A 46,405-nucleotide genomic window follows, 5' to 3' on the forward strand; every position below is an offset into this window, starting at 1 on the left:
CCACCGGCTCTGGTGGCAGGCCCCCGCCGACGAGCATTCGATGATCGAACAGGGCCTGCCCGTCGGCAACGGCCGCCTCGGCGCCCTCGCGAGCAACGACCCCGGCCGAGAACTCCTGCTCGTCACCGACGCCACGATGTGGACCGGCGGCTTGAACGACACCCTCGACGCCGACGGCCAGTTCCCCTACGGCCGCCAGGACTTCGGCTCCTTCACCCTGCTGGCCCGGCTCACCGTGGACATCCCCGACCACGACCTCTCCGCCGTCTCCGGCTACCGCCGCACCCTCGACCTCGCCCAGGGCGTGAACGAGACCTCGTACGTCCGCTCCGGCGTCACCTACCGACGTCAGATCTTCGCCAGCCACCCCGACGACGTCATCGTCCTGCACTTCACCCAGAGCGGAGGAGGCCGCTACACCGGCACGATCACACTGGAGGGAACCCATGGCGAGGAGCCCGCGGTCTCCTTCGGTGCCACTCTCCCGAACGGCCTGAGACACGGGGCCGCGATCGCGGCGTACGGCTCCGGTGGCCGCGTCACCGTCGAGGGCCCGCACATCGGCTTCACCGGGTGCAGGGAGCTCACCGTCGTCCTGAGCGGGGGCACCAACTACACGCCCGACGCCGCCGCCCACTACCGCGACCCCTCCCTCGACCCGCACGAGCTCGCGCGCACCAAGGTCCGCGCGGCCGCCCGCCACTCGGCGGACACCCTGCTCCGCACCCACACCGCCGACCACCACGCCCTGTTCGGGCAGTTGGACGTCTCGCTCGGCACCTCCTCCGCCGAGCAGCGCTCCCTCGACACCTGGGAGCGCCTGCGAGCCCGCGCCAGGGACGGAGCACCCGACCCCGAACTGGAGGCCCAGTACCTGCAGTTCGGCCGCTACCTGATGATCGCGGCCTCACGCGGCAGCCTGCCGCTGGGCCTGCAGGGGCTGTGGCTCGACGGCAACGACCCCGACTGGATGGGCGACTACCACACCGACATCAACATCCAGATGAACTACTGGGCGGCCGACCGGGCCGGTCTGCCCCAGTGCTTCGACGCGTTCACGGACTACTGCGTCGCCCAGCTGCCGTCCTGGACCGACCTCACCCGCAGACTCTTCAACGACCCCCGCAACCGCTACCGCAACTCCACGGGAAAGAACGCCGGCTGGACGGTCGCCATCTCCACCAACCCCTTCGGCGGGGGCGGCTGGTGGTGGCATCCGGCGGGCAACGCCTGGCTGTGCAACTCCCTCTGGGAGCACTACGAGTTCACCGCTTCGCGGGCCCATCTGGAGAAGATCTACCCCCTTCTCAAGGGCGCCTGCGAGTTCTGGGAGGCACGGCTGCTGACCATGACCCTCCCGGGCACCTCACGGGAGGTCCTGGTCGCCGACAGCGACTGGTCGCCCGAGCACGGCCCCCTCGACGCCAAGGGCATCACCTACGCCCAGGAACTCGTGTGGGCCCTGTTCGGCAACTACTGCACGGCAGCCGCCCAGTTGAAGACGGACACGGAGTTCGCCGCCACGATCGCCGGCCTCCGTAAACGCCTGTACCTCCCGCAGGTCAGCCCCACCACCGGCTGGCTGGAGGAGTGGATGTCCCCCGACAACCTCGGCGAGACCACCCACCGCCACCTGTCCCCGCTCGTCGGGCTCTTCCCCGGCGACCGCATCCGCCCCGACGGCTCCACCCCGGCCGAGGTCGTCGAGGGCGCCACCGCCCTGCTCACCGCACGCGGCATGGAGAGCTTCGGCTGGGCCAACGCCTGGCGCGCCCTGTGCTGGGCCCGCCTGAAGAACGCCGACCACGCCTACCAGCTCGTCGTCAACAACCTCCGCCCCTCCGACGGAGGCAGCAACGGCACCGCCTTCAACCTCTTCGACATCTACCAGGTGGAAAAGGCCCGCGGCATCTTTCAGATCGACGCGAATCTGGGTACCCCTGCGGCAATGATCGAGATGCTGCTCTACTCCCGCCCCGGCCACCTGGAACTCCTGCCCGCCCTGCCCGACGCCTGGGCCGCCTCCGGCTCCCTCAGGGGAGTGAACGTCCGCGGCGGCTTCGTCGTCGACCTGCGCTGGCGGGACGGGAAACCGACCGAAGCACGGATCCGCAGCGTCGGCGGGCGCACCACGACGGTCGCCCACGCGGGAAGCGTCCGCACGGTGACACTGAAGCCGGGAGCCTCGGTCACCCTGAAGGGCTTCGGCCGATGAGGCGCCGGACGGTCCGTCGGGCCCGCTTCGTCGCGGTCACGGTCGCGGCCGCGGCTCTCCAGGCCACGCCCGCACCGGCCGCCGTCGGCCCGCCCGACGGGGTGATCACCTGGGGTGCGAGCGCGTACGCCATCGGCGACTCGGCCGCCGACCGCGGCTACCGCATGGTCGTCCACACCAGCGTCGGCGGCCGTGACCCCCGTATCCGGCTCTCCAACGCCTTCGGCCACCAGCCGGTCACCTTCGACAGCGCCTACGCCGGCCTCCAACTGAAGGACGCCGCGCTGGTGCGCGGCACCAACCGGCGGCTCACCTTCGAGGGTTCGTCCTCCGTCACCGTGGAGCCCGGTGCCACGGTGTACAGCGACCCGCTGCCCGGCGCACTGGCCGCCGGATCGAACCTGGTCGTCAGCGTCCACACCCCGGACGCGGCGGGCCCGGTCACCGGCCACTCGATGGCCCTGCAGACGTCGTACGCCACCCAGGGCGACCACACCGCCGAGGAGAGCGGGGTCCACTGGACCGAGCACATCGGGTCGTGGTTCTACCTCGACGCGGTCTCCGTGCGGACGCCCGCGGCCACCGGGGCCGTCGTCGCGCTCGGCGACTCCATCACCGACGGCTGGCAGTCCACGTCCGACCTGAACCGCCGCTGGCCCGACTACCTCGCCCGTCGGCTCCAGAAGGCGCACACCACGGTCAAGGGCGTGGCCGACGAGGGGATCTCCGGCAACAGGGTGCTGGCCGACGGGGCCGGGCCGAGCGCCCTGAACCGGCTGGACCGGGACGTGCTCTCCCAGCCGGGCGTGCGGACCGTGTTCCTCTTCGAAGGCGTCAACGACCTCAAGGCCCACAGCGGCGTCACCGCGCCGGGTCTGATCGCCGGGTACCGCGAGATCGTCGACCGGGCCCACGACGCCGGCACGTGCGTGGTCGTCTCCACCATCGCCCCCTTCAAGGGCTGGCCCGAGTGGGACGCGGCCGCCGAGGCCGTACGACAGGACGTCAACGACTTCATCAGGAGCCACGGCGACGAGTTCGACGCGGTCACCGACTTCGACCGCGTCCTGCGCAGCCCCTATGACCACGAACGGATGCTCCCCGTCTTCGACGGCGGGGACCACATCCACCCCAACGACAAGGGGATGCAGGCCATGGCGGACTCCGTCGACCTGAACAGCCTGGACTGCGCCCGCCACTGAGAGGCCGTCAGTCGTGGACCGTCGTCTCCGGGACGATCAGCCCCTCGCGGTAGGCGACGGCCACGGCCTCGGTGCGGCTCGCCGCACCCAGCTTGGCGAGGATGTTGGACACGTGCACACTGGCCGTCTTGCCGGTGATGAACAGCTCCTCGCCGATCTGGCGGTTGCTGCGTCCGCGCGCGAGCAGCCGCAGCACGTCCTGCTCGCGGGCCGTGAGCACCGACGCAGTGGGCGGGGCCTCGGCCGGCCTGCCGCGCCGGATCAGCTCGTCCACCCGCTCAAGAAGCACCGTGGCACCGAGCCGGGCGAACACCTCACGCGCCGCACGGGCCTCGGCGACGGCCTCCTCGCGCCGGTCGGCGGCCAGCAGCGCCTCGGCGTACCGCAGACGGCAGCGCGCCAGTTCGTACACGTCACCGAAGTCGAACGCGGCGACGGCCTTCGCCCACGCCTCGGCATCCGGCCCCGACGCGGCCCGCGTCCACTCCGCCTCGGCGCGGGCCAGCCACGCCTGTCCCTCCGGACCCTGCGGTCTCCCGTCCTGGCCGTGCACGGTGGCCGTCCTGGCATGCCCCACCAGCTCGGTCGCGGTCTCCGCCCAGCGACGCGTCCCCTCCAAGTCCCCTGTACGGCGCAGATCGTCGGCCCGGTCGGCGACCGCGGACAGGGCGAGGGCGGCCAGCCGGACGGTGACGTGAGGGAGCGCGCCCGTGTCGTCGGTCAGCGCCGCGACGGTGGACCGCATCCGCTCCACGGCGTCCTCCGCATCGCCCCGCAGCGCCGCCGCGTCGGTCAGCGCGACGCCCGCGACGAGCGTGGCCATCCAGTCGAACGGCCCCTCCAGCAGCGTCCGGGCCCGGTCGACGGCCCCGAGGTCGCCGCGCGCGAGCCCGACGTACAGCGCGGGCGCCATCGTGTACCCACCGGCCGCGGGCAGCACCCCGGCATCGGCGTGCGCCGCGCGGACGCAGTCGTCCCAGCGCCCCAGCGTGTACAGCACCAGCAGGTGCAGATAGCGCATCTCCATCGGATACGGCGACGACAGCAGCCCGGCGCGACGGGCCCGGTCCAGGCCCTCGGTGAGCCAGGGCAGGCACTCGTCGAGGTGACCGGACTCGAAGCAGCCGACGGCGAGATTGAACAGCGCACGCATCTCCACGGGCGTGTTGCCCGCCCCCCGGGCCAGCTCCCTGGCCTGCCGCAACCGCTCCCGCCCCGCCTCCGTGCGGCGGCTGCCGCCTTCCAGGACGGCCAGGGAGATCAGCAGATCCGCCTGGGCGTCCGGCACGCCCAACTGCTCCGCGGTGCCGAGGGCCTGTCGGGCGACCCGCAGCGCGACCTCGTTCTCCCCGACGTGCCGGGCTGCCATCGCATGGGTGGCCGCGGCCCACACCCAGGTACGGGACGGGGGTTCGGCGGGGATCATTGCGAGCGCCTCGCTGCTGTAGGCGAAGGCCGCGGTGAGGTTGTCGACGCTCATCAGGTTCCCGGCGAGGGTGTAGCGCACCCGGGCGGCGAGTTCGGAGTCCGCCTCCTGGCCGACACCGGCGAGCGCGGCACGCGTGAGGGAGACGGCCCGGTGCAGTTCGCCGGCGTGCGCGGCCGCCGCCGAGGCCCGCAGCATCAGCCGTACCCGGTCGACCCCCTCGGCAGCGGGCCGCGCGGACGGCTCAACCGCCGACCACAGGTCGAGGGCCGCTTCCAGATGCCGTAGCTCCTCGGCGGGCGCCCCCACCCGCTCGGCGTGGTCCGCGGCCTCCAGGGAGGCGGCGAGCGCGGGAGCGAGGTCATGGCTCTCGCGGTAGTGATGGGCCCGCTCCGCCGCGCTCTCGGCCCGGCTCCCGCGCCCGTCGAGCAGCCGGGCGAACGCCCCGTGCAGCCGCGCCCGCTCACCCGGCAGCAGATCGCCGTACACGGCCTCACGGGCGAGGGCGTGCCGGAACGCGTACGTGTCCTGCTCGCCGGGCACCAGCAGCTGCCGCCCGATGGCCTCGCGCAGGGCCGCTTCCAGCTCCTCCTCGGGCAGCCGTACGGCATCCCGCAGCAGGTCGTGCTCGACGCGCCGCCCGGCCACGGCGGCGGTGCGCAGCACCTGCTGAGCGGTGTCGGACAGCTGCTCGAACCGGATCAGCAGCACATCGGCGAGCCCGCTGGGCACCCCGCCCTCGCCGCTCCCCGTGGCGGCGAGCAGCTCCTCGGCGTAGAAGGCGTTGCCCTCGGCCCGCTCGACGATCCGCCGCACGGTGGTGTCCGGCAGCGGCCCCTCGCGCAGGGCCCGCACCAGCCGGGCCACCTCCCCGTCGGCCATCGGCCGCAACTCCAGCCGCTCGACGCCGGGCAGCCGCACCAGCTCGGCGAGCAGCGGCCGCAGCGGATGACGCCGGTGCAGATCGTCCGCACGGTACGAAGCGAGAACGGCCAGCCGGTGCGTGGGCGCCCCACCTGCCGACCTCTGGAGGATGCCCCGGCTGAGCAGGAACCGGAGCAGATCCCGGGACGACTGATCGGCCCAGTGCAGATCCTCCAGCACCAGCAGCAGGGGAGCGATGTCCGAGAGATCGGCGAGCAGCCCGGCGATCCCTTCGAACAACCGCAGCCGCCCACCGGAGTCCCCGGCGGAGCCGCCGCCCAACAGCCGCTCCACCACCGGGTACGCGGCGAGAGCACCGGCGAACCGCTCGTCCTGAGCGAGCACCCCGAGCACCTCGGTGAAGGGGAGATACGGCAATCCGACATCACCGAGATCGACACAGTGCCCGGTGAGCACGGTCATCCCGGCCGCCGCGGCCCGCCCCGTGACCTCGTCCAACAGTCGTGTCTTGCCGACCCCGGCATCCCCGGCGACGAGAACGGCTCGCGCCTCCCCACTGCGGGCACGCTCCAGCACACCGAACAGACGGGCGAGCTCGTCCTCCCGCCCGATGAGTGGGGTACTGACAAAGATCTGGGACACGGTGACATCCTGGCACTTGGCACTGACAGCGGATCGACCCACCCAGGGGCGCGGGGAACTGCGCGATCAGCCACAGACGACTCGCACCCGCCATCACACCGGACGCACCGAGCTCTCAGGCGCTCACCGTCGCAACACCCGTGCCCAATCCGCCGGCACCCGCCCCGCAGGGCCCGGCGCCGGCTGCGATTCCGGATGACTCACCGGCCCCGCCAGCTCCGGCCCCGCCTCGAACATCTCATTGGTCTCGAAGTTCCAGAACCACTCCTCGCCCGGCTCGAAACTCCGCACCAGAGGATGCCCCGAGTCCCGGAAGTGCCCCGTCGCGTGCTGCCCGGGCGAGGAGTCGCAGCACCCCACGTGCCCGCACTGCGCACACCGCCGCAGATGGAACCACCAGCCACCCGCCGCGTCGCACTCCACGCACCCCTCCCCACTGGGCGGCACGCTCGGGTCGATCCCCTTGACGTCGGTCATTCCGGCTCCTCGGTCGTGTCGTTGTCCACGGCGGTCAGCGGAAGCAGCACCTGGAAGCGGGTGTCGCCCGGCGAGGACTCCACCTGCAGTGTCCCGTGGTGCTTGTTGACCACGATCCGCCAGGAGATGTCGAGACCGAGCCCCGTCCCCTCGCCCACGGGCTTGGTGGTGAAGAAGGGATCGAAGATCCGCCCGCGGATGTCCGGCGGCACCCCGGGCCCGGTGTCCCGGAACTCCACCAGCAGTCTGTCGTGTTCCAGCGCGGTCCGGACGGTCAACGTCCCTTCCCCGCCGGCGCTGTTGATGGCCTGCACCGCGTTGTCGATCAGGTTGGTCCACACCTGGTTGAGCTCGGCCGGGTAGGCCGGGATCCGCGGCAGTGTCCGGTCGTACTCCTTGACGACCTTGATCTGCTGCCCGATCTTCCCGGACAGCATCAGCAGCGTGCTGTCGAGGAGTTCGTGCACGTCGGCCACCTGATACGGGGCCCGGTCCAGCTGGGAGTACTGCTTGGCCGCGTCGACGAGATGCGAGATGCGGTTCGTGGAGTCGTTGATCTCGTCCATCAACAGCTCGGTCTCGACGGTGTAGTTGAGCCAGCCGATCGCGTTCGGCAGGATCTCCTCGTCCACGGCTGCCGCGATCTGGTCCAGCCAGTCGGCGTCGAGGCCGGCCTGTACGAAGGTGGGCGCGATCCGCCAGCCCTCCTGGATGCCGTGGTCGTCGAGCCAGTCGCTGAGCGCGTCCTCCCGGTCGGAGGCCTCCAGCGGGCTCAACGTCGGCGCCTTGGCGACCCGTTCGGCGGTGCGCTCCTGGATGTCGATGAGGTTCGCCATCACCTCGGGGCTGTAGGAGCCCTGGGCGATGACGGCGAGCTTGTGCCGCATCTTGCCGACCCGCTCGCGCAGCGTCGCCGTGGCCCGTACGGCGGCCGCGGCCGGGTTGTTGAGCTCGTGCGTGAGACCGGCGGACAACGAGCCGAGCGCCAGCAGCCGTTCACGCTGTCCGATGGCCCGCTGGGTGTTCTTCGAACCGAAGAAGAGCCCCTCCAGCAGATGGACCGCCATCGGGAACCACTCCTGCATGAAGGCCGAGAACGTCTCCGCGGGCAGCACGAAGAACCGCGAGGGCTCGGTGACCCGCATGGAGCCGTTGTAGGTCTGCTGCACCCGGTCGCCGAGGTACGCCTGCATGGATCCCGCGTACACCCCGCTCTGGGAGGTGCGGTTGATCTCCACGTCGTCGCCGCCGACCCGGCGGGACAGGACGACCGTGCCCTCGATCATCACGTAGAAGCAGGTGGCGGGTTCTCCCTCGGTGTACACCGGACCCGGCTCGAACTTCTCGACCCGCCCCGCGGCGCACAACTGCCCCAACTGCTCGGGGGAGAGCTTCTCGAACAGGAACAGCGAGCCGATCTCCGCGGGGCTGCACGGCATCAGTCGCCCGCTCATGACTGCTCCAGGTACCGGTGGACGAGCATCACGGCCATGGCTCCCTCTCCGACGGCGGACGCGACCCGCTTCGCGGACTCGGCGCGCGCGTCGCCCGCGACGAACACGCCCGGAATGTTGGTCTCCAGGTGGTACGGCGGCCGGTCCAGCTCCCAGTCCGCCGGCGGCCGTCCGTCCGCGGTGAGGTCGGGCCCGGCCAGGATGAAGCCGTGCTCGTCCCGCAGCACCGTGCCGTCCAGCCAGCCGGTCAGCGGGGCCGCGCCGATGAACACGAACATCCACTGCGCGTCGACGAGTTCGGTCTCCCCGGTCTCGGTGTCGCGCAGGGTCAGCTGCTCCAGGTGGTCGGAGCCGTGCGCCGCCTCGACGACGGTACGTGCGCGGACCGAGATGTTGGGAGCCTCCTCGATCTGCTGGATCAGGTAGTGCGACATCGACGCGGTGAGATCGGGCCCGCGCACCAGCAGGGTCACCGACTTGGCGCCCCTGGACAGGTACATGGCCGCCTGCCCGGCCGAGTTGGCGCCGCCGACGATGTAGATGTCCTGCCCCTGGCAGGAGGCCGCCTCGGTGAGTGCCGAGCCGTAGTACACCCCGCAGCCGGTCAGGTCCGTGCAGCCCGGCGCCTCCAGTTGCCGGTACGACACACCGGTCGCCAGGATCACGCTGTGCGCGGCCACCGCCGACCCGTCGGAGAACCGCACGGTGCGGGCCGCGCCGTTGACCTCCAGACCCGCCACCTCACGGGCGGTGAGGATCTCCGCGCCGAACTTCGTCGCCTGCCGGCGGGCCCGGTCGGTGAGCTGGGCGCCCGACACGCCGTCGGGGAAGCCCAGGTAGTTCTCGATCCGTGAGCTCTGCCCGGCCTGTCCGCCCGTCGCCGAGCGCTCCACGAGCACGGTCCGCAGCCCCTCCGAGGCCCCGTACACCGCCGCGCCGAGCCCGGCCGGGCCGCCGCCGATGACGACGAGGTCGTAGAAGTCGGCGGTCGGGGTCGTGGCGAGACCCACGTGGGCGGCCAGGTCGGGTGCCTCCGGCTTGACCAGGGGAGTGCCGTCCGGGGTGATCACCACCGGTAGCCGCTGCCCGTCCTCGCCCGCGGCCGCCAGCAGCCGCTGTCCCTCGGGCTCGTCCGTGGAGTACCAGCGGTACGGCACCTGGTTTCGGGCCAGGAACTCCCGCACGTCCGAGGAGCGCGCCGACCAGCGGTGCCCGATCACCTTGGTGGCGGGCACGGGCCGGTAGTCACTGCTGCGCCACGCCTCCAGGAGGTCGTCGAGGACCGGGTAGAGCTTCTCCTCGGGCGGGTCCCAGGGCTTGAGGAGGTAGTGGTCGAGGTCGACGACGTTGATCGCGTCGATCGCCGCACTGGTGTCCGCGTACGCCGTCAGCAGCACGCGCCGGGCGCCCGGATAGACGTCCAGGGCCTGCTCGAGGAACTCGATGCCGTTCATCTGCGGCATGCGGTAGTCGGCCAGGATCACCGCCACGAGGTCGCCGCGCAGCTTCAGCTCCCGCAGCGCCTCCAGCGCGGACTCACCCGACTCCGCGCGCACGATCCGGTACGACTCGCCGTAGCGCCGCCGCAGATCGCGGGCGACGGCGCGGGAGACCCCCGGGTCGTCGTCCACGGTCAGGATGACGGTCCGCGCCGATTCGGCGGCCTGTGCCATACGTCTCCCACCCCGAGCGGTCGGTCAGGGCCCGACGCCCCCCGTGGTCACCGTCCCGGTCCCGCCCATCGTATGTTCGATCGCCGGGCTACGCGCAGGTATGCCAGACCCTGTCGGGGTCAGGCTCGGCGCTCGCCCAGCACACAGAACTCGTTGCCCTCGGGGTCCACGAGCGTCACCCAGGACTGCTCGCCCTGCCCGATGTCCGCGTGCCGGGCGCCCAGGGCGAGGAGACGGGTGACCTCGGCGTCCCGGTCGTCCGGCCGGAAGTCGAGGTGGAGCCGGTTCTTGACGGTCTTCGCCTCGGGCACCGGCACGAACAGCAGGCCCGGGATCCGGTCCTTCTCGGGACGGATCTCGAACTCGTCCGGTGAGTCCTCGACCACCACCCAGCCCAGCGCCTCGGCCCACCAGCGCCCGAGGGCGGCGGGGTCGGCGGCGTCCACGATGACCTGCTCCCACTCCAATGCCATGCGGGGAGCGTAGTGAAGACTGGAGTCCAGGGTCCACCGCTTTGATCAAGAACGAGGAGGCCGGCGCATGACACGCCCGATCACCGCAGGGATCGACGGAACCGAGGAGAGCCTCGCCGCGCTGGGCTGGGCCGCGCGGGAGGCGGTCCGGCGAGGCGTGGCGCTACGGGTGGTGCACGCGTGGCGGTTCCAGCCGTACGAGGGGATCGACGCGGGCGACCGGGACACCCAGGCGGGCTGGGCGCGGGAGGCCATGGCCGACGCCGTGCGGACCGTCACCGGGCGGCACGTCGGGCTCGACGTGGACACCGATCTCGTGGAGGGCGGCAGCGTCGACGTGCTGGTCGCGGCGGCCGCCGACTCCGAGTCGCTGGTACTGGGCTCCCGTGGGCACGGGCCGGTGGTCGGCTTCCTGCTGGGCTCGGTGGGCCAGCAGGTGATCGTCGAGGCGACGCGGCCCGTGGTCCTGGTGCGTGCCGGGGACCAGGCCACCGCGGAGGTCTCGGGGCGCGAGATCGTGGTGGGCCAGGAAGGGGACCCGGAGGACAGTGCCGAGGTCCTGCGGTTCGCCTTCGAGACGGCGGCGGCCCGGGGAGCGGCCGTGCGTGCCGTACGGGCCTGGACGCTGCCGCCGGTGTTCGCCTACAGCCCCGGCTCGCTGAAGCTCCTCGACGAGGCGGGTGGCCTGGAGCCGTACGAGAAAGAGGCCCTGGCCTCGGCGCTCCGGCCGTGGCGGGAGCGCTTCCCGGACGTGCCGGTCGCCGAGCACGTGGAGATGGGCAGCGCGGGCGAGGTACTGCTGTCGATGACCGCGCGGGCGCAACTGATGGTCGTCGGACGCCGGGCCCGCCGTACCGCCGTGGGTGCCCGGATCGGCTCGGTCGCCCACGGTGTGCTGCACCACGCGGACTGCCCGGTGGCCGTGGTGCCGCACGCCTGAGTCAGTCGGCGGTGGCGGGGGTGGGCTGGAGCGTCTCCCGGGCCTTGGGGAGGATGTTGTTGATGTAGTCGTCCACCGCCGTGTCCAGGCCGATGTCGTGCTGGGCCCGCTCGGACAGGTACCAGCGGTGCTCGAGGAGCTCGTGGTAGATCTCGGCCGGGTCCATCGACCCGCGTATGTCCAGCGGCACGGCCCGCACCGTGGGCCGGAAGACGTCCCGCACCCAGCGGTGGGCGAGCACCTCGGGGCGGGCGCCGAGCGGGTCGCCCGGGGCGTAGTCGTCCTGAGTGGCCATCCAGCTCTCCAGGTCGTTCAGAAGCCGGCGGGCCTGGTTCTCCTCGGTGTCCAGGCCTGTCAGGCGCAGGAGCTGGCGCTGGTGGTGACCGGCGTCCACGACCTTCGGCACGAACGTGACCTCGTCGCCGTTCGGCGCGTGCTCGATCTGCATCTCGGCCACGTCGAAGCCGAGGTCGTTGAGCCGCCGGATCCGGCGCTCGATGTAGTGGTACTTGCCCGCCGGGTAGACGGACCTGCGGGTCAGCTCCTCCCACAGGCCGGTGTAGCGCGAGCAGATCTCCATGCCGAACTCGATGGCGTCCACGGAGGGGTGCAGCGCACCGGAGGCCTCCAGGTCGAGCAGTTCGCCGCTGATGTTCACGCGGGCGAGGTCGAGGTCGTAGTCCCGCTGCCCGGGGCTCAGCTGCGGATGCAGGTCGCCGGTCTCGGCGTCGACGAGGTAGGCGGCGTAGGCGCCCGCGTCGCGCCGGAACAGGGTGTTGGACAGGGAGCAGTCGCCCCAGGCGAACCCGGCCAGGTGCAGCCGGACCAGGAGGACGGCCAGGGCGTCCATGAGGCGGTGCATGGTGGCGGGCCGCATGGTCGTCTCGAACATTGAGCGGTACGGCATCGAGCCGCCCAGATGCCGGGTGACCAGCACCGGCTCCAGCGGGGCGTCCTCGGCGTCGGTGCGCCCGGTGACCACGGCGAGCGGGTCGACGGCGGGGATGCCGAGCCGGTCCAGGTCGCGCAGCAGCTCGTACTCGCGCAGCGCCGGGCGCTCGGCGAGCTCCTTCACGGCGATGACCTCGTCGCCGGCGCGGGCGTAGCGCACCACGTGGCGGGAGATGCCGCGCGGCAGCGGGACCAGGACTTCCTCCGGCCACTGCTCCAGCGGCAGCTGCCACGGCAGTTCGAGCAGGAGCGCGGGGTGCTCCGGGTTCGTCGCGCTGATCTGCAGTGCCATCGTGCTCTGTCCTCGCCTGGTCGGTGATCGTCACCTCACCTTAGAGCGCGCGGCCTTTGGCCTGAAGTGCCGCTTCACGGACCGGACCGCGGTGCACCGGACCGTGCCCCGGGAGCAGCACCTCGCCCTCCAGTTCCGCGAAGACGTCCAGCGACGCCACGGCACGCGCGCGCTCGTGGTGGAACATGTCCGGCAGCAGCTGGGGCCCCTTGACCCGGGAGGTGGGGTGACCGCTCACCAGGCCGTCGCCCGAGATCACCACGCCGCGCTCGGGGAGGTGGAAGGCGCAGTGCCCGTCGGTGTGGCCCGGGGTGTACACGGGCACCGGACGGCCCGGCAGATCGAGGGCGCCCTCGGCCGGGAACGGCTGCGGGGAGGCCACCGGCACATGGGCCGTGCCGCCCACCCGGATCGCGTGTACCGCCCACGGCAGGACACCGGGGCGCCAGCCGTTCTTCAGGACCGTGCCCACGGAGACCTGGTGCAGGAACTCCCGCCGCGCGTGCGGCACTTCGGCCTCGTGCAGGTAGACCGGCATGCCGTAGGCGGAGCGCAGGTACTCGGCGGAGCCGAGGTGGTCGTTGTGGGCGTGTGTGATCAGCACGGCCGTGACGGCCTCCGGTGAACTCCCCACCTCGGCGAGGGAGGCGAGCAGCTGTTCCCGGTCCCCGGGGTAGCCGGTGTCGACGAGTGTCGCCGAGCTCCCCTCGGTCAGGATCACCCAGTTGGTGTTGCTGCCGTGCACCAGATAGGTGCCGTCCGCGACTTGCTGCACGCCCGCGCTCATGATCGCCCCACCCGGTGAGTCCCTGTCCGACGGCACACAGCAAAGCAGAGGCTCAGGCGATCCGGAGCGGCGGGTACCGGTCCTCCAGCGGTCAACTTCCGTGGGACGAGGCTCCTCCGGCACCGTCCGCGTGGCTGCCGCGCCCGGGGCGCGGCGCCGGACGGAGGGGTCGGCGTCTTCCGCCAGCCTTGAACGCCACGGGACCGGCGCGTACCCCGGGCCGGGCACGCTCCTGGAGACCTGCGTCCCCGGGGTCCCGGCCCGCCCACGCCACGGTTTCGTCCTCACCGTCCGCCGGAGGCAGCCCCCCGCGCGCAGCCGGGGCAGCCGCCTCGCTGCCTCAGTGCACGCCGTGCGGGCGGAACTGGATGCTGATGCGCGGTCCCGTCGCACGCGTGGACTTCGGTACGGCGTGCTCCCAGGTGCGCTGGCAGGAGCCGCCCATCACGATCAGGTCGCCGTGACCCAGCGGCCGCCGTACCGTCTCCGCGTGGCCGCGCGCCGGCCGCAGCACGAGGTCGCGCGGCGCGCCGACGGACAGGATCGCGACCATGGTGTCGTGGCTGCCCCCTCGCCCGCCCCGGTCGCCGTGCCAGGCGACGCTGTCCCGGCCGTCGCGGTAGTAGCAGAGCCCGGCGGTGGTGAACGGCTCGCCGAGCTCGTCGGCGTAGTGCGCGGTGAGCGCCTCGCGGGCCTCGGTGAGTACGGGATGCGGCAGCGCGTCGTCCACGCCGTAGAAGGCGAGCAGACGCGGGACGTCGACGACGTGGTCGTACATCTTGCGGCGCTCGGCACGCCAGGGAACCTCGGCGGCCAGCTGCTCGAACAGCACGTCCGAGCCGCCGAGCCATCCGGGCAGTACGTCGATCCAGGCGCCGAAGGCGAGCTCGGTACGGCGGATCCCGTCGAGCCGGCCGAGCCGGAGCTGGTCGGTCTGGTCGAAGAGGGAGCCCTGGAGGTGCGCGGTCATGGATCCAGCGTACTCCTGATTCGAAAGTCTGTTCCAATGAAATTCACCGACTCGTTCGACCTTTCGATACATCGCTGTATCGGATACATTCCTGTATCGAACGGAGGGCCGACATGGCGGTGGAGGAGACGACCAGGCGCGTGACCAGGCGCCGGGTCCAGACGCGGGCCAACCTCCTGGACGCGGCCTTCGCGGTGTTCGCCGCCAAGGGCTTCGGACGGGTGTCGATCGAGGAGGTCTGCGAGGCCGCCGGATACAGCCGGGGCGCCTTCTACTCGAACTTCGACAGCCTCGACGAGCTCTTCTTCGCGCTCTACCAGCAGCGCGCCGACCTGATCGCGGACCAGGTCGCCGGGGCCCTCGCCCTGGACGGACCTGGGCTCGACGTACCGGCCGCCGTCGACCGGGTCACCGAGGTGCTGCTCCTGGACCGGGACTGGCTCCTGGTGAAGACCGACTTCCTGGTGTACGCCGCCCGCACCCCCGAGGTCGCGCTGACCCTGCTCGAACACCGGGCCCGGCTCAGGCGCGCCGTCGCCGACCGGCTCGCACGCGCGCGTGGGCACGCCGAACTGCCCGCCGTGCTGGTCGACGTCGAGGGCGCCGCCCACGCCGTGGTCGCGGCCTACGACGGGGTCACCGTCCAACTGCTGCTGGACGCGGACGTCGAGCGCGCCCGCGTCTGGCTCAAGCAACTGCTCACCGCGCTGCTCACCGACGGCAGCGACACCACCGCATGAGGGAAGAGACGGTCGCCATGGATGCAGACGTCATCGTCGTCGGAGCGGGGCTCGCGGGCCTGGTCGCCGCGCACGAGCTCACCAGCCGCGGCAAAAGGGTCGCGCTGGTCGACCAGGAGAACGCCGCGAACCTCGGCGGCCAGGCCTTCTGGTCCTTCGGCGGGCTCTTCATCGTCGACTCCCCGGAGCAGCGCCGCCTCGGCATCAAGGACTCCTTCGACCTCGCCTGGAGCGACTGGCAGGGCAGCGCGCAGTTCGACCGCGTCGAGGACGAGGACTCCTGGGCGGTGCGCTGGGCGCGTGCCTACGTCGAGTTCGCGGCGGGCGAGAAGCGGTCCTGGCTGGAGGGGCACGGCATCAAGTTCCTGCCCACCGTGGGCTGGCCCGAGCGCGGCGACCTCACCGCCCACGGACACGGCAACTCGGTGCCCCGCTTCCATATCGCCTGGGGCACCGGCACCGGAGTGGTCGAGCCGTTCGTGCGGTACGCCAAGCAGGCCGCGCGGGACGGACTGCTGACCTTCCACCACCGCCACCAGGTCGACGAACTGGTCGTCCAGGAGGGCACCGCCCGCGGGGTGCGCGGCACGGTCCTGGCCGAGGACAACTCCGCGCGCGGAGTGGCCTCCAGCCGCGAGCGCGCCGGTGACTTCGAACTCACCGCCCAGGCCGTCGTGGTCACCACCGGGGGCATCGGCGGCAACCACGACATCGTCCGCCGCTACTGGCCCGAACGGCTCGGCACCCCGCCCGCCGAGATGGTCAGCGGAGTCCCCGCCTACGTCGACGGCCGGATGCTCGGCATCAGCGAGGACGCGGGCGTCCGCCTGGTCAACCGCGACCGCATGTGGCACTACACCGAGGGCATCCAGAACTGGGACCCGATCTGGTCCAGCCACGGCATCCGCATCCTGCCCGGCCCGTCCTCCATGTGGTTCGACGCCCTGGGCCGCCGGCTGCCCGAGCCGTACCTGCCCGGCTACGACACCCTCGGCACCCTTGAGCACCTGCGCACCACCGAGGACATCGCGGAGTACGACCACTCCTGGTTCATCCTCACCCAGAAGATCATCGAGAAGGAGTTCGCGCTCTCGGGCTCCGAGCAGAACCCCGACATCACCGCCAAGGACCGTGCGCGCTTCCTCAAGGAGCGCCTCGTCGGCAAGGGCGCGCCCGGACCGGTGGACGCGTTCCTGCGCAAGGGCGCGGACTTCGTGACCGCCCCGAACCTGGAGCAGCTCGTCGAGAAGATGAACGGGCTCACCGACAAGCCCCTCCTGGACGCCGCCCCGCTCCGCCGCCAGATCGAGGCACGCGACCTCCAGATCGCCAACTCCTACAGCAAGGACGCCCAGGTGCAGGGCATCCGCAACGCCCGCCGCTACATCGGCGACCGCCTGAGCCGGGTCGCCGCTCCGCACCGCATCCTCGACCCCGCCGCGGGACCCCTCATCGGCGTCAAGCTGCACATCCTCACCCGCAAGACCCTCGGCGGCATCCAGACCGACCTCGACTCCCGCGCCCTGGGCACCGACGGCCAGCCCCTCGAAGGGCTGTACGCGGCGGGCGAGGTCGCCGGCTTCGGCGGCGGCGGCGTCCACGGCTACAACGCGCTGGAGGGCACCTTCCTCGGTGGCTGCCTCTTCTCGGGGCGCGCGGCGGGACGGGCGGCGGCGAAGCAGGTCGGATAGGAGCGCTGGGGCCCGTTTCAGGACTCCAACAGCCGCACCAGCACGGTGGCGTGGCTCTGCTCCGGCGTCTTGGACGCGGTCAGCAGGGTCACGTCGCCCCCGCTCGCCAACTCCCGGACGCGGTCGAGAAGTCCGGCCGCCTCGGGATCGGCCAGCTCCGCCTCGTACCGCTCGGCGAACTCCTCGTAGGAGCCCTCGCCCGCGTGGTACCAGCGGCGCAGTTCGGTCGACGGGGTGAGCGCCTTGGGCCACTCGTCGACGCGGGCCGCCTCCTTGGACAGACCGCGCGGCCACAGCCGGTCGACCAGGACGCGGACGCCGTCCCCGGGCTCGGGGGGTTCGTAGACACGGCGGATGCGCACGCTCACGGGCGGCCTCTCGACGAAGGGGGGACGGCGTCGGGAGCGTACTGCGGAGTCCGGCGTGACTTGACCTGATCAGGGGAGAGTTGCGGGGGAGGGGGCCTTTAGGGTGAAGCTTTGTCCACCCCCCCCCGACCCGGAGGAGAGAACGTGCCGAAGGCCGTCAGACGCACCTTCGTCCTCGTCACCACCCCCCTCGCCCTCACCGCTCTGCTGGGGGCCGCCGCGCCTTCGCCGACGGGCTCGCCCGGGGCCGGCGACCCGTACTTCCCGCTCGCCGGAAACGGCGGATACCACGTCGGCCACTACGATCTGACACTCCGTTACGACACCGTCGGCCGTCACCTCGACGGCAGGGCGGTCCTCACCGCCCGCGCCACCCAGCGCCTGACCCGCTTCGACCTCGACTTCAAGGGACTGACCGTCACCGGCCTGACCGTCGGTCGCGCCAAAGCGGGCTACCGCCGCTCCGGACAGGAACTCGTCGTCACCCCGCAGCGCGCCCTGCGCAAGGGGGAACGATTCACCATCACCGTGACCTACAAGGGGAAGCCCGGCCCCGTCACCGACCCGGACGGCTCGCTCGACGGCTGGATCCCCACCGACGACGGAGCCTTCGTCGCCGGGGAACCGCAGGGCGCGATGACCTGGTTCCCGGCGAACAGCCACCCCACCGACAAGTCGTCGTACGACTTCACGATCACCGTCCCGCAGGGGCGCACCGCGGTCGCCAACGGCGTCCTCCTCTCCCAGCGGACCACGCACGGGAAGACCACGTTCCGCTGGCGCCAGAGCGAGCCCATGGCCGCCTACCTGGCGACCGCGACCGTCGGGAAGTTCAAGGTGGAGCAGTTCACCACCAAGGACGGCATCCGCGTCTACAACGCCGTCGACCCGCGCGAGGCCGCCGCGGCACCCGTGCTCAAGAAGCTGCCCTCCGTCCTCGCGTGGGAGAGCAAGCTGTTCGGGCCCTACCCGTTCCGGGCCGCCGGGTCGATCGTCGACCACGCCCGGAACGTGGGCTACGCGCTGGAGACCCAGTCCCGCCCGGTCTACGACCAGGCTCCGGGCCTGAGCACCCTCGTCCACGAGAACGCCCACCAGTGGTTCGGTGACTCCGTGTCGCTCACCTCCTGGAAGGACATCTGGCTCAACGAGGGCTTCGCGACCTACACGGAGTGGCTCTACGCCGAGCAGCACGGCGGCGACAGCGCGCAGAAGACCTTCGACGGCCTCTACGCCAGGCCCGCGAGCGACGGCCTGTGGGAGTTCCCGCCCGGCAACCCCGGCAGCGGCGCCAACATCTTCGGCACCCCCGTCTACGCCCGTGGCGCCATGACCCTGCACGCCCTGCGCACGGCCGTCGGAGACCGGGCGTTCTTCCTGATCCTGCGCGCCTGGGCAACCGGACACCGCGCCGGGCACGGCACCACCGCACAGTTCGAGCGCCTCGCGGAGCGGGTGTCGGGCAAGGACCTGGACGGACTGTTCCAGACCTGGCTCTGCGCGGCGGGCAAGCCGAACCAGCCCTAGAACCTGACCAGTTCCTTACAAGTGTCGACCAGAGTCGTTCCATGATCACACGCAGAACCCATGTCGCACTGCTGGCCGCATCCGTGCTTCTCACCGGATGCGGCGGCGGTGCCGTGGCCAGCACGGCGGGCACCCACACGCCGTCCGCGGAGCCTTCGAGGACCACTCCCACGCCGGAGATCTCCGTCGAGGTCGCACCCCAGCAGATACCCGGGCTCGGCCCGAGGACGCGGGCGAAGGTACCGGCCGACGCCCGGCAGGCCGTCGTCGTCACCGGGCGGGGCCGCGACTCGTCGGCCTCCACCGTGGTGCTCTACGAGCGCACCTCGGCCGGCTGGCAGGCCGGTGCGAGCTGGCCCGCGCACAACGCCCTCAAGGGCTGGACCGACCACCACCTGGCCGGAGACCTGCGCTCACCGATCGGCGTGTACACCCTCACGGACGCCGGAGGGCTGCTGAAGGACCCCGGCACCAAGCTGACGTACGACCGCGGTGTCGGCTTCACCTCACCCGGCACGGGCTTCGAGGGCGAGCCGCTGGCCGGGTCCTTCGACTACGTGATCGCCATCAACTACAACCGCAGGCCCGGCACTTCACCGCTGGACTGGACACGGCCGCTGGGCGCGGGACGCGGCGGCGGGATATGGCTGCACGTGGACCACGGCGGGCCCACGCACGGCTGTGTGAGCATCGCCGAGGAGCACATGAAGGAGCTGCTCCTCGCCCTCGACCCGGATCTCCATCCCGTCGTCGTCATGGGCGACGCCACCTCCCTGAACCACTGAACGCTTAGGATCCGCCGGGTGTGCGCACATGTGCTGGTCGCCGAGGACGACGAGATGCAGGCCGAACTCATACGGCGGTCCCTGCTCGCGGAGGGCCACACCGCCACCGTGGTCCACGACGGGCGGGCCGCCCTGGACGCGGCCCGGCGGGTCGCCCCCGACCTCGTCGTCCTGGACCTCATGCTGCCGGTGATCGACGGCTTCGGCGTGTGCCGGGTGCTGCGCCGCGACGCGGACATCCCCGTCGTGATGCTCACCGCACGGTCCGACGAGGACGACGTCCTGCTGGGCCTGGAACTGGGCGCCGACGACTACATCACCAAGCCGTACAGCCCGCGCGAGCTCATGGCCCGCATCCGGACCGTCCTCAGACGCAGCGGACGGGGCGCCGTGTCCGACCGGCGCGAGGACCCCGCCGTCCGCGCCGCGGGCCTCGCCGTCGATCCCGTACGGCACGAAGTGCGGTGCGACGGGGCGCCGGTGGAGTGCACGCCGGCCGAGTTCGAGATCCTGCTGGCCATGGCCGCCGAGCCCGAACGGGTCTTCTCACGGCGGCAGTTGCTGGAGGTCACCCGGGGCACCGACCGGGCCTCCACCGAACGGGCCGTGGACGTGCACATCATGAACCTGCGCCGCAAGATCGAGACCGATCCGCGCCGCCCGGCGCGGCTGCTGACGGTGTTCGGAGTGGGCTACAAGCTCAGCGGCGGCCGCGGATGAGTGCACGGACGCCACCGCGGCGCACACCTCCGCGCCCTCGCATACCCCTGCACAAGCGGCTGCTGGTCCGCCTGCTGATCACGTCCGGGCTCATCGCCGTGTGCTCGGTGGCCGCGACGGCCTGGCTGGCCGTGGCCACCACCACGCAGGCCCTGCGCGAGGAACAGGGGCAGGCGCTCGCCGACGACATGGACGTCCTCGCCGAGCTCAGCGGATACGCGGCGACCCACCCCGACTGGACGAAAGCGGCCGCCACCGTGCGGGAGCTGTCGGCGAGGACCGGCCGCCGTATCGCCCTGACCACCTCGGACCGCCGGGTCATCGCCGACTCCGCGTCGCCCGGCACCTCCCTGCCCCCGAGCGCCGCCGCCGCCGTCGACCCGCTGCACACCGACACCTACAGCGAGCGCGGCGCCCAGATCCCCGGCATCGACCCGCGGGCGGTGGGCCCGTACCGGCTCCCCGAGACGGAACGCGTCAAGGTCGCCGCGCTGGCCCGCAAACGGCAGCTGTGCTTCTCCCGGTCCGGTGTGCAGACCCGCCTGAGCCGTACGCCGACCGGGCGGACGGTCCTCACCGACCCGGACACCGGCTCCGCACCCGACTATGTGCCCGACGCCTGCGCCGACGGGCTGCTCAACACACCCACCCCGACGGAGGACAAGGCGCTGAAGGCGGTGAAGACGCTCGCCCGCGCCTGCCTGACCAAGGCCGGGCTGGACCCCGCGATGGCCGTGCTGCTGGGCAGCCAACCGGCCGGGCTGGACTCGCGCGACCCCCTGGGCAGCAAGCTCGGCACCAAGGAGGCGCGTGCGGTCCAGCCCTGCCTCGACGAGGCCCGTCGTACCCAGCTCGACCCCTATGTGGCACCGGCGGCGGAACTCTTCCTCGGCACCGGGGACACCCCCGCCGTGCTGTTCGACATGTCCCCGGCCAACAAGGCCAAGGTCGTCGGCACCGCGGGTCTCGTGCTCGCCGTCACCGTCGCTGCGACCGCCCTGGTCGCCACCCGGCTGGTGCGGCCCCTGCGCGCGCTCACCGCGGCGGCCCAGCAGTCGCCCGAACTCCATGTGCGCGTTCCCGTCACCACCCGGGACGAGACCGGCATCCTCGCCGTCGCCTTCAACGACCTGACCGAGCGCCGTGAACGCCTGGAAGCCCAGCGCAAGGCGATGGTCAGCGACATCGCCCACGAACTGCGCAGCCCGCTCACCAACATCCGCGGCTGGCTGGAGGTCACCCGGGACGGCGTCGTCGACCCCGACCCCGCCCTGCTCGCCTCCCTCCACGACGAGGCCCTCGTCCTCCAGCGCGTCATCGACGACCTCCAGGACCTCGCCGACGCCGACGCCGGCACCCTGCGTCTGCACCGGGAGCCGGTGCACTGCGACGAACTCCTCCAGCAGGTCGCCGCGGCCCACCGCGTCGCCGCGGACGCGGCCCGGGTCACTCTGCGCACCGACGTCGAGGGGGAGCCCTGGCTGGACGCCGACCCGGTCCGGATGCGGCAGGCGCTCGGCAACCTGGTCTCCAACGCGCTGCGCCACACCCCGGCCGGCGGCACGGTCACCCTGACCGGGCGCCGGGACGGCGACGACATCGTCCTGGCGGTCGCCGACACCGGCACCGGCATCGCGCCCGACGAGCTGCCGCACGTCTTCGACCGGTTCTGGCGCGCGGAGAAGTCCCGCAGCCGTCGTACCGGCGGCTCCGGCCTGGGCCTGCCCATCGTCCGCCACCTGCTCGCGGCCCACGGCGGAACGGTCGGGGCGGCGAGCGAGCCCGGCACCGGCAGCGTCTTCACCCTGCGGCTGCCCGGGGGTCCGGCGCCCTCGCCGGACGCCTGATTCCCCTCGTGGCGTGCGGGTACCCCGTATGCCCCCGGAGAGAAAGGGAGGTCGGGTCATGACCGTGTCGGACGGGATGCCGGTGGTGCGGACGCTGGCTGAGCTCGCAGCCCTGACCGAACGGCACGAGCGCCTGTACGTCCGATGGTCGCGCGGTCCCGAGGTGGATCTGACCCGCGGGTCCAGCACCGACGAACTCACCGGCCTGTCCCTGCCGGGACTGTCGGCGAACCCACTCGACGTCGAGGACTGGTGGCAGGGGCGGCCGGTGCAGCTGTGGGTGGCCCGGCGGTTGTTCGACTACTCGCATCTGCCGCACGAGAAAGGCCCCGGCGTACGCCCCTGGGTCCTCCAAGGGCGTGAGCGGGGCCGGGGGCCGGACAACGAGCCGCTCGTCGCGGACGTGCGCCCGATGTGCTGGATCGACCTCCAGGTGATCGACGAGGCACGGGCCGCGGTGGACCGCCAGGAGAACCCCTGGGGCCCACTGCGCCGCACGGGCCACTGAACGGACCCGGTGTTCGGCCTGTGCGCCGACCGAGCTCGGGGCCCGGTGGCCTGGTCTCCGACCTGCGCGTCGACCGGGCCGGGTCACCCGCCTTTGTGCCGGCCGGGCCCGGTGGTTCGCCTTTGAGTTGACCGGTCCTGGTTGGTGGACCGGTGCGTTGACCGGGCCCGGTCAACGGCCTTTGCACTGGCCGGGGCAGGTCGTTCGCCTGCGCGTTGACCGGGCCCGGTCGCCGGCCTTCGTGCTGACCGTTCCCGGTGGTTGGCCTATGCCCTGATCGGGTCCGGTGGTCCGCCCGTGCGTCGACCGGGCCCGGCGGACGCGGTCTTGCGTCTGCCGAGCCCGGTCGGTGGACCCGCGCTGAAACGGACCCGATCAGCCCGACCTTCTCCGCGCGGCGGCCGCGCGCCGGGCGAGCGATCGGCGTTCGGTCTCACTGGTGCCGCCCCAGACGCCGATGCCCTGCCCCGTGTCCAGGGCCCACTGAAGACACTGCTCCTGGACGGGGCAGCGCCGGCAGACCGCCTTGGCCTGTTCCGTCTGGACCAGTGCGGGGCCCGTGGTGCCGATCGGGAAGAAGAGGTCCGGGTCCTCGCGGCGGCACGCGGCATGGGTTCGCCAGTTGTCCATCAAAAGTCACCTGCGATCGAAGTCGTACGTGCCCTCGTGCATGCATTACTCGCTTTCGGGTGACCTGTCGATGCGCGGTGAAACAACCGAGTCCCGTGGGACGCGCCCGGTCACTGCTCCCGGACGCCCCACGGAGAGCCGTACGCGGTCAGCAGATCCAGGAAGGGACGGGCCGGGAACGCCTCCGGACCGAGGACACCTGCGCCGGTCCAGGCGCCGGTGGCGAGGAGTTCGAGGGCGACGACCGGGTTCACGGCGGTCTGCCACACCACGGCCTGACAGCCGTACTCCGCCATGGACCACTGGTTGTCGACCACGTGGTAGAGGTACACCTCGCGCGGCGCCCCGTCCTTGACGCCCTTCACCCAGGTGCCCGCACAGGTCTTGCCGTGCATCCGGTCGCCCAGGGTCGCCGGGTCGGGCAGGCAGGCGGCCACGACGTCCCGCGGCGAGACCGCGACCGGGCCCGCGGGACCCGGCACGGTCACCGGCTCGGTGCGGTCAAGGCCCAGCAGGTGCAGTGTCCTCAGCGTCTCGACGAACTCGCGGCCCAGGCCGTACTTGAAGGTGACCCGGCGGGCGCCGACCCAGCGGGGGACGAGCAGCACCTCCTCGTGCTCCACGTTTACGCACTCGACCGGGCCGATGCCCTCGGGGAAGTCGAAGACCTCCGGCTCGCTGAAGGGCTCCGTCGTGAACCAGCCGCGATCGGTCTCGTAGACCACGGGAGGGTTGAGGCACTCCTCGATGGTGGTCCAGATGCTGAAGGAGGGCGCGAAGCCGTAACCGTCGACGGTGAGGTTCGCGCCGTCGCGGACACCGATCTCCTCGATCTCGTCGAAGAGTTCGTCGGCCGCGTACCGGGCGAACACGTCCGACAGACCCGGCTCCACGCCCATGCCGACCAGTGCCAGCGCGCCCGCCTTCTCCCACTCCTCGGCCTGCGCGAACTGCTCGTCGCCGAGCTTGACCCCGCACTCCTCGTACGGCCGCTCGGGATGCGGACGGGACAGGGACATCGCCATGTCGACATAGGTCGCCCCGGCGGGGCGCGCCGCCCGGAACAGGGGCATCACGAACCGCGGGTCGGTGGCGTTGAGGAGGACGTCGCAGGCGTGCCGTTCCAGCAGGGCGGTCACGGCCGACTCGTCGCTCGCGTCCACGCGCTCGGCACGGAACCGGTCGGACCGGTCGCCGAGCGCGGTCACCGCGGCCTCGGCGCGGGCCGGGTCGTAGTCGGCGACGACCATGGCGTCGAAGAAGGGCCGCCGGGCGGCGATCCGGGTGATGGCGGTGCCGACGCCCCCGGCGCCCACGAGCAGTACACGCATGACAAACACTTCCTGACGGGTCGAGATCGCAGATGCGGGGCCCCTGGCGGAGATACAACGCCGCGCCTTCGCATAAGGTCAATGGCGTTGGCATAAGGGCAGCAGTGCCAGGAGGTCGCCGTGCCGAAGCCCGTGGTCCCCGAGGACAAGCGCCGTCGGCGCAGGCCCACCAGGAGCGGGACCGTGCTGTCCGAGGGGCTGATCGTCGACACGGCGCTGCGCATGCTCCGCGAACACGGCAGCGCCGGTCTCACCGCCCGCCGCCTGGGCCTGGCCCTGGACGCCGACCCGAGCACGCTCTACCGCTACTTCCGTGGCATGGACGACCTGACGCTGGCCATCGGCGACGCCCTGATCGGCCAGGCACTGGAGGGCTGGGCGCCGACGGGGGAGTGGCGGCGCGATCTGCGCGAGGTGGGCCTTCGCATCCACGGGGTGTACGTCGCCCATCCCCAGGCCGCCGTGCTGACCACCAGCAGGGTCACCGGCCGGGCCAACGAATTGGCCGCGGACGAGGCGGTCCTGGACATCCTGCGCGGGGCGGGCTTCCCGCTCGCGGACACCGTGCGGATCTACCACGCCTTCATCGACCAGACGCTGGCCTTCGCGGCCCTGGACGCGGCGTCCCTGGCCCTCCCGAGCGCGGCGCTGGACGCAGATGAGTCCATGTGGCGCTCGACCTACGCGCGCCTGCCCGCCGACAGGTATCCGAGGATCGCGGAGGCGGCACAGCTGCTGGCGGCCCGCATGGTCACCAGCGCGTATCCGACGGCGCTGGACATGCTCCTGGACAGTGCGGAGCGGCAGAGTGGCAGTACCCCTGAGGGGGCGGCAGTGTCATCGGAGCGTTTCTGAAGCGGTCGCCGTCACGGCATCGGCCAACGCGGCCAGGGCCGGCGAGTCGAGCTTCCACTGCTGCCAGTACAGCGGAACGTCGACGGGCCGGTCCGGCGCCAGCGAGACCAGGCGCCCGGTCCGCAGCAGCGGATCCGCCTGTACCTCCGGCACCATCCCCCATCCGAGTCCCAGCGCGACCGACTCCACGAACCCCTCCGACGTGGGCACCGCGTGCCGTATCCGGCTCGCCCCGCCCCGGCCGAGCTCCCGCAGGAACCCGTCCTGGATGTCGTCACTCCGGTCGAACGTCACTACCGGCGCGTCCGCCAGCCGGTTCGCCAGCCCCTCCCGCGACGACCCACCGAGACAGCGCTCGACGAACTCCGGGCCCGCCGCCGCCAGATACCGCATACGCCCCAGTGCCCGCACGGAGCATCCCGCCACGGCCTCGGGAGAAGACGTGACCGCCGCCATCGCCAGTCCCTCCCGCAGCAGCTCCGCCGTACGGGTCTCGTCCTCGCGCCGGAGCTCGAAGCACAGCCGATCCCGCTCCGGAACGCGCGCGAGCGCTCCCAGGAACCAGGTCGCCAGGGAATCCGCGTTCACCGCGACCGACACCCGGGTCACCTCCCCCTCGCCCGGCATGCCCAGCTCGGCGAGCGCGTCCCGCTCGAGGCGGGCCAGCTGGCGGGCGAACCGCACCACGACCTCACCCGACTCGGTCGGCCGCACCGGCTTGGTGCGCACCAGCAGCACCCGTCCCGTGCGCTGCTCCAGCGCCTTCACCCGCTGGCTCACCGCCGACGGCGTCACATGCAGAGCGGCCGCCGCAGCGTCGAAGGTGCCCTCGTCGACCACCGCGAGCAGCGTCCGGACCTGATCCAGAGGAAGTTCGGTCATCATCACGACAACTTATGATACGTAAGAATCTTTAGCTGTACGCGCGGTGATCGTCTCCGTACCGTCGAAGTCATGCCCGCTTCTCTGTCCGCCGCCGCCGCAGGTTTCGGCACCGGCCTCTCGCTCATCGTCGCCATCGGCGCCCAGAACGCCTTCGTGCTGCGCCAGGGGATCCGCCGCGACGCGGTCCTCGCCGTCGTCGGCATCTGCGCCCTGTCCGACGCCCTCCTCATCGCTCTCGGCGTCGGCGGTGTCGGCGCCGTCGTGGTCGCCTGGCCGGGCGCGCTGACCCTGGTCGGCTGGATCGGCGGCGGTTTCCTGCTCTGCTACGGCGCCCTCGCCGCCCGCCGGGTCCTGAGGCCGGGGCAGTCGGGCCTGCGGGCCGAGGGCGAGGCCACGGGCTCACGGAGGGGGGCGGTGCTGACCTGTCTGGCGATGACCTGGCTCAACCCGCACGTCTACCTCGACACCGTGTTCCTGCTCGGTTCCGTGGCCGCCGACCGTGGACCGCTGCGCTGGACCTTCGGGCTCGGGGCCGTGATCGCCAGCCTGTGCTGGTTCGCCGCGCTCGGCTTCGGGGCCCGGCTCCTGAGCCGCTTCCTCGCCAGGCCGACCGCCTGGCGGATGCTCGACGGACTGGTCGCCACGACGATGATCGCCCTGGGCGTCACGCTCGTGGCCGGAGCGTGAAGTCCACGACCTGGGACATGACATCCCGAACGCCTGTACGGTGCTGCGATAGTGAACCCTGGATCCAGTTAGATGTAACGAGCAACCAGGAAGCGCGTGGACACCGGCGAGAGCAGCACCGAACCCAGGACACCGGCCCCGGACGAGCCGCCGCCACCCTGGCGCGGCTGGCGTCGCTGGGCGATGGACACCCGTCCGCTGCGCATCCCGGCCTACCGCCGGCTCTGGAGTTCGACCATCGTCACGGCCGTCGGCAGCCAGCTCACCGCCGTCGCGGTGCCCAAGCAGATCTACGACATCACCGGCTCCTCGGCCTGGGTCGGCGCCGCGAGCATGGCCGGACTGCTGCCGCTGATCGTGTTCGCGCTGTGGGGCGGCGCGGTCGCCGACACCATGGACCGCCGCAAGCTGCTCCTGATCACCAACAGCGGCATCGCCGTCACCTCGGTCCTGTTCTGGCTCCAGGCCGTCAGCGGGCTCGACTCGGTGGCGGCCCTGATGGTCCTGCTCGCGGTCCAGCAGGCGTTCTGGGGCCTCAACTCCCCTGCCCGCAACGCCTCCATCGCCCGTCTGGTGCCCAAGGACCAGCTACCCGCGGCCAACGCCCTCGGCTCGACCGTCATGCAGACCGGCCAGGTGATGGGCCCGCTGCTCGCGGGTGTCCTGATCCCGGTGATCGGCCTGCCGGAGCTGTATCTCATCGACGCCCTGGCGCTGTGCGTCACGGTGTGGGCGGTGTACCGGCTGCCCTCCCTGCCACCGCTCGCGAGTGCCGTGGCACGCCGGGCGGGCGTGCGCGAGATCGTCGAGGGCTTCCGGTACATCTCCGCGCACAAGGTGCTGCTGCTGTCCTTCCTCGCGGACATCATCGCCATGGTCTTCGGGATGCCCCGGGCCCTGTTCCCGCAGCTCGCCTCCGAGACCTACGCCCCGTACGGCGAAGGGCTCGCGCTGGGTCTGCTGTTCGCGGCCATCCCCATCGGGGCGGTGGTCGGCGGGCTGTTCTCCGGCACGTTCTCGCGGGTGCGCCGACACGGCTGGATGGTCATCGGCGCGGTCGTCGCCTGGGGCGTGGCCATCACCGGGTTCGGGCTGAGCGGGAGTCTGTGGCTCGCCGTGGTGTTCCTGGCCGTGGCCGGAATCGCCGACATGGTCTCGATGGTCTTCCGCGGGGCGATCCTGCTCTCCGCCGCCACCGACGAGATGCGCGGCCGGATGCAGGGCGTCTTCACCGTCGTCGTCGCGGGCGGCCCCCGCCTCGCCGACGTCCTGCACGGCAGTGCCGGCTCGGTCTTCGGCGCCCGCACCGCGGTGGCCGGCGGCGGTGTCCTGGTCGTCGCCGTCATGCTGCTGCTGGCCTTCGCCGTGCCGGCACTGCGCCGCTACCGCGTCTGAGACCTACAGGCCGCTCCGACGGTGGGAGCCGTACTGCTCCATCAGCTTGCCCCGGGTCGTCTCCAGGCGGTGGGCGAGGATCTCGGCGACGGTGCGGACCAGGATCATGCCCAGCTGCCGGTCCTCCTCGCACAGCCGGAGCACCGCCGCCGCGTCGAACTCGTGGGCCCGCACGGGACTGAAGGCCTCGGCGCCGAAGTCCCACCGGTACGGCGGGAACAGCCAGGACCAGCCGAGCAGGTCGCCCGAGCCGAGTGTGGCGACGGTGACCCGGTGGTGGCTGGTCACCTGCTGGGTCAGCGAGACCGCTCCGGAGCGGATGACCCAGAAGCGGTCGGCCGTACCGCCCGCCTCGAAGATGTGGAAATCCTCGGGGAAGGAGACCTCCTTGGCGAGCGTCATCAGGCTCTGGCGCTGCGGCTGCGGTAGTGCGGTCAGCAGTTTTATCGCTTTGGTCATGACGCGGGGCTCCTCGCCGGCGATGGATTCCGGTGTTGTGCCTACGCCCATTTCAGCGGCTGCGGCCGTCCGGGGCACCTCGGCGGAGGTGACGATCCGCGCCGGGCATGAAAAAGCCCTGGCTGGACGGGGGAGACCAGCCAGGGCAGACAGAGGTGGAGTCGGAGGACGGTCCGTCGACCCCGTCACCACGTATGAATGAACGGTAAACCATCCAGGGAGATTTGGCGCAATCGGATCCGGGGCGCGTGACCCGTTTCACTCGACGGACCCGCCGACGACCCTGATCATTTTCAGCTCGGCGTCGGCGTCGGCGGCGTCGGGCAGGTTTCATGCCCGCGGGCAGCCCCGTTGGCAGACACGCCGGTACGGGCTCGGCCAGCAGCTCACCGGGCAGCACGGATCGGCATGGGTGAGCTCGGGACCGGGGAGGCCGGCAGCGGTTCGAGGTCGGCGGTCAGGCCGGGCCCGAAGAAGCCGCCACGGTCGTTGACGTGCATCCCGCCGCTCTCCTCGATCGCGGCATGGGCCCGGCCCGCGAGCTCCAGCGCCCCGCCCGTCGACTCCTTCCGCCCCGGCCGTCTGCCCGACGGTCAGCGGCTGCCCGGCCTGAGCACCTCGTCCAGCACCCGGGTCACCGCCTCGTAGGCCAGGGTGCGTACGGCGGCGTCCCGGGCGCCCTCCGGATCGGAGGGCTCCAGCTCGTCGCTCCGCGCCCGCCAGGTCTGCTCCTCCTCCGCCGCGCAGGCCCGGGCGCGCTGGATTCGGCGCAGCAGTTCATCTGAGTCCACGACATCCGTCATGCAGATCGCGTACCCCCGGAACGCGATCGAATGGCCTAATGCCCCGCCCGAAAGGGGGAGGTTTGGCCCGGCGTGCAGAGGTCAGCCGATTAATGGAGGCCTACGGAGGGCGCGCACCGCACATCGCGGTCACCGTGTCCGTGGGTCCGACCGGGCCCGGCTTCTGCTTCACCGACCTGAGAACCCCCCACTCGATCCACTGATCAGGAGCCACGTCATGTGCGACGAGCACAGGACCGAAGCCGCCCCCGAACTCTCTGTCGCCCGTCCCCGCGTTCGGCCCAGGCCGCACCGGCCCGCCGAGGCACGCCAGGCAGTCGAGCGGGCCGTGTCCGAACGCTGCCGTGCCACCCACACCCCCTGTGACGCCCAGGCGCTCTCGGACGCGCTGCTCGTGACCTCGGAACTCACCACCAACGCCATCCTGCACGGTGGCGGCATCACCGACTTCCGCGTCACCGTCGAGGGCCGGGGCGTGTCCGTCTCGGTCAGCGACCGCAGCGCCGCCCTGCCCGTCGCCAAGGCGCCCGTGGACCCGCAGGGCAGGTGGCATCCCGGCGGCCACGGCTGGCCGATCGTATGCCGACTGGCCCGTGACGTCCGCGTCACCGACCTGCCCACGGGCGGGAAGTGCATCACCGCCGTGGTGCCCCTGAGCTGATCCGGCACCCCTGGGGAAGCCGCCGGAAAACGGAGTTTCACTGACGCAGTTTGGGACCCATACAGCAGGGCAGACGCAGTTTCGTGCTTCGGACCGGAGGCGCGCCAGCGGGAGCTGCATGGCTGCTGCGGGCCCCATTCGGCGGTCCCGGCATCCTTCCTCCCGCGGTCAGTCCCTGAACCCGTTCTTCAGGAGCGAATCCGCATGCTCACCGACACGTCGACCAGCCGTCCCACCACTCAGGACCGCCCCACCGCCGCCGGCAGGCGGCGGCACGACGACGCCCCCGACACCATGGCCCTCTTCGCCCGGCTGGCCGGGCTGGAAGAAGGCCCCGAGCGTGATGCCCTGCGTGACGAACTCGTCACCGCCTGGCTGCCCATGGCTCACCGCATCGCGGGCCGGTTCCGCGACCGCGGCGAGTCGATCGAGGACCTGCGCCAGGTCGCCGCCCTCGGGCTCGTGAAGGCCATCGACCGGTTCGAACCCGAACGCGGGGCCTTCGAGAGCTACGCCGTGCCCACCATCACCGGTGAGGTCAAGCGCCACTTCCGTGACCGTATGTGGGCCCTGCGGGTGCCCCGCCGCGTGCAGGAACTGCGCAACAAGGTGCGGGTGGCCCGACGCGAACTCACCCAGAACCCCGGTTCCCCCGAACCGACGCCCGCCGACCTCGCCGCCCACACCGGCCTGACCGAGGAAGAGGTCACCACCGGCCTGGAAGCCCTCGAAAGCTTCAGCACCCTGTCCCTGGACGCCGAACTCTCGGCCGGCGACGACGGCTACAGCCTCGCCGACACCCTGGGCGGCCCCGACGCCTCGTACGACGTCGTGGTCGACCGCGAGTCCGCCAAGGAGGGTCTGCGCCGGCTGCCCGAGCGCGAGCGCGCCATTCTCTACATGCGGTTCTTCGAGGACATGACACAGAGCCGCATCGCCGACCAGCTCGGCATCTCGCAGATGCACGTCTCCCGGCTCATCAGCCGCAGCTGCGCCCGCGTGCGCGACGAGGCGCTGGCCGACCGTGCGAGGCGGCAGGCCGACGGACCGGCCGAGGCCTGAGAGCACGGAGGAGAGAACCGGATGCTGATCCCCAACCCGACGTTTTTGCGGCAACTCGTACACGAGTACGAGTTGCTGCACGCCGAGGAGTCCGCGAACGCGGCCGAACCGGGCCCACGTGCCCGGGACCTCGCCTACACGCTCTGCGTATCCACCGGCACGCGGGACGTGCGGCTGGCCCTGGAGACGGCTCACCGTCTGCTCGCGGCCATGTCCGAACCCGCGCGACTGGCCGACTGACCGCATCCCGTGTGACCGCCCGACAGGACGGCATCCGGACTTCCAGGAGACCGACATGACCACCAGCTCCACGGCAACGACCGGCCGGATCCAGGCCAGACGCGCGGCGCGCGGCTCCGTCACGGAGGGCGCCGCCCGCGCGGGATTCACCGCCCGCGGAGTGATCTACCTGCTGGTCGGTGTACTGGCGCTGCAGATCGCCTTCGGCGACGGCAAGCGCCAGGCCGACCGCGGCGGCGCCCTCGCCGCCCTCGCCGACAAGCCCTTCGGCTCCGTCGTCCTGTGGGCGCTGGGCATCGGGCTCGTCGGCATGGCCCTGTGGCGACTGTCCGAGGTGGTGTTCGGCGCGGTCGGACCCGACGGTGGCAAAGCCACGAAACGGCTGCTGTCGGCGGCCCGCTGCGTCTTCTACTCCTTCGTCGCCTACTCCGTGCTGTCCTTCACCGTCGGTTCCGGCAGCGGCGGATCGAGCGACAAGCAGTCCAAGGACGTCACCGCGCGGGCCCTGGAGTGGCCCGGCGGGCAGTGGCTGGTGGGCATCGCGGGCGTCGGCGTGGCGATAGCCGGTGTGTGGATCGCCGCGCAGGCGCTGCGCAGGTCCTTCCACGACAAGCTCAAGCTCGGCCAGATGAGCGCGCGGACCAGGAAGCTGGTCGACGTGACGGGTATCGGGGGCGGAGTGGCGCGTGGCGTGGTGTTCACCGCGGCGGGGGCGTTCGCCGTCCGTGCCGCGGTCGACTACCAGCCCGACAAGGCAAAGGGCCTCGACGACACGCTCCGTTCGTTCGCCGGCACCCCGCTGGGACCGTGGCTGCTCGTGCTGGTCGCCATCGGGCTGGTGCTGTTCGGGATGTTCTCGTTCGCGATGGCCCGCTGGCGGCGGGTCTGAGCGGCCGCACACGGGGAACCCGGAGCGCATGAACGAACCCGAGCTTCCGTCCGACGGCAGGCCCGTGGACGTCTACCTGAATCTGTTGCGCATCCGTATGGCCTCGGAGGACTACGAGCTGCTGCTCGACGTGGTCCGTCCGGTGCTGAGGGCGATCGACGAGCATCAGTTGCCCGCCCTGGACTTCGCGCTCGAGGACAGCCGGCAGGACGGGCTGCCCCAGGAGATCCGCGACGAGGCCGCCCTGGTCATCGCCACTGCGGTGACCGGCCGCATGGACAACAAGGTGATCGAACTCCATGTCGACGACAGTGCAGGCCCGGTCCGGGTGGTCACCGACGCGGACACGGCCTCCGACCCGGTCCGCCTCGGTGAGATCGCCGACTACATCCGCGAACGCCGACGGCTCGACGACGAGCTGCGCGGCATCGCCGAGGTGAGCGGTCTGCCCACGGACCTCTGAGCGCGGCCTTATCGTCGGGGCGCCGCGACCGGCACGTTCAGCGGCCGGGCCAGGCCCACCAGGGTCTCGTCCAGCCGCTGGACGTGCCGCAGCACGCGGTCGGTGATCCGGCCGAAGCGCGGGGTGCCGGGGACCTCGGTCTCCAGCAGGGACGCGATGCTGGGCCCGGTCTCGACCCGGGCGGTGGAGCGCTCGTCGGCGACATGCGCGGCGATGGCCGCGATGTTCTCCCCGATGCGCCCGCCGGCCCGGCGCAGCCGGGGATCCGCCGCGATCGACGGGTGCGTCGGCAGCAGTTCGGCCGTGGCCGCCAGCGAGCGTGCGTGGTACGCGCAGGTCTCCAGGAGCGCCACGACATAGCGGACGGTGTCGCGCCGGGCCCGCAGCGGCGTGATCGGGTGGGTGAGGGGCCGGGTGGCCGCCCGCAGGTCGGCCAGCGCCTGGTCCAGGTCGCGCGCCTTGTCGAGCAGGTCGGTGGGGGAGCCCCCGCTGAGCTGCTCCACCGCGGCCTCGGTGACCTCGTCGAGCCGCTCCAGGACGGTGACCAGCAGTTCGTTGGTACGGCGGTCCGTGCGCACCGGCAGGACGAACGCCGCCGCGATCACCCCGCAGGCCGCGCCGAGCGCGGTCTCCTCCACGCGCAGCACCAGCACCGAGAGGCTGTAGGTGTGCAGCAGCGTGTAGAGCAGCCCCAGCGCCGCGGTGACGAAGAAGGACATCAGGGTGTAGGAGAGCGGCGCGGTGTAGAACATCGCGAACACCAGGACCAGGACCAGGGCGAACGCCGACCAGGTGTGCTGTCCGACCGCCCCCGCCAGCACGATTCCGGCGACCACGCCGAGGACGGTACCCACCAGCCGGCGGTAGCCCTTGACCAGGATCTCGCCCGTGGACGCGGTGTTGATGAAGACGATCCAGCAGGTCAGCACGGCCCAGTACCAGCGCTGACTGGACAGGAACTCCCCGCCGACGATGGCCAGCGAGGACCCCACGGCGACCTGCACCGCGGCCCGGGTCGTGGGCCGCCTGAGTCCCGTGAGCTCCTCCTGCGTCCCGCCGTCCTCCTCGCCGGCGTCGATGACGGCGTCCTCGGCGTCCAGCTCCTCGCGCGAGCGGGCCGTCGCGGGGGAGTCGTCGGACTCGTCCTGCGGGCCGTCCAGGGCGATCCTGAGACCCAGGACCGCGCGGGCGGCCTCGCCGATGCCCCGGAAGACGTCCTGGACTGCGGGCGGCGCGGGCGGCAGGTTGTCCTCCTCGCGGTAGCCGAGCAGCCGGTTGCGGACCTGGGCCAGGGCAGTGCTGGACCGGGCGGCGGCCGGGCGCAGCACCAGCAGCCGCAGCGCCTCCAGATCCCGGCGCACTCTGGCCATCGCCTCGTCCCGGCCGGGCGTCCGGTCCGCCCGCGGGGCCGGCGCACCCGGCAGGTGCAGAGTGAGGGTGTCCGCGCGCTCGGAGCTGCGGGCGCTCAGCAGCAACAGCCCGAGCCGCTCGGCGGTGATCTCGGCGTCCGCGACCCGCCGCTGCACGAGCCGCGCCGCTGCCGCGTCGGAGGTCCCCTCCTCCAGCCGCCCCTGGATCATCAGCGCGGTCTCGTGCAGCCGCGCGGTGCCCTCGCGTACGTCCTTCAGCGCCTCGTCGATCTCCTCGGGCCCGGCGTCCAGGAGCTGGAGCTGTGCGGAGACCAGCTGGGCCAGCCGGACCCGGAAAGCCTCCCGCAGACGTTCGAGGAGGCCCGCTGGGGTCTCCGGTACCAGCAGGAAGCGTGCCGCCGCGCTGCACAGGAAGGCGACACCGAGGACGCCGTACAGCGTGGGCAGGCCGGAGACGGTGGCGCCGACGAACAGGGACACGAAGTAGACCTGGAAGCCGATCAGGCCGAGCGTGGTGCCCCGCTCGCCGAAGCGGCGGCCGTAGACGGCGCAGAAGATCAGCGCGACGAAGAAGAGGTCACCGGCCAGCACCCGGGAGCTCAGCAGCGCGCCCAGTGACATCGAGGCCACGGCCACCGGGAGGCCCAGGGCGAGGGTCACGGCCTGCTGGGCGCGCTGCTTCTCCCGGACGGCGAAGGTCGCGACCATCGCCGCGATGGCGCCCGCCACCAGGTGCGGGACGCTCACCCCCAGCAGCCCGAGCACGGCCAGCGTGAGCGCGATCGCCACCACCGTGCGCAGACCCGCGGCCAGCCGGAGCAGCCCCGGGTCCGATGCCGAAACCCGATCGCGCAGCCTCGCTGTGTTCACTCCGCCGTACTCACTCCCGTGTCACGTCATGATCCGTTCCAGCATGGCACGGCGGGGTGGATCACTCGCCCTCGGCCTCCGGGGAGGAACGCTGTGCTGTCCCTCCTGTGACCGTCGGCCGGCGGGAAGCCGGCCGGCGATCCGGAGTGATCCGCGGTACGCCCTACGGCTCCAGTCGCGGTGTCCCCTCGACCTGCTCCCTGACCTGTTCCGGGGTCAGGTACGCGTCGGTGTACTCGAAGTCCTTCAGTTTGGCCGGCTTGCGGGCCTGGAAGCCGGTGCGGACGAAATCGTCGCCCGCGAGGGCGTTGAGCGTCCAGTTCGTCGCCACGCGGACCTTGGCCACGTTGGTGCGCAGCGCCATCCAGTGGTAGCCGCGGGCGGCGAACTGGGCGGGCAGGCCGCGCAGTTCGATGCCGAGCGGCTTGGAGACGGCGTCCTTGCCGCCGAGGTCGACGACGAGGCCGAGGTCCTTGTGGACGTACGGCTTGAGCGCCTGGCCCCGCAGCGTGGCGATGACGTTGTCGGCGACCACCTTGCCCTGGCGCATGGCGTGCTGTGCCGTGGGCGGGCAGATGGCGCTGTCGTCGTCCTTGGCCTTGTCGGGCACGGCCGCCGAGTCGCCGAGCGCGAAGACACCGTCCTGTCCCGGCAGGGTCATCTCGGCGGTGACCGCGAGCCGTCCGCGAATCGTTTCGGCGCCGAGCGTCGCGATGAGCGGACTGGCGACCACCCCGGCCGTCCAGATCAGGGTCCGGGTCGGGACCACCCGGCCGTCGGTGAAGGTGACCTCCTCGGGGCCCGCCTTCGCGATGGACACCCCCAGCGACACCTCGATGCCGCGCCGGCGCAGGATCTCCTGCGCACTGCGGCCCAGCTTGTCGCCCAGCTCCGGCATCAGCTTCGGGGCGACGTCGATCAGATGCCACTTGATCAGCGACGGGTCGATGCGCGGGTAGCGCTTGACCGCCGCGTGGGTCAGCTTCTGCAGACAGGCGGCGGTCTCGGTGCCGGCGTATCCGCCGCCGACGACCACGAACTGCAGCCGGGCCGCCCGCTCGGCCGGGTCCTGGCTGGCGTCCGCGAGGTCGAGCTGGGAGATGACGTGGTCGCGGATGTAGGCGGCCTCGGCGAGGGTCTTCATGCCGAAGGCGTGCTCGGTGAGACCCGGGATGTCGAAGGTGCGGGTGATGCTGCCGGGAGCCAGCACGATGTAGTCGTACGGCTCGTTGATGAGCTCGTCGGTGATGGTGCGGATCACGCAGACCTTGGACTTGAGGTCCACGCCGATCGCGCCGCCCGGGATGATCCGGGTGCGGTACTTCTTGCTGCGGCGCAGGGAGACGGCGATCGACTGGGGCGTCAGCACGCCGGAGGCGACCTGGGGCAGCAGGGGGAGATAGAGCTGGTAGGCGAACGGCGTCACCAGAGTGACGTCGGCTTCGTCCGGGGAGAGTTTCCGTTCCAGCCGGCGAACGCATTCGACTCCGGCGAAGCCGGCGCCAACCACCAGGATCCTGGGTCGTGTCACGGTGTTTCATCCCTTTCTGCGGCTCCAGGCGGTTCTGCCTCGAACGCCCTTCGTGTGCCCGTGCGGGCGCGACGAATGCGTCGAGGACCACCATGCCCGCCCGCGCCCGAAAGTGCACCGGGAGAAAGGTGAAGGAGGTGCGCGGACCGGACGCGGGGAAACCGCTTGTGAGGATGCCCGTAGCCGAATGCGTGTGCGGCAGAAGGGTATTGGGGTGCTGAGGGGCCCGCTCGCAGTGGAGAGCCGGGGTCCGTGCAGCGCTCGGGAAGGAAGGAGCAGCGTGACCACCGACAGAATCTGGTCGTACGCGCCGGACAGCGGTTACGTCGAGGGACAGGACCTGACGGGCTTCAGCGTCGTCGCGAGCGACGGCGCGATCGGACACGTGGACCGGCAGGCCGCCCCCGACGGCATGGCACACCTCGTCGTCGACACCGGTGTCTGGATCTTCGGCCGCAGCGTCCTGGTCCCGGTCGGTGTCGTCACCCGCGTCGACACCCAGGACCGGCGGGTCACCCTGGCCTGCACCGAGTCGGAGGTGAAGGCGGCCCCCCGCTTCCGCACCGACAGCGAGACCAGGGACCGTGAGTACCTCGCGGCGGTCGGCACCTACTATCTGGGGCTCACGGCCACCGCCTGACCGGACCGGGGCGCATCACCACGGCAGGAAGACGTGCACGTCCTTGCCGCGCTCGTCCGTCACCACACTGACCTGGTCGCACAGCGCGTGGACCAGATGCCATCCGATGCCGCCGCCCCCCGTGCGCGGATCGAAGGAACGGGGGGCCGGAGGCGTCGGGTTGGTGTCGCGCAGCGTCACATGCACGCCGTCGAAGGTGCGGCGCAGACGCAGCACGAAGGGGCCGGGGGCGTACTGGACGGCGTTGGCGGCGAGTTCGGTGACCACCAGCAGGATGTCGTCCCAGTGCTCGGGAGTCGCCGGTGGCACGCTCTGGCCGAGGTCGCCCAGGAATTCCTCAGCGGCGAGCCGCGCACCCGTCACGCAATGCGGCTCGCCCGCGAAACGGGTGGTGCGGCTCGGAATCGCCTCGGAAGTCAGTGTCTCGTCCCAATGCGGCTCGGTGCCGTGCCGCTCTCACGACCCGGCGTCAGCGGATTTTCGTACTCTCTCATGTCGCCACTGAGCCGTGTTCCCGAGGGCGGGCCGCCCAATCGTCCTCACCTCGGGGAACGCGGGCGACGGCGAGGTTTCACCGGAACACGTCGTCCGCGTCGTCCCAGTTCAGCAAGTCCTCCGTCGGGCCGCGCCGGGCGCTCGCCGAACGGGCCTGGTACATCGCGTCGATCTCCATCGCGTACCGGCGCACGATCTCGTCCCGGCGCAGCTTCATCGACGGTGTCAGCAGGCCGTTGGCCAGGTCGAACGGCTCCGACAACACCCGGAAGACCCGGATCGACTCCGAGCGCGAGACCGTGCTGTTGGCGGCGGCCACGGCCCGCGCGATCTCCTCCCGCAGCGCGTTCTCCTCCCGGGCCTCGCGCGCCGAGGGGTCCTGCTGGTCCACCAGGACCCGTCGCCAGTGGGCCAGGAACACCGGGTCCAGGGTGAGCAGGGCGCCCACGCAGGGGCGGTTGTCACCGACGACCACTGCCTGGTCGATCAGCGGGTGCATCCTCAGCCGGTGCTCCAGGGCGGCCGGAGCCACACTCTTGCCGCTGGTCGTGACGATGATGTCCTTCTTGCGGCCGGTGATCGTCAGATAGCCGTCGGCGTCCAGCCGCCCGAGGTCCCCGGTGGCCAGCCAGCCGCCGTACAGCGCGGCCCGTGTCGCGGCCTCGTCGTTGACATAGCCCTGGAAGACCGACGGCCCGCGCACCAGGATCTCCCCGTCGTCCGCCACCCGCAGATCCAAGCCCGGCAGGGGCCGGCCCACGGTCCCGGACTTCTCCCGGCCCAGCGGCTGCATGGTGATCCCGCCGCAGGTCTCCGTGAGGCCGTATCCGTCGTGGACGTAGAGGCCGATGCCCTCGTAGAAAAGGGAGAGCTCACGGTTGAGGGTGGAGCCGCCCGAGGTGGCCCGGCGGGCCCGGCCGCCCAGCGCGGCCCGCAGCCTGCGGTACACCGTCCGCTCGTACAGGGCGTGTTGGAGCCGCAGGTCGAACCCCGGGCCGGGGCCCTCGCCCAGCCGCTGGCGCTCGCAGGCCAGGGCGAAGTCCCGTGCCGTGTCGGCGGCCCGCTCGAACAGGGCGCCGCGGCCCGACTGCTGGGAGGCGCGCAGGAAGTTCTTGTAGATCTTCTCGAAGACCGAGGGGACGGCGTAGAAGTAGGTGGGGCGGAAGGACTGCAGGGCGGCCGCCAGGGCCTCTTCGCTCAGGTCGGGCTCGTGGGCCATGAGCAGACCGCCGCGGATGCACACGCCCTGGATCATGAGGCCGTACACATGGGAGAAGGGCAGGAAGGCGAGGACGGACGGCTGCTCTCCCGGGGGGGCCGTGATGTGGCGCCAGCCTTCGAGGAGGATGTCGACCGGGCTCGCGAGGCCGCGGTGGCTGAGGGCGCAGCCCAGCGGGCGGCCCGTGGTGCCGGAGGTGTAGGCGACGACCGCCGTGGAGTCCGGCAGCACGATACGGCGCAGCGACTCGACCGTGGCGAGCGGGATCATCCGGCCCCGCTCCGTCAGGTCCTGAAGCGCGTCCGCGTCCAGCTGCCAGACGTGGCGCAGCCGGGGCAGCGAGGCGCACACCGAGCCGACCGTCATGACCGCCTGCTCGTCCTCCACGACCACGGCCACACAGCCGGTGTCGCGCAGGATCCACTCGACCTGTTCGCGGGAGGACGTCGGATAGATCGGTACGACCTCGGCGCCGACCGTCCACAGCGCGTAGCTGAGAACCGTCCACTCGTAGCGGGTGCGCGCCATGACGGCCACCCGGTGGCCGGGCGAGATCCCGGAGGCGACCAGTCCCTTGGCGAGGTCGACCACCTCGTCCCGCAGTTCCACGGCCGTGACCTCCTGCCAGCGTCCCGTAGAGCCCTCGGGACGGCGGGCGAGCACCGGCAGGGTGGGGTCGAGCTCCGCCCGCTCGAACACGCTGTCGGCCAGACCGCCGCTGGAGCGCGAGATGGTCCGGGGAGCGAGGGCGAAGTCGCGCATGCGCTGCTCCTGACGTGTACGGGCTGTGACTGCGTGGACGAGTTCGGTCATCCGCGGTGCTCGAATCTAGCCCAGGCGCGAGCGAGTGGTACCTGGAATACGGAAGTAAGCGGTCACCCGTGATCTCGTCGAGATCGGGGCACTCGGACCGCATGAGTCACGTGAACCCCGATCCCGAACCCGAGCGCACCACCGGACTGGAACCGGGCGGCGGCGTACCGCCGGGCGAGACCCCGCCCGCCGAGAGCAGCATGCCCGAGGCCGGCCCGCGGGAGACGCACAACCCGACCAGGGGCTGGGCCAAGGGGCCGCTGGCCCTGATCCTGCTCCTGGTCGTCCTCGTCGCCGCGTTCTTCCTGGTGTACGCGATCGTCCTGGCCCTGTGAGGAGCTATGACTGAGTCAGTCGCACGCACTCGGTGACCACGCTCCGCAGGCTCCCGGTGCGCTCCAGCAGTTCACGCTGCACGCGGGCGCCGTTGCCGTGCCGCAGCAGTTCGGCGCAGGACTCCCGCGCCCGGTCCAGGTCCCCGCTGTCGGCGAGCGCGTCCTCGACATGCTCCAGCAGGGCTCGTACGACCGTCTCGGCGGGCATGCGGTGCATCGTCGCGGGGTGGAGCAGCTCCTCGGTGAGGCCGGAGCGCGCGGCCCGCCAGGCCGCCAGGCGCAGCAGACTCACACTGTGCGTCACCGGCTCCTTGCCCGCCCGCCACTCGCGCGCGGCCGTCTCCACCAACCCGCGGGCGAGGGTCGCGAGGAGCGCGGCGGTGTCCGCCTGCAGACAGACGTCCGAGACCCGGATCTCCACCGTCGGGTAGGTCCGGGACAGCCGGGCGTCGAAGTAGATCATTCCCTCGTCCAGGATGACGCCGGTCGCCACCATGTCCGCGACCCGCCGGTGATAGCGCTCCGCCGAGCGGAACGGCTCGGTCGGACCGGCCGAGGGCCAGCGCTGCCACACCCGGCTGCGGTAACTGCTGTAACCGGTGTCCTTGCCCTGCCAGAAGGGCGAGTTGGCGCTCAGCGCGGCCAGTACGGTCAGCCAGGGCTGGATCCGGTCGACGACGGCGACGGCCTCTTCGTCCGACTCCACGGACACATGGACATGACAGCCCATGACGAGCTGCTCCTGGGTGGCGATGCCGTACTGCTCCGCCATCCACTGATAGCGGCGGCCGACGCCCACCGAGGGGCTGACGGGCAGCGGCGAGGTGGCGAGGGAGACCACGGCACACCCGCTGTCGCCGGCGAGCCGAGCGGCCTCCTTGCGGCAGCGCACGATCTCCGCGCGCAGTTCGTCCATGCCCGACTGCGGGTGGGTGGCGAACTCCAGCATCTGGTTGTGCAGTTCCTTCTCGAAGACGTCCTGGTCCGGGCCGTCCTGCGCGGCCCGCGCGAGTACGGCCGCGGACAGCGCCTGCGGCTCGCCGGTCTCGGGGTCGACCAGGAGGAGTTCCTCCTCCACTCCGACGGTGCGCACGTGAATACAGCCCCTTCTGTGGCCCTCGGCGACGAGGATGCTCGTTCTGTACGACCCCGACTGCCCGTTCGGGCCGGTCGGACACCTCCGCGTCGCCTGCGGACTCAGCCGGGCACTGGGACCAGCCACACCGTCGCGAGCGGCGGCAGGGTGAGCCGCAGCGCCCCGTCCTCCGCCTTGACCGGATCCCGCCGCACGACGTCGCCGCCGCCGTACCGAGCGGCGTCGGTGTTGAGGGACTCCTGCCACAGGGGCAGACCCTCGGGGACGGTGAGGCGGTAGTCCTCGCGCACGACGGGGGAGAGGTTGGAGACCGCGAGCAGCGGGCCGCCCGCCGCGTCGAACCTCAGGAAGGCGAAGACGTTGTCCTCGGCCGCGTCCCCGACCACCCACCGGAAGCCGCCGGGGTCGGTGTCGCGCTCCCACAGGGCAGGGGTGGCGCGGTAGACGGTGTTCAGATCGCGCACGAGGTCGCGCACGCCCCGGTGGTCGGCCTCGGCCGCGTACCCGGGGTCGAGCAGCCACCAGTCGGGGCCGTGGGCCTCGGACCACTCGGCGCCCTGGGCGAACTCCTGGCCCATGAAGAGGAGTTGCTTGCCGGGGTGCGCCCACATGAAGCCGAGATAGGCGCGGTGGTTGGCGCGCTGCTGCCACCAGTCGCCCGGCATCTTGGACACCAGCGCCTGCTTGCCGTGGACGACCTCGTCGTGGGAGATCGGCAGGACGTAGTTCTCGCTGTACGCGTACACCATCGAGAAGGTCATCTCGTTGTGGTGGTACTTGCGGTGCACCGGCTCATGGCTGATGTAGCCGAGGGAGTCGTGCATCCAGCCCATGTTCCACTTCAGGCCGAAACCCAGGCCCCCGCTGTCCGTGGGGCGGGTCACGCCGTCCCAGGCCGTGGACTCCTCGGCGATCGTGACGACACCCGGCGCCCGGCGGTACACGGTCGCGTTCATCTCCTGGAGGAAGGCGACCGCGTCGAGATCCTCCCGCCCCCCGAACACGTTCGGGCTCCACTGGCCGGAGTCGCGCGAGTAGTCCAGGTAGAGCATCGAGGCGACCGCGTCGACCCGCAGGCCGTCGATGTGGAACTCCTCGCACCAGTACACGGCGTTGGCGACCAGGAAGTTGCGCACCTCGACGCGCCCGAAGTCGAACTCGTACGTCCCCCAGTCCGGATGCTCGGCCCGCCGGGAGTCTCCCGGCTCGTACAGCGGGTCCCCGTCGAAGCGGGCCAGCGCCCAGTCGTCCTTCGGGAAGTGGGCCGGCACCCAGTCCATGATCACGCCGATGCCGGCCCGGTGGAGGGCGTCGATCAGGTACTTGAAGTCGTCGGGCGTGCCGAGCCGGGAGGTCGGCGCGTAGAAGCCGGTGACCTGGTAGCCCCAGGAGCCGCTGAAGGGGTGCTGCGCGACCGGCATCAGCTCGACATGAGTGAAGCCCAGGTCCCTGACGTATGACGGCAGCTCGTCGGCCAGTTGCCGGTACGTCAGCCCTGGGCGCCACGACGGGAGATGGACCTCGTAGACCGAGAACGGCGCCACGTGCACGGGCGTGTCCCCGCGGTGGGCCATCCAGTCGTGGTCGCCCCACTCGTAGCGCGAGGAGGTCACGATGGACGCCGTGTCGGGCGGCACCTCCGAGCGGCGGGCCATCGGGTCGGCCTTGAGGAACCGGTCGCCGTGGCGTGAGGTGATCTCGAACTTGTAGCGGGTGCCCTCGCCGATCCCCGGCAGGAACAGCTCCCACACGCCGGACGCGCCGAGCGAGCGCATCGGGAACTGCTGTCCGTCCCAGAAGGTGAACTCCCCGGCCACCCGGACGCCCTGGGCGTTGGGCGCCCAGACCGTGAAGCGGGTGCCGGTCACCCCCTCGTGGGTCATCGGCTCGGCGCCGAGGGCCTTCCAGAGCTGTTCGTGGCGGCCCTCGCGGATGAGATGGAGGTCGGTCTCGCCGAGTGCGGGCAGGAAGCGGTAGGGGTCGTGCACCTCCTGTTCGCCGTCCGCGTACGCCACCAGCAGGGTGTAGTCGGGGATCGCGTCGAGGGGCAGCAGACCGGAGAAGAGGCCGTCGCCCTCCGAGGCCAGCCGTCTGCGCTCGCCGTCGATCACGACGCTCACCGCACGGGCGAAGGGGCGCAGCGCCCGGAAGACGACCCCGCCCGCGACCGGGTGAGCGCCGAGCAGCGCGTGCGGGTCGTGGTGGGCGCCGGCCAGCAGCCGGCCCCGGTCCGCGGGGTCGAGCGCGGGGGCCGGGGCACAGGGCGCCGGTCCGGACGGCTCGGGCAGCGAGATGTCCTTCAGAGCCACGGCTCAGTCTCCTCTCACGGCGAGGCGTTCGATCGCCGCCATGGGCACGGGCAGCCAGTCCGGCCGGTGTCGTGCTTCGTACAGGACCTCGTAGACGGCCCGGTCGGTCTCGTAGGCGCGCAGCAGGCCGTGTTTCTTGCGCGGATCCCACCCGGCGAGGGCGGCATAGCCCCCGCAGAAGGCCTCCCGGCAGCGGCGCGCCCACTCCGGGCGCCAGGGTCGGCGCTGCCGGGCCGCGTAGTCGAAGGAGCGCAGCATCCCCGCGATGTCCCGCACCGGGGACTGGGCGGTGCACCGGTCGGCGAGCGGGCGCGACGGCTCGCCCTCGAAGTCGATGACGAACCACTCGCGGCCCGCCCGCAGCACCTGCCCCAGGTGCAGGTCACCGTGGACGCGCTGCGCGGGCGGCCCGGAGTCGCAGGTGGCGAGTGCCCCGAACGCGCCGCGCAGGCCGGGGACGAACGGCCGCAGCGCCGGCACGCTGTGCGCGGCGGAGTCCAGGCGTTCGGTCATCGCGGCCGCCGTCGCGCCGTTGTCGTCGTGGCCGCTGCCGGGGAAGGCGGCGGCCAGCGCGAGGTGCACCTCCGCCATGGCCCGCCCCAGCTCGTGCGCCTGCACGGTGAAGTCGTCGCCCGCGGCGAGCGCCTGGAGCGCCAGTGCCCAGCCGTCGGACGCGTCGCGCAGATACGGCTGGAGCACGCCGAGCGTGGCCTCCTGCGGATGCGTGGTCCGGAACCAGGCGACCGGCGCCGGCACCCGACGGCAGCCCTGTCCGGCCAGCGCGACCGGCACCTCCAGGTCGGGATTGACCCCGGGCTGGATGCGGCGGAAGACCTTCAGGATGAACTCGTCGCCGTACACCAGTGAGGAGTTCGACTGCTCGGCCTCCAGCAGCCGTGGCGGGAGCCCGGCGGGCACCGGCACCGAGGGGGCGCGCTCGAAGCACAGCGGGCCGGCCGTCCCGGGATGCCGCAGCCGCTCCAGCAGCAGCTGTGCCGAGCGCGGGTCGTGCAGGGCGTCGTACACCGTCAGACCGGCCAGGGGGCCCTGCTCCGCACGGCCGATGAGGGCGCGGCCGAGGCGCGGCGAGAGGTGTTTGCGCACGCCGAGCAGCAACTGGTAGCAGTCACCGGCCGGGGCTCCGCCGCCTGGTGCGGGCACCCCGCCGTGACCGGTGTGGACCAGCAGATGCAGACAGCCTGGAAACAGCTCGGTCATCGACAGCAGACCGAGCTCGCTCACGGGCCGGTCCTTGCCCGCGAACCAGCGCTGCCGCGGCAGCCATTGGCGCAGCAGTTCACCGAGCGAGGCCATGAGATCGGGCGCGGGCGCGGGTCTCGGGCTGAGGGGTGCGGTCTTCGGCATGGTGACGCGTCCTTTCGTCGGCACGCTCAAAGGCGTCGGCCGATGCGGGATGCGACTCGGGAGAGCCGGAACCAGTAGAAGCCGTGCCCGCCGAGGGTCAGCAGATACGGCAGTTCACCGATGGCCGGGAAGCGCACCCCGCCGAACAGCTCGACCGGGTGCCGGCCGTCGAACTCGCGCAGATCCAGCTCTGTGGGCTGCGCGAACCGGGAGAAGTTGTTCACGCACAGGACCAGGTCGTCCTCGTACTCGCGAAGGAAGGCCAGCACCGCGGGGTTGGAGGACTGCAGTTCGGTGAAGGTGCCGAGGCCGAACGCCGGGTTCTGCTTGCGGATCTCGATCATCCGGCGGGTCCAGTGCAGGAGGGAGGACGGCGAGGCCATCGACGCCTCGACGTTGGTGACCTGGTGCCCGTAGACCGGGTCCATGATGATCGGCAGGTTGAGCCGGCCCGGATCGGCCGCGGAGAAGCCCGCGTTGCGGTCGGGGGTCCACTGCATCGGGGTGCGTACGGCGTCCCGGTCGCCGAGCCAGATGTTGTCGCCCATGCCGATCTCGTCGCCGTAGTAGAGGATCGGCGAGCCGGGCAGGGACAGCAGCAGGGCGGTGAACAGCTCGATGGTGTCCCGGTCGTTGTCGAGCAGGGGCGCCAGGCGCCGCCGGATGCCGATGTTGGCGCGCATCCGCGGGTCCTTGGCGTACTCGGCCCACATGTAGTCGCGTTCCTCGTCGGTGACCATTTCCAGGGTCAGCTCGTCGTGGTTGCGCAGGAAGATGCCCCACTGGCAGTTCGACGGGATGGCCGGGGTCTTGGCGAGGATCTCCGAGACCGGGTAACGCGATTCACGGCGGACCGCCATGAAGATGCGCGGCATGACCGGGAAGTGGAACGCCATGTGGCATTCGTCGCCGCCGGCCTGGTAGTCGCCGAAGTAGTCGACCACGTCCTCCGGCCACTGGTTCGCCTCCGCGAGGAGGACCGTGTCCGGGTACATCGCGTCGATCTCCTTGCGCACCCGCTTCAGGAACTGGTGCGTGGCGGGCAGGTTCTCGCAGTTGGTGCCCTCGGCCGCGTAGAGATAGGGGACCGCGTCGAGGCGGAAGCCGTCGATGCCGAGGTCGAGCCAGAACTTCAGCGCGGCCAGGATCTCCTCCTGCACGGCCGGGTTCTCGTAGTTGAGGTCCGGCTGGTGGGAGAAGAAGCGGTGGAAGTAGTACTGGCCGCGGACCGGGTCGTGGGTCCAGTTGGAGGCCTCGGTGTCGACGAAGATGATCCGCGCGTCCTGGTACTGCTTGTCGTCGTCGGCCCACATGTAGTAGTCGCCGTAGGGGCCGTCGGGGTCCTTGCGGGACTCCTGGAACCACGGGTGCTGGTCGCTGGTGTGGTTCATGACGAAGTCGATGATGACCCGCATGCCGCGCTGGTGGG

Annotated in this window: 42 protein-coding genes (1 of these 42 only partly in view); 20 read left to right on the forward strand and 22 right to left on the reverse strand. The window is 71.6% G+C overall.

Annotation, left to right across the window (positions count from 1 at the left end; genetic code table 11):
• Together ACFVYN_RS04090 and ACFVYN_RS04095 are read left to right on the forward strand one after the other, a co-directional pair.
• Nucleotides 1-2,215, forward strand: the 3' portion of a protein-coding gene (locus ACFVYN_RS04090; RefSeq protein ID WP_389992129.1) for a glycoside hydrolase N-terminal domain-containing protein. The gene continues 128 nt to the left of window position 1, outside the view; 2,215 of the gene's 2,343 nt are visible here — the last part of the coding sequence; its start codon lies off the left edge, out of view; it ends in the stop codon at nucleotides 2,213-2,215.
• Nucleotides 2,212-3,417 (forward strand): SGNH/GDSL hydrolase family protein, encoded by a 1,206-nt coding sequence (locus tag ACFVYN_RS04095; protein ID WP_389992131.1) that lies wholly within the window; start codon nucleotides 2,212-2,214, stop codon nucleotides 3,415-3,417. The genes ACFVYN_RS04090 and ACFVYN_RS04095 overlap by 4 nt, the downstream gene beginning before the upstream one ends.
• Before the next feature lie 7 nt (nucleotides 3,418-3,424).
• On the opposite strand, the gene ACFVYN_RS04100 is transcribed toward ACFVYN_RS04095, so the two are convergent.
• From ACFVYN_RS04100 to ACFVYN_RS04120, 5 genes are all read right to left on the reverse strand, one after another.
• Nucleotides 3,425-6,370 (reverse strand): helix-turn-helix transcriptional regulator, encoded by a 2,946-nt coding sequence (locus ACFVYN_RS04100; protein ID WP_389992134.1) that lies wholly within the window; start codon nucleotides 6,368-6,370, stop codon nucleotides 3,425-3,427.
• 123 nt (nucleotides 6,371-6,493) lie between these two features.
• Nucleotides 6,494-6,847, reverse strand: a complete 354-nt coding sequence (locus ACFVYN_RS04105) for a UBP-type zinc finger domain-containing protein (RefSeq protein ID WP_389992136.1) — start codon at nucleotides 6,845-6,847, stop codon at nucleotides 6,494-6,496.
• Complete coding sequence (locus ACFVYN_RS04110; protein ID WP_389992139.1) at nucleotides 6,844-8,301, reverse strand: ATP-binding protein; 1,458 nt, start codon at nucleotides 8,299-8,301, stop codon at nucleotides 6,844-6,846. Before ACFVYN_RS04110 ends, ACFVYN_RS04105 begins: the two co-directional genes overlap by 4 nt.
• Nucleotides 8,298-9,974 (reverse strand): FAD-dependent oxidoreductase, encoded by a 1,677-nt coding sequence (locus tag ACFVYN_RS04115; RefSeq protein WP_389992142.1) that lies wholly within the window; start codon nucleotides 9,972-9,974, stop codon nucleotides 8,298-8,300. Before ACFVYN_RS04115 ends, ACFVYN_RS04110 begins: the two co-directional genes overlap by 4 nt.
• 119 nt (nucleotides 9,975-10,093) lie before the next feature.
• Nucleotides 10,094-10,447: a VOC family protein gene (locus ACFVYN_RS04120; protein ID WP_389992145.1), complete on the reverse strand. Its 354-nt coding sequence runs from the start codon at nucleotides 10,445-10,447 to the stop codon at nucleotides 10,094-10,096.
• Between the two features lie 67 nt (nucleotides 10,448-10,514).
• On the opposite strand from ACFVYN_RS04120, the gene ACFVYN_RS04125 reads away from it, so the two are divergent.
• The gene (locus ACFVYN_RS04125; protein WP_389992147.1) at nucleotides 10,515-11,387 is read left to right on the forward strand and encodes a universal stress protein; all 873 of its coding nucleotides are present in this window, start codon (nucleotides 10,515-10,517) and stop codon (nucleotides 11,385-11,387) included.
• A gap of 1 nt (nucleotide 11,388) precedes the next feature.
• Here ACFVYN_RS04125 and ACFVYN_RS04130 read toward each other — a convergent pair whose 3' ends face one another.
• The 3 genes from ACFVYN_RS04130 to ACFVYN_RS04140 all read right to left on the reverse strand — a co-directional run bounded on the left by ACFVYN_RS04130 (nucleotide 11,389) and on the right by ACFVYN_RS04140 (nucleotide 14,387).
• Nucleotides 11,389-12,630 (reverse strand): DUF4032 domain-containing protein, encoded by a 1,242-nt coding sequence (locus ACFVYN_RS04130; RefSeq protein ID WP_389992149.1) that lies wholly within the window; start codon nucleotides 12,628-12,630, stop codon nucleotides 11,389-11,391.
• Between the two features lie 40 nt (nucleotides 12,631-12,670).
• The gene (locus ACFVYN_RS04135; RefSeq protein WP_389992152.1) at nucleotides 12,671-13,417 is read right to left on the reverse strand and encodes an MBL fold metallo-hydrolase; all 747 of its coding nucleotides are present in this window, start codon (nucleotides 13,415-13,417) and stop codon (nucleotides 12,671-12,673) included.
• A gap of 340 nt (nucleotides 13,418-13,757) precedes the next feature.
• Complete coding sequence (locus ACFVYN_RS04140; protein ID WP_389992154.1) at nucleotides 13,758-14,387, reverse strand: alpha-ketoglutarate-dependent dioxygenase AlkB; 630 nt, start codon at nucleotides 14,385-14,387, stop codon at nucleotides 13,758-13,760.
• A 113-nt stretch (nucleotides 14,388-14,500) separates the two neighbouring features.
• Here ACFVYN_RS04140 and ACFVYN_RS04145 point away from each other — a divergent pair, with 113 nt between their 5' ends.
• Together ACFVYN_RS04145 and ACFVYN_RS04150 are read left to right on the forward strand one after the other, a co-directional pair.
• Nucleotides 14,501-15,127, forward strand: coding sequence for a TetR/AcrR family transcriptional regulator (locus ACFVYN_RS04145; RefSeq protein ID WP_389992157.1), 627 nt, complete (start codon nucleotides 14,501-14,503; stop codon nucleotides 15,125-15,127).
• Between the two features lie 17 nt (nucleotides 15,128-15,144).
• A complete protein-coding gene (locus ACFVYN_RS04150) occupies nucleotides 15,145-16,818 on the forward strand; it encodes an FAD-binding dehydrogenase (protein ID WP_389992160.1) in 1,674 nt (557 codons plus the stop codon).
• Between the two features lie 17 nt (nucleotides 16,819-16,835).
• On the opposite strand, the gene ACFVYN_RS04155 is transcribed toward ACFVYN_RS04150, so the two are convergent.
• Nucleotides 16,836-17,186, reverse strand: a complete 351-nt coding sequence (locus ACFVYN_RS04155) for a DUF488 domain-containing protein (RefSeq protein ID WP_389992162.1) — start codon at nucleotides 17,184-17,186, stop codon at nucleotides 16,836-16,838.
• Nucleotides 17,187-17,330: 144 nt separating this feature from the next.
• Here ACFVYN_RS04155 and ACFVYN_RS04160 point away from each other — a divergent pair, with 144 nt between their 5' ends.
• From ACFVYN_RS04160 to ACFVYN_RS04180, 5 genes are read left to right on the forward strand one after another with little or no spacing between them, the layout of a single operon-like run.
• Nucleotides 17,331-18,713 (forward strand): M1 family metallopeptidase, encoded by a 1,383-nt coding sequence (locus ACFVYN_RS04160; RefSeq protein WP_389992164.1) that lies wholly within the window; start codon nucleotides 17,331-17,333, stop codon nucleotides 18,711-18,713.
• Between the two features lie 41 nt (nucleotides 18,714-18,754).
• Nucleotides 18,755-19,498 carry a L,D-transpeptidase family protein gene (locus ACFVYN_RS04165; RefSeq protein WP_389992166.1) on the forward strand — a complete coding sequence of 248 codons (744 nt, stop codon included), beginning with the start codon at nucleotides 18,755-18,757 and terminating at the stop codon, nucleotides 19,496-19,498.
• An 18-nt stretch (nucleotides 19,499-19,516) separates the two neighbouring features.
• Nucleotides 19,517-20,218 carry a response regulator gene (locus ACFVYN_RS04170; RefSeq protein ID WP_389992169.1) on the forward strand — a complete coding sequence of 234 codons (702 nt, stop codon included), beginning with the start codon at nucleotides 19,517-19,519 and terminating at the stop codon, nucleotides 20,216-20,218.
• Nucleotides 20,215-22,065 carry a sensor histidine kinase gene (locus tag ACFVYN_RS04175; RefSeq protein ID WP_389992171.1) on the forward strand — a complete coding sequence of 617 codons (1,851 nt, stop codon included), beginning with the start codon at nucleotides 20,215-20,217 and terminating at the stop codon, nucleotides 22,063-22,065. Before ACFVYN_RS04170 ends, ACFVYN_RS04175 begins: the two co-directional genes overlap by 4 nt.
• Nucleotides 22,066-22,123: 58 nt before the next feature.
• Nucleotides 22,124-22,573 carry a DUF6098 family protein gene (locus ACFVYN_RS04180; protein WP_389992174.1) on the forward strand — a complete coding sequence of 150 codons (450 nt, stop codon included), beginning with the start codon at nucleotides 22,124-22,126 and terminating at the stop codon, nucleotides 22,571-22,573.
• 375 nt (nucleotides 22,574-22,948) lie between these two features.
• Here the strand turns inward: ACFVYN_RS04180 and ACFVYN_RS04185 are convergent, their stop codons facing one another.
• Complete coding sequence (locus tag ACFVYN_RS04185; RefSeq protein ID WP_389992177.1) at nucleotides 22,949-23,203, reverse strand: WhiB family transcriptional regulator; 255 nt, start codon at nucleotides 23,201-23,203, stop codon at nucleotides 22,949-22,951.
• A 110-nt stretch (nucleotides 23,204-23,313) separates the two neighbouring features.
• Nucleotides 23,314-24,534, reverse strand: a complete 1,221-nt coding sequence (locus tag ACFVYN_RS04190) for a saccharopine dehydrogenase family protein (protein ID WP_389992180.1) — start codon at nucleotides 24,532-24,534, stop codon at nucleotides 23,314-23,316.
• Nucleotides 24,535-24,654: 120 nt separating this feature from the next.
• Between ACFVYN_RS04190 and ACFVYN_RS04195 the strand changes: the two genes are divergently transcribed.
• Nucleotides 24,655-25,389, forward strand: coding sequence for a TetR/AcrR family transcriptional regulator (locus ACFVYN_RS04195; RefSeq protein WP_389992183.1), 735 nt, complete (start codon nucleotides 24,655-24,657; stop codon nucleotides 25,387-25,389).
• Here ACFVYN_RS04195 and ACFVYN_RS04200 read toward each other — a convergent pair.
• Nucleotides 25,372-26,274, reverse strand: a complete 903-nt coding sequence (locus ACFVYN_RS04200) for a LysR family transcriptional regulator ArgP (protein ID WP_389992185.1) — start codon at nucleotides 26,272-26,274, stop codon at nucleotides 25,372-25,374. The two genes, ACFVYN_RS04195 and ACFVYN_RS04200, sit on opposite strands and share 18 nt — an antisense overlap.
• Nucleotides 26,275-26,343: 69 nt before the next feature.
• On the opposite strand from ACFVYN_RS04200, the gene ACFVYN_RS04205 reads away from it, so the two are divergent.
• Nucleotides 26,344-26,961 (forward strand): LysE/ArgO family amino acid transporter, encoded by a 618-nt coding sequence (locus tag ACFVYN_RS04205; RefSeq protein WP_389992188.1) that lies wholly within the window; start codon nucleotides 26,344-26,346, stop codon nucleotides 26,959-26,961.
• Between the two features lie 96 nt (nucleotides 26,962-27,057).
• Nucleotides 27,058-28,356, forward strand: a complete 1,299-nt coding sequence (locus ACFVYN_RS04210; protein ID WP_389992191.1) for an MFS transporter — start codon at nucleotides 27,058-27,060, stop codon at nucleotides 28,354-28,356.
• 3 nt (nucleotides 28,357-28,359) lie between these two features.
• On the opposite strand, the gene ACFVYN_RS04215 is transcribed toward ACFVYN_RS04210, so the two are convergent.
• Together ACFVYN_RS04215 and ACFVYN_RS04220 are read right to left on the reverse strand one after the other, a co-directional pair.
• On the reverse strand, nucleotides 28,360-28,815 hold the full coding sequence (locus ACFVYN_RS04215) for a cyclic nucleotide-binding domain-containing protein (protein ID WP_389992194.1): 456 nt from the start codon (nucleotides 28,813-28,815) through the stop codon (nucleotides 28,360-28,362).
• A gap of 593 nt (nucleotides 28,816-29,408) precedes the next feature.
• Nucleotides 29,409-29,618: a hypothetical protein gene (locus tag ACFVYN_RS04220; protein ID WP_389992197.1), complete on the reverse strand. Its 210-nt coding sequence runs from the start codon at nucleotides 29,616-29,618 to the stop codon at nucleotides 29,409-29,411.
• 217 nt (nucleotides 29,619-29,835) lie between these two features.
• On the opposite strand from ACFVYN_RS04220, the gene ACFVYN_RS04225 reads away from it, so the two are divergent.
• The 5 genes from ACFVYN_RS04225 to ACFVYN_RS04245 all read left to right on the forward strand — a co-directional run bounded on the left by ACFVYN_RS04225 (nucleotide 29,836) and on the right by ACFVYN_RS04245 (nucleotide 32,933).
• Nucleotides 29,836-30,279: an ATP-binding protein gene (locus ACFVYN_RS04225; protein WP_389992200.1), complete on the forward strand. Its 444-nt coding sequence runs from the start codon at nucleotides 29,836-29,838 to the stop codon at nucleotides 30,277-30,279.
• A 204-nt stretch (nucleotides 30,280-30,483) separates the two neighbouring features.
• Nucleotides 30,484-31,341, forward strand: coding sequence for a SigB/SigF/SigG family RNA polymerase sigma factor (locus ACFVYN_RS04230; RefSeq protein WP_389992202.1), 858 nt, complete (start codon nucleotides 30,484-30,486; stop codon nucleotides 31,339-31,341).
• 21 nt (nucleotides 31,342-31,362) lie between these two features.
• Nucleotides 31,363-31,581 carry a DUF5133 domain-containing protein gene (locus ACFVYN_RS04235; protein ID WP_389992205.1) on the forward strand — a complete coding sequence of 73 codons (219 nt, stop codon included), beginning with the start codon at nucleotides 31,363-31,365 and terminating at the stop codon, nucleotides 31,579-31,581.
• A 55-nt stretch (nucleotides 31,582-31,636) separates the two neighbouring features.
• Nucleotides 31,637-32,470, forward strand: coding sequence for a DUF1206 domain-containing protein (locus ACFVYN_RS04240; RefSeq protein ID WP_389992208.1), 834 nt, complete (start codon nucleotides 31,637-31,639; stop codon nucleotides 32,468-32,470).
• 28 nt (nucleotides 32,471-32,498) lie between these two features.
• A complete protein-coding gene (locus ACFVYN_RS04245; protein WP_389992211.1) occupies nucleotides 32,499-32,933 on the forward strand; it encodes a hypothetical protein in 435 nt (144 codons plus the stop codon).
• 8 nt (nucleotides 32,934-32,941) lie between these two features.
• Here ACFVYN_RS04245 and ACFVYN_RS04250 read toward each other — a convergent pair whose 3' ends face one another.
• Both ACFVYN_RS04250 and ACFVYN_RS04255 read right to left on the reverse strand, forming a co-directional pair.
• Nucleotides 32,942-35,173 carry an FUSC family protein gene (locus tag ACFVYN_RS04250; RefSeq protein ID WP_389992213.1) on the reverse strand — a complete coding sequence of 744 codons (2,232 nt, stop codon included), beginning with the start codon at nucleotides 35,171-35,173 and terminating at the stop codon, nucleotides 32,942-32,944.
• Nucleotides 35,174-35,336: 163 nt separating this feature from the next.
• The gene (locus ACFVYN_RS04255; RefSeq protein WP_389992216.1) at nucleotides 35,337-36,704 is read right to left on the reverse strand and encodes an NAD(P)/FAD-dependent oxidoreductase; all 1,368 of its coding nucleotides are present in this window, start codon (nucleotides 36,702-36,704) and stop codon (nucleotides 35,337-35,339) included.
• Between the two features lie 280 nt (nucleotides 36,705-36,984).
• Here ACFVYN_RS04255 and ACFVYN_RS04260 point away from each other — a divergent pair, with 280 nt between their 5' ends.
• The gene (locus ACFVYN_RS04260) at nucleotides 36,985-37,344 is read left to right on the forward strand and encodes a PRC-barrel domain containing protein (protein WP_389992219.1); all 360 of its coding nucleotides are present in this window, start codon (nucleotides 36,985-36,987) and stop codon (nucleotides 37,342-37,344) included.
• A gap of 15 nt (nucleotides 37,345-37,359) precedes the next feature.
• On the opposite strand, the gene ACFVYN_RS04265 is transcribed toward ACFVYN_RS04260, so the two are convergent.
• Entirely contained in the window at nucleotides 37,360-37,764 is a 405-nt protein-coding gene (locus ACFVYN_RS04265; RefSeq protein ID WP_389992262.1) for an ATP-binding protein, read from the reverse strand.
• A gap of 151 nt (nucleotides 37,765-37,915) precedes the next feature.
• Entirely contained in the window at nucleotides 37,916-39,820 is a 1,905-nt protein-coding gene (locus ACFVYN_RS04270; RefSeq protein WP_389992222.1) for an AMP-dependent synthetase/ligase, read from the reverse strand.
• A 152-nt stretch (nucleotides 39,821-39,972) separates the two neighbouring features.
• On the opposite strand from ACFVYN_RS04270, the gene ACFVYN_RS04275 reads away from it, so the two are divergent.
• Nucleotides 39,973-40,206, forward strand: a complete 234-nt coding sequence (locus ACFVYN_RS04275) for a DUF6480 family protein (RefSeq protein WP_389992225.1) — start codon at nucleotides 39,973-39,975, stop codon at nucleotides 40,204-40,206.
• A gap of 4 nt (nucleotides 40,207-40,210) precedes the next feature.
• On the opposite strand, the gene ACFVYN_RS04280 is transcribed toward ACFVYN_RS04275, so the two are convergent.
• The 4 genes from ACFVYN_RS04280 to treS form a co-directional block, all read right to left on the reverse strand.
• Nucleotides 40,211-41,299 carry a glutamate--cysteine ligase gene (locus ACFVYN_RS04280; RefSeq protein ID WP_389992227.1) on the reverse strand — a complete coding sequence of 363 codons (1,089 nt, stop codon included), beginning with the start codon at nucleotides 41,297-41,299 and terminating at the stop codon, nucleotides 40,211-40,213.
• Nucleotides 41,300-41,403: 104 nt separating this feature from the next.
• Complete coding sequence (glgB, locus tag ACFVYN_RS04285) at nucleotides 41,404-43,611, reverse strand: 1,4-alpha-glucan branching enzyme (RefSeq protein WP_389992229.1); 2,208 nt, start codon at nucleotides 43,609-43,611, stop codon at nucleotides 41,404-41,406.
• Between the two features lie 3 nt (nucleotides 43,612-43,614).
• On the reverse strand, nucleotides 43,615-44,976 hold the full coding sequence (locus tag ACFVYN_RS04290; RefSeq protein WP_389992232.1) for a maltokinase: 1,362 nt from the start codon (nucleotides 44,974-44,976) through the stop codon (nucleotides 43,615-43,617).
• Nucleotides 44,977-45,002: 26 nt separating this feature from the next.
• Nucleotides 45,003-46,405 (reverse strand): maltose alpha-D-glucosyltransferase (gene treS / locus ACFVYN_RS04295; RefSeq protein WP_389992234.1); only part of this gene is annotated, 1,403 nt, incomplete at its 5' end.

This window comes from Streptomyces sp. NPDC058307 (genome assembly GCF_042880295.1).
In the GTDB taxonomy this organism is placed as follows: Bacteria; Actinomycetota; Actinomycetes; order Streptomycetales; family Streptomycetaceae; genus Streptomyces.

What these genes read in the sequence shown, in the direction of transcription:
- ACFVYN_RS04095 (WP_389992131.1), top strand. Translation starts at nt 2,212, where the DNA reads ATGAGGCGCCGGACGGTCCGTCGGGCCCGCTTCGTCGCGGTCACGGTC.
- ACFVYN_RS04105 (WP_389992136.1), bottom strand. Translation starts at nt 6,847, where the DNA reads ATGACCGACGTCAAGGGGATCGACCCGAGCGTGCCGCCCAGTGGGGAG.
- ACFVYN_RS04110 (WP_389992139.1), bottom strand. Translation starts at nt 8,301, where the DNA reads ATGAGCGGGCGACTGATGCCGTGCAGCCCCGCGGAGATCGGCTCGCTG.
- ACFVYN_RS04115 (WP_389992142.1), bottom strand. Translation starts at nt 9,974, where the DNA reads ATGGCACAGGCCGCCGAATCGGCGCGGACCGTCATCCTGACCGTGGAC.
- ACFVYN_RS04120 (WP_389992145.1), bottom strand. Translation starts at nt 10,447, where the DNA reads ATGGCATTGGAGTGGGAGCAGGTCATCGTGGACGCCGCCGACCCCGCC.
- ACFVYN_RS04125 (WP_389992147.1), top strand. Translation starts at nt 10,515, where the DNA reads ATGACACGCCCGATCACCGCAGGGATCGACGGAACCGAGGAGAGCCTC.
- ACFVYN_RS04130 (WP_389992149.1), bottom strand. Translation starts at nt 12,630, where the DNA reads ATGGCACTGCAGATCAGCGCGACGAACCCGGAGCACCCCGCGCTCCTG.
- ACFVYN_RS04135 (WP_389992152.1), bottom strand. Translation starts at nt 13,417, where the DNA reads ATGAGCGCGGGCGTGCAGCAAGTCGCGGACGGCACCTATCTGGTGCAC.
- ACFVYN_RS04140 (WP_389992154.1), bottom strand. Translation starts at nt 14,387, where the DNA reads ATGACCGCGCACCTCCAGGGCTCCCTCTTCGACCAGACCGACCAGCTC.
- ACFVYN_RS04145 (WP_389992157.1), top strand. Translation starts at nt 14,501, where the DNA reads ATGGCGGTGGAGGAGACGACCAGGCGCGTGACCAGGCGCCGGGTCCAG.
- ACFVYN_RS04150 (WP_389992160.1), top strand. Translation starts at nt 15,145, where the DNA reads ATGGATGCAGACGTCATCGTCGTCGGAGCGGGGCTCGCGGGCCTGGTC.
- ACFVYN_RS04165 (WP_389992166.1), top strand. Translation starts at nt 18,755, where the DNA reads ATGATCACACGCAGAACCCATGTCGCACTGCTGGCCGCATCCGTGCTT.
- ACFVYN_RS04175 (WP_389992171.1), top strand. Translation starts at nt 20,215, where the DNA reads ATGAGTGCACGGACGCCACCGCGGCGCACACCTCCGCGCCCTCGCATA.
- ACFVYN_RS04180 (WP_389992174.1), top strand. Translation starts at nt 22,124, where the DNA reads ATGACCGTGTCGGACGGGATGCCGGTGGTGCGGACGCTGGCTGAGCTC.
- ACFVYN_RS04185 (WP_389992177.1), bottom strand. Translation starts at nt 23,203, where the DNA reads ATGGACAACTGGCGAACCCATGCCGCGTGCCGCCGCGAGGACCCGGAC.
- ACFVYN_RS04190 (WP_389992180.1), bottom strand. Translation starts at nt 24,534, where the DNA reads ATGCGTGTACTGCTCGTGGGCGCCGGGGGCGTCGGCACCGCCATCACC.
- ACFVYN_RS04200 (WP_389992185.1), bottom strand. Translation starts at nt 26,274, where the DNA reads ATGATGACCGAACTTCCTCTGGATCAGGTCCGGACGCTGCTCGCGGTG.
- ACFVYN_RS04205 (WP_389992188.1), top strand. Translation starts at nt 26,344, where the DNA reads ATGCCCGCTTCTCTGTCCGCCGCCGCCGCAGGTTTCGGCACCGGCCTC.
- ACFVYN_RS04215 (WP_389992194.1), bottom strand. Translation starts at nt 28,815, where the DNA reads ATGACCAAAGCGATAAAACTGCTGACCGCACTACCGCAGCCGCAGCGC.
- ACFVYN_RS04220 (WP_389992197.1), bottom strand. Translation starts at nt 29,618, where the DNA reads ATGACGGATGTCGTGGACTCAGATGAACTGCTGCGCCGAATCCAGCGC.
- ACFVYN_RS04225 (WP_389992200.1), top strand. Translation starts at nt 29,836, where the DNA reads ATGTGCGACGAGCACAGGACCGAAGCCGCCCCCGAACTCTCTGTCGCC.
- ACFVYN_RS04230 (WP_389992202.1), top strand. Translation starts at nt 30,484, where the DNA reads ATGCTCACCGACACGTCGACCAGCCGTCCCACCACTCAGGACCGCCCC.
- ACFVYN_RS04235 (WP_389992205.1), top strand. Translation starts at nt 31,363, where the DNA reads ATGCTGATCCCCAACCCGACGTTTTTGCGGCAACTCGTACACGAGTAC.
- ACFVYN_RS04240 (WP_389992208.1), top strand. Translation starts at nt 31,637, where the DNA reads ATGACCACCAGCTCCACGGCAACGACCGGCCGGATCCAGGCCAGACGC.
- ACFVYN_RS04245 (WP_389992211.1), top strand. Translation starts at nt 32,499, where the DNA reads ATGAACGAACCCGAGCTTCCGTCCGACGGCAGGCCCGTGGACGTCTAC.
- ACFVYN_RS04270 (WP_389992222.1), bottom strand. Translation starts at nt 39,820, where the DNA reads ATGCGCGACTTCGCCCTCGCTCCCCGGACCATCTCGCGCTCCAGCGGC.
- ACFVYN_RS04275 (WP_389992225.1), top strand. Translation starts at nt 39,973, where the DNA reads ATGAGTCACGTGAACCCCGATCCCGAACCCGAGCGCACCACCGGACTG.
- ACFVYN_RS04290 (WP_389992232.1), bottom strand. Translation starts at nt 44,976, where the DNA reads ATGCCGAAGACCGCACCCCTCAGCCCGAGACCCGCGCCCGCGCCCGAT.